Below are 57,671 nucleotides of genomic sequence, written 5' to 3'. Positions count from 1 at the left end.
AACCAAAAGTCTCAATTTGGGAGATGTCAGGTATAAACGGTCGTAATATGATACGATGAGAGATATTGGAAATGCAAGGAGGAGGACATATACAGATGGAAAAAATACGTACACGCGACGAGGTAAGCCAGGAGACGACATGGAATCTGACAGATTTGTTCGGGACTGATGCGGAGTGGGAACAGGAACTCAGATCACTTCCTGATGCAGCAGTCGATATTGAAGCGTTCAAAGGACGTCTGGGCGAAGGTGCAGAACAGCTGCTGGCTTGTCTGGACGCTCGTGAAGCACTTCAGGAACGGATTGTGAAGACCGCATCCTACGCACGACTGAAACAATCAGAGGATAGTACCAATCCGGTAAACATTGAGAACTCGGCCAAAGCGGGAGATATCCTATCTTCACTGTCGTCTTCCTTGTCTTTTGTCCATTCGGAAATTGCGGATCTTCCCGAGGGTACAGTGGAACGTTATATTGCAGAACTTCCCGGACTCGAGCCTTATGCTCGCAGCCTGAACCTTCTTCTTCAGGAAAAAGCACATCGTCTCTCACCGGAGACAGAGAAGGTGCTGGCTTCCCTCGGTGAAGTATTGGATTCGCCTTACCGGATCTACCTCCGCGGTAAACTGGCAGACATGACTTTCGACGATGCGCTGGATGGAGAAGACAATAACCGTCCACTTTCCTGGTCTTTCTATGAAAATAATTACGAAATGTCTTCCGATACCAAGCTGCGCCGTTCTGCTTATGCAGCCTTTAGTTCCAAGCTAAATGATTACAAAAATACATTTGCCGAAGGTTATGCAACCGAAGTGAAGAAACAGGTTGTTTTATCAAGGCTCCGCGGTTACGACGACGTCACCGACATGCTGCTTAGCCCGCAGCAAGTTAGCAAAGAAATGTACAACAATATCCTGGATATCATTCAGCAGGAACTGGCACCGCATATGCGCAAACTTGCAGCTCTCAAGAAACGCGAGCTGGGGCTGGACAAGCTTATGTTCTGCGATCTCAAGGCTCCACTGGATCCTGAATTCAGTCCGGCCATTACATATGAGGAAGCCTGCACGCTCATCCGTGAAGCGCTTGCTGTGCTTGGACCCGAATACGGCGAAATTGTGGAGCGGGCATTCAGCGAACGTTGGGTGGATTACGCAGATAATGCCGGCAAGTCAACGGGTGCTTTCTGTTCATCCATTTATGGTGCGCATTCGTACATCCTTATCTCTTGGGCTAACAATATGCGCGGTGCGTTTACGCTCGCTCATGAAGTCGGACATGCCGGACATTTCATGCTTGCCGGACGCTATCAGCGGATCACCAATACAAGGCCTTCTCTATATTTCATTGAGGCACCATCTACCATGAATGAAATGCTGCTGGCTGACCATCTGTTAAAACGCTCTGACAATCCAAGAATGCGTCGCTGGGTAATCTTGCAATTGCTCAACACGTATTACCATAACTTCGTAACCCACCTGCTTGAAGGTGAATTACAGCGCCAAGTATATGCACTTGCGAGCAAGGATGAACCGATAACAGCCAAGCTGCTCAGTGAGCTCAAAGGGAATATTCTCTCCACGTTCTGGGGCCCAGACCTGGTTGTGGATGAAGGGGCGAAGCTAACCTGGATGAGACAGCCTCATTACTATATGGGTCTGTACCCTTACACCTATGCAGCCGGTTTGACGGCATCGACTGCAGCTGCCGGACTGATTCGCGAGGAAGGACAGCCTGCCGTGGATCGCTGGCTCGAAGCATTAAAAGCAGGAGGTAGTCTCGCACCTCAAGAGCTAATGAAACTTGCAGGTGTGGACATGACCGGACCCGAGCCGATTCGTGCAGCCGTAGCGTATGTAGGCAGTCTGGTTGATGAACTTGAACGTCTGTATTCCTAATTACGCTCATATAGTATATGGACAAGGCAAGTAAGGTTGTCCGCGTGCACCGTCTCCTTGGCAAGGGGCGGTGCATTCTTATTTTGGAGGCCGGAAAGGAATGATGATGAATGACAACGATCAACATATCCTCATCGATGGGCCGATTAACCACAGACGGCTTCGGTGTATTTGACGACATGAATAGTGTGCCGGGATTTGAGGGGAATCAGGGAGGTTTTTTTTCGGGATTTAATGAGTTTGGGGCCATGAGTGCATTTGGATCCATATTTATTGGTGCTATATTTCTCATCATTGCATGTGTGATTGTATACGCCATTATTTCAGGGGTTCGAACATGGTCTTCTAATAATGCAGCAACACTACTCAGGCTGCACTGCACAGTGGTGGCGAAGAGAACCCAAGTTACCGGAGGAAGCGGAGACAGCAGTGCTTCGACCTGGTACTATGCAACATTTCAACTGGATAATGGAGAACGTGTGGAACTGAACGTCGGCGGAAGCAACTATGGCATGCTTGTGGAAAATGACCAAGGCATGCTGACATACCAGGGCACAAGGTTCAAGCATTTCGAGAGAGATGTGCAGTCTCAGTCCGGCGTAAGCAATGGCCGCTTTTATACGTAATCCAAACGTAATGCCAAATAGAAGAACGACTTATCCAAGGGATCAGGTCGTTTTTTTGTTGGAAAAGAACAAAACACAGGGTATTCAAACGCTTACATCAGTGATATACTCGTGAAATAAAGCAAAACAGTATAAAACAAAAATAAACAAACAATTAAGCAAAGGGAATAAACAACATTTGTATAGAAGGTTGGTGTAGAGCAGTGAGCGTGTTGGCATATGATTTGGGAGCTGGCAGCGGGAGGGCGCTGCTGGGTCATTTGGATGACCGGGGCATAACGGCCACCGAAGTTCATCGATTCAAGAATGAGCCGGTCAAAGCAGGTGAGCGAATGCACTGGGACATTCTGCGTTTGCATCATGAATTGCTGCAAGGTCTGCACTTGGTCAAGCAGCAGGGAGAGCAGCCAGACAGTTTGGGGATCGACTCCTGGGGAGTTGACTTTGGACTTCTGGGCCACAATGGTGAACTGCTCGGTAACCCCTATCATTATCGTGATGGGCAGTTTAACGGCATGATGGAACAGATTCGCAATGAGTTAACCTCCCAGCGGATCTTCGAGCGAACAGGTATTCAATTTCTAAGTTTTAATACCCTGTACCAGCTCGCAACCCTGAAGCGGAACGGTTCACCACTGCTGGGTGCAGCAGATCGTTTCCTTATGATTCCGGACCTGCTTCGGTACTTTTTGACTGGAGAAGCGGTGAATGAGTTTACCAATGCGACGACAACACAACTCTATAACCCGGTGAGCGGGCAGTGGGACGGAGAATTGCTTGCCCACATCGGGGTCTCGGATCAGCTATTTGGTGAAGTGGTGATGCCGGGTACACGAGTCGGTCAACTCCGCAGCAGTATATCCGGTGAATTGGGGATATCAGCGATTCCTGTTATTGCAGTAGCCGAGCATGATACGGGTTCAGCAGTGGTCGCTGTCCCGGCAACGGATCGTTCGTTTGCTTACTTGAGCTGTGGAACCTGGTCCTTGATGGGAACGGAGATTGATCATCCTTCCATTACTGCCGAAAGTTTGGCCTTGAACTTTACGAACGAAGGCGGGGCTGGCGGAGCCTTCCGTTTGCTTAAGAACATTATGGGACTCTGGATCCTGCAGGAGAGCATGCGTGAATGGGAGCGTCAGGGGAAGGGGATCGGTTACGCTGAATTATTGAAACAAGCTGAAGTGGCTCCTCCATTTGCAAGTTTATTTGACCCAGATGACGATCTGTTTATGCCAGCAGGTGACATGACCATTCGAATTCGCCAGTATTGCCGAGATACGGGGCAGCAAGAACCACAGGATCAAGGAGCTATTGCCAGATCCATCCTGGAGAGCCTTGCGCTGAAATACAGAAGAGTACTGGAATGGACGGAACAATTATCGGGTCAGTCTTTCAATGGATTGCACATGGTCGGTGGAGGCATCCAGAATCAATTGCTATGCCAGTGGACGGCAAGCTCTATTGGCAGACCGGTATGGGCAGGTCCGGCAGAAGGAAGTGCAATCGGTAACATGGCTGTCCAATGGATTGCCAGCGGAGCGTTTAAGGACATATGGGAGGCGCGCAGAGTCATACGTGATTCGTTCCCGGTAACGGAGTATGAACCGAAAGACAGATCGATTTGGGAAGAGGCTTACGGCAGATTTCTTAGGTTAACGGACTCATCGAAATCACAAGCCGGAAGCGAGGTGTAACCATGCTGGCTGCTGAGCGGTATGATCGGATTGTCGAGATGGTTAATGAAAGCGGAAGCATGCGTGTGTCCGAGCTAAGTGATCGCTGTAGGGTAACCGAAGAGACCATTCGCCGCGATCTGGATCGGCTGGAACAAGCCGGGCGATTGAAACGCTCCCATGGGGGAGCTGTGAGCATCAAGGATGATCAGCCGGAGATCCCCTATCGCGTGAGGGAAACGACGCATGCGGAAGAGAAGAAGCGAATTGCTCAGGCAGCCCTTGCCATGATTCGCCCCGGGGATCGCATACTCCTGGATGCCAGCACCACTGCAGGTTATATGGCTGCGAACATGCCGGATATTCCGCTGACGGTGTTAACCAACTCGATTCAGGTAGCGACCGAACTTAGCAGCAAGGACAAGATAGAAGTGATCTCTACCGGGGGCCAATTGGCACAGCGTTCGCTATCGTTTGTCGGGCCGCTCGCCGAACGCTCACTGGAAACGTATCACGTTGATAAACTGTTCTTGTCCTGCAAGGGGGTCCATCTGGATGGTGGCGGAATTAGCGAATCCAATGAACTGCAAGCCAGGTTGAAACAAAAAATGGTCGGCATCTCCGACCAGGTAATTTTGCTCGCAGATGCCAGCAAGTTTGGTGTGCGAGCGTTCGCCAGGGTAACCGGATTGAATGCGGTTCATGCGGTCATACTCAATGAGCAGCCGGACGGTGATCTCATGAAACGTTTGAAGGACTATGACATCCAAATTACGACTGTATAAGCATATGGGCACGTAGTCAGCTCGTTCTGCTTGATACCTAGCGTTAACTTCAATAGATCAACTACTAATTGATTATGGGAGCGTGTATTTATGAAGGTCTCCTTGTTCATTACCTGCCTCAGCGATGCCATCTACCCGCGTGTCGGAGAAGCGATGGTCAGACTGCTTGCCGCTCACGGCGTTCGGTTGGAATTTCCACCTGTCCAAACTTGCTGCGGTCAGCCTTCTTATAATAGCGGGTACTGGGATGAGACGAGAGTGGCAGCCAAGACGATTCTGGAAGCATTTGACGACAGCGATTTTGTAGTCTGTCCTTCCGGGTCTTGCACGTATATGATTCACCATTATCCCGAGCTGTTTGCGGATGATCCGGTGTGGCTCGAAAAGGCAAAACGGCTGGAAGCAAAAGCCTATGAATTTACGCAATTTCTGGTGCAGGTGCTCGGGATAACGGATCTGGGAGCCCATTTTCCTCACAAGGTTACGTACCATCCATCGTGCCATGGCAGCAGGCTGCTCGGGGTGAAAGACGAACCGATGGCGCTGTTGTCTGCAGTGAAAGGGCTGGAATTTGTACCCCTTCCGTATGGAGAGGATTGCTGCGGGTTCGGGGGAACGTTTGCTGTGAAAATGTCGGATATATCCGGCGCCATGGTTACCGAGAAAGTCGATCATATCAAAGAGACCGATGCCGAGGTACTTGTTGGACTGGATATGGCGTGTCTCATGAATATTGCAGGTAATCTGCGCTACCGGAATGAACCGGTGCGTGTCATGCATTTGGCGGAATTACTGTATGAGGGGGTGCAAACAGGATGAGTCAGCCTGGTGTAATGGATGTGTCTGTCAAGAAGCGTGCGGAACTCGCGCTCAATGATGATTTTCTGCGCAAAGCCGTCAAGTTCACAACAGAACGTCTGCGGAACGGAAAGAAATCCGCTTCGGAAGAACATGGAAACTGGGATGAATGGCGGGAACGTGGCCGCCAGATTCGACTGCACACAATCGCACATCTGGATTATTATCTGAATGAATTCGTCAATAACGCCCGTGCTAACGGTGTCCATATCCATTTTGCAGATACATCGGCCGAGGCAGCCGCAATTGCCCTCGATATAGCGGCCCACAATGAAGCTGCGTCCGTCGTCAAATCCAAATCGATGGTTTCGGAAGAAGTACATCTAAACCATGCGCTCGAATCTGCAGGCATTGAAGCCATTGAGACCGATTTGGGTGAATATATCATCCAGTTGGCTGGGGAAGCCCCCTCACATATCGTTATTCCGGCGATTCACAAGAACCGTTATCAGATTGCGGAATTATTATCAAAAGAAGCAGGGGAAACCCTTGAACCGGATACAACCGTGCTCGCCGGGTTTGTACGCAAAAAGCTGCGCGAAAAATTCCTCGAAGCTGACATCGGCATGACGGGCTGTAACTTCGCCATTGCCGAGACAGGCTCCATGGTGCTGTTCGAAAATGAAGGCAATGCCCGTATGGTATCCACTGTACCGAAGACACAAATTACTCTGATGGGAATGGAGCGTATCATTCCTTCCTGGACCGATCTTGAAGTGATGGCCACGCTGCTGCCGCGTTCCGCGACAGGACAAAAATTGACCATGTATATGTCAGGCATCACCGGGCCGCGCCGAACAGCAGACGGGGATGGTCCAGAAGAGATGCATATTATTATTGTGGATAATGGAAGATCCTTGCAGCTGGGTGATCCTGAATTTCAGGAACTGCTCAATTGCATACGCTGCGGAGCCTGTCTTAATGCTTGTCCGGTATACCGTCATATAGGCGGTCATGCCTATGGTGGAACCTACAGCGGTCCGATTGGTGCAGTGTTGACGCCAGCACTGAATGGGAATATAGACGAGTGGAACGACATTGCCAGCGCTTCGAGTTTGTGCGGTGCGTGTTATGAGGCCTGTCCTGTCAAAATACCTTTACATGATATGCTCGTGTATTTACGCAGACGCAAGGTTGAAGAGGGCCACGGAAACAAGCTGGAGGGAGCAGGCATGAAGGGATTTGCCGCAGTGGTATCCAGCTCCAAACGTTTCAGTGCAGCGATTCGTCTGGGCCAGCTTGGCCAGAAGGCTGTTGTGCGTAATGAAGGAATCTCTCTCAAGCTTGGTCCGCTCAAGGGCTGGAACACATACCGAGTTGCACCGAGCCTGGCCAAACGTTCATTCCGCCAGCAGTGGAGCAAGCTGGATCAGGAGCTGGATCAAGATCCAAAAGAAATGGATAGCAATGTCCGCAACCGGATGGAGCACATTTTGCGAGAACGGGAGCAAGGAGGCGGAAGGCATGAGCACTGAGCATCAGCAGTGGCTGAACCAATTGGAGAAGCGGTCGCGCGAGAAACAGGAGAAGTTTATGAATGGTATTGCTACCAAGTTAAGAAGGCCCCGCCAAAATCATGCGCCAACGCAGCCTTTTCGAGGTGCGCCGTCATTCTGGAATGAACTGGAATGGGATGAAGAGAAACGTATACAGGCATTTACCGATAATTTTGTGAGTGTCGGTGCCCACATTGCTCGGGTGAAGAATCTGGAGGAAGCTTCCACGTTTATTACAACAAAAGCGAATGAACTGGGAGCAAAGTATGTGATTCGTCAGAACGAACAGGAACTGGATGAATTGCAGCTTGAATCAGAGCTGCCGGAAGTGCAGATTTCCGTATGGAACAGCAAGCCGGATGAAAACTGGAAAGCCCGGGCCGCAGAGGCCGATATTGGCGTGGTTATGGCGGATTATGCGACTGCTTACACAGGTTCAGTTACGGTGCTGTCTTCACCAGAGAAGGGACGTGCTGTGAGCCTTCTGCCAACCGTATTAATCATTATCATTCCGGTAGAACGCCTGCATACCCGTTTGGGCGAGACACTGAATCGCTTTGATGAAGCAGGAAGAGAGAATCTTCCTGCAGGTATTCATTTTATTTCCGGTCCGAGCCGGTCTTCCGATATCGAAAATGACCTGACGATTGGTGTACATGGTCCAGGGGTAGTATACGGCCTGATTATGGGGTAAAGTGAACGTCTGAATCTTCTAAATCTATTAATTAACTAATAAACCAGCAAAACAACTGTCCAATGGAGTAGATCCTTTCTCTGCTCAGGATAGTTGTTTTTTTGGCATACTTTCACGATGTATAATAGATGTTAACTATTAAGTTGATATGTTTTATATATTTCATCTATAAGATGGACGCAGATATAATTTATATAAAGAGCTTATTTAGTTTACATCTTATGGGAGGCGCTATGTAATGAATCATATTTATTCTTATCATGTTTCTTCGAAGGATGGACATATTACTGATTTATCAAAGTTTGAGGGAAAGGTACTACTCATTGTCAACACGGCCAGCAAGTGCAGCTATTCCAGACAATTTTCGGAGCTGCAGCAGCTCTATGACAAGTATGGCGAGCAAGGACTGGAAATTTTGGCGTTTCCCTGCGATCAATTCAATCATAAAGAACCGGGTAATAATGCAGAGATCACCCAATATTGCAAAAGCCATTTTCATGTGACCTTTTCGATGTTTGATAAAATTGAGGTTACCGGAACAACCATTCACCCACTGTTTCGTTATCTGATTGAAAAGGCAGCATTCCAGGGATTTGATCTCGAAACGGAAGAAGGTCGGTGGATGGATCAATTTGTAAGGGAAAACCATCCTGCATTGTATAATGGGGACGGGATCAAGTGGAATTTTACCAAGTTTTTGGTCCGTGCGGATGGCGAGGTTAGTGACCGCTATGAAACGACAGTTGAACCTTCGATGATGGAAACGAAAATCAGGGAGCTGCTGAAGCAGCGCTAGATTACATGAGAAGCTGCCGTAAAAAATCAAGAGTGGGAAAGGGCCTGAATATGTTTCAGGCCTAGGGGCCACCTAGGCCGATGAGCAGGGGCGACCCGATGGTCCTATGACTTTGAGACTGTTGAAGATTGGAACTGGAAATGTTAGGGTAAAAGTAAGATAACGAAGCACCTCATTTTTTTTACTTTAAAATGACCAATATACCAAATCGGTCAGTTAGTTCTATCATGTTTTATCATGAATTGAATCAAATGTGAGTACTTGTAGAAAATAATGGTATACCTATTTATTCGAATGCTGAAGTGAACAGAGCCATTATTTATGATCAGGTCGACCATATGAATTGGAATAGGAGTGAAGAAGATGTCGCCAATGTCAGTACCCCAGCCCAAAACCTTTGGTCCACTGGGTAACTTGCCGCAATTAAACTTTGATGAACCGGTGCAATCCCTGGTTAAACTTGCTGAGGAATACGGACCGATCTTTCGAATGGAATACCCGGGACGGAGCGAGCTGTACATTTCGGGTCATAAGCTGGTTGCCGAGGTGACGGATGAATCCAAATTCGATAAGCGTGTATGGGCACCGCTAGCGAAAGTTCGTGCGTTTGCTGGAGATGGCTTATTTACAAGCTGGACCGATGAGCCCAACTGGAGAAAAGCGCATAATGTGCTTCTGCCCAGCTTCAGTCAGCGTGCCATGCAGGGATATCATAATAAAATGATCGATCTGGCCGTGCAGCTTGTTCAAAAATGGTCTCGGCTGAATCCCGATGAAACGGTGAATGTACCCGATGATATGACACGTCTAACGCTGGATACGATCGGGTTATGCGGATTCAATTATCGTTTTAACAGCTTTTATCGGGAAGAACCCCATCCATTTATTACAAGCATGGTACGCGCTCTGGATGAATCCATGAGTTCACTGCAGCGTCTCCGTCTTCAGGACAAACTGATGATTAGCAAAAAGAAACAATTTGAGCAGGATATTCGCTCCATGTTCGCGCTGGTCGATCATATTATCGCCGAGCGCAAAGAGCAGCCTCAGGAGGGCGCAGACGATCTGTTATCCCATATGCTGAGCGGTAAGGACCCGGAGACGGGAGAAACACTGGATGATGAAAATATCCGCTACCAGATCATTACGTTCCTGATCGCAGGACATGAGACAACAAGCGGACTATTATCCTTTGCCATTTATTATTTGATGAAAAATCCGGATAAACTGGCTAAGGCGCAAGCCGAGGCTGACCAGATTCTGAAGGATCCGGTACCAACGTACAATCAGGTTCGGAACCTAAAGTATATTCGTATGGTACTGAACGAAGCACTTCGTCTGTGGCCAACAGCTCCGGCGTTCTCCCTTTATGCCAAAGAAGATACCGTGCTCGCGGGAGAGTATCCGTTGAAAAAAGGGGACAGCGTCAGTGTGCTCATTCCCAAGCTGCATCGTGACCGCGATGCCTGGGGCGACGATGTGGAAGCGTTCCGTCCGGAGCGATTTGAGGATCCAAGCAAGGTACCGCACGATGCATATAAGCCTTTTGGTAACGGTCAGCGGGCATGTATTGGGCAGCAGTTTGCACTTCAAGAGGCAACGCTGGTGCTGGGCATGGTTTTGAAACATTTTGACTTTATTGATCATACGGATTATCAGTTGAAGGTGAAAGAGACCTTGACGCTCAAGCCGGATCATTTCAACATCCGTGTTCGTGCCCGTGGTGGGCAACCTGTCATGGCTGTACCGGGTGTTGCGTTGGAAGAGCCAGCTCCTGCTGTCAAACGAAAAGAGCTGGATACGGCAAATGCTCATCACACTCCGATGCTTGTCCTGTACGGTTCCAACCTGGGTACTGCCGAAGGCATTGCACGTGAGATTGCAGATACTGCGCGATATCAGGGCTTTCGTAGCGAAGTAGAGGCATTGGACAATCGGGTAGGCAACCTGCCGAAGGAAGGTGCCGTCATTATTGTTAGTGCATCCTACAACGGTCAGCCGCCAAGCAATGCCAAGAATTTTGTGGAATGGATTCAGCATGCAGATGCCAAGGCTTTTGAAGGCGTGCGTTTTGCTGTTCTTGGCTGCGGAGATCATAACTGGGCCAGCACGTATCAGCGTATTCCGCGTTTGATTGATGAACAGCTCTCTGCCAAAGGGGCAACCCGGTTATCTCCACTTGGCGAAAGTGATGCTAGCGGAGATTTCGAGAAGCAGGTTGAGGACTGGAGTGAACAATTGTGGCCTGATCTGGCACAGGCGATGGGACTGAAGCTGAACAGCAGTTCAGGCAGTGAGCGCAGCTCGTTGTCCGTGCAATTTGTCAGCGGGCATGCGGTTACGCCGCTTGCAGATACGTACGATGCCCATGTGGCTCACGTATTGGAGAATCGGGAACTTCATGATGCTGGCAGCCTCCGGAGCACGCGTCATCTGGAGATTCAGCTGCCTGAAGGCATGACTTACAAGGAAGGCGATCATCTGGGGGTTCTCCCGCAAAATCCACCGGAACTCGTGGAGCGTGTACTCAAGCGTTATGGTTTTACGGGTACGGAACACCTGGTGTTGGATGCATCCGGTCGAAGTGCTGCGCACCTGCCTCTGCATCAACCGGTTAATCTGTATGACTTGCTCAGCCACAGCGTGGAATTGCAGGAGGCAGCAACACGTGCCCAGCTGAGAGAGCTGGCAGCATACACCGTATGCCCGCCGCACAAGAAGGAGCTTGAAGCGCTTCTGGACGAATCGGTATATATGGAAGAAGTGCGGGGTAAGCGCGTATCGATGCTGGATTATCTTGTCAAGTATGAGGCGTGCGAAATGCCGTTCGAACGCTTCCTGGAACTGCTGCCTTCACTCAAAGCGAGATATTATTCCATCTCGAGTTCGCCTCGGGTACAGCCAGAGCAGGCCAGTATTACGGTCAGTGTGGTTCGAGCTCCGGCTTGGAGCGGACAAGGGGAGTATAAAGGCATTGCGTCCAATTATCTGGCAAACTTGAAACCGGGTGAAGAGGTGGTTATGTTCGTTCGAACGCCTGAATCCGGGTTTGAATTGCCATCTGATGCAGAAGTGCCGGTTATCATGGTGGGTCCAGGAACGGGAGTGGCACCATTCCGTGGATTCCTGCAAGCAAGACGGGTCCTGAAGGAACAAGGACAGAACGTGGGCGAAGCCCATCTGTACTTTGGATGCCGCAATCCGGAGCATGATTATTTGTATAAAAATGAGCTTGAAGCTGCACAGCAAGAAGGACTTGTCCAGCTACACACTGCCTTTTCCAGAGTCGATGGACAGGACAAATGTTATGTTCAGCATCTGATGAGGGATGACGCCGAAAAACTGATTCCTCTGCTTGAACAGGGCGGGCATCTGTATATTTGCGGAGACGGCAGCAAAATGGCCCCTGATGTGGAGGCAACACTTAAGCAGGTATACACCGACATTAGTGGCAATTCCGCAGATGAGGCGGATGAGTGGCTCGAACGTTTACAGCAGGAAGGGCGTTATGCCAAGGATGTGTGGACGGGGTTATAATGAGATAACCCAAGTAGAGTCGATATAGTGTTCATTACATGGATATCTTCAATTGATGAACTTCGCGGTGAGACACAGAGAAATTCTGTGCTCACCGTTTTTGGCGTGGAGCGCCAAGCAGGCAAATCGATACAGGTTGCGTTATAATGATATGGGCCGTATGGATTAGAGGGCACAGAGCGGATTAACGTGTCTGCTTTTTCTTTTTGATTGTTGGACGATGGATGGATTCGATCTGGCTCAGGGGAAACAGGATGCGGGAAGGGAATTTGCCGGTTCCCTGCAGCTCCAGATAATCAAGTCCCACGCCAACCAGCCGGATATTTCGAAATGCATTTTTGGATGGGAACACGGTGCGAATGCCTACTCGAACACCCCGGCGTGTCTGATTTGTATCAAACACACGGATGGACAACAGGCTGAGCGGAATAAACAATTGTCGATTCACTTTGATAAAATGGCGGGAATACACCCGTTTGATCCGGCCTGGTTCAAGTCCTGACCGCGGTGTATTGAGCTCGGCCAGATGTCCCTGCAGCTCCGCCAGACGCTGTTGCAGCGTTTTGCCTGTATGGAGATGATGCCACTTCATAAGTCATCCTCCGTTCTCCGTTTATACCTATTATATGAGTGGATCAGGTCCGGTGGTGAGCAATTGCCTGCCCATGTTTTATCATATTGGCCCATTATTTAAGATATAGGGAGTGATTCCAATGAACGTGGAACTGAGTAAAGATTTAGTCAAGGATGATCGCGGAAATTACTATATTGCGGTGAACTTGGAAGGAAAAGAGTTAACACTCGTCAATGCGTTTGTTGAGTCATCCTTTACCCCGGAATTCATATACAATGAAGAGTTTCGTAATCGACACAAGGAGAACGAGGGCGGTTTTGTAGGCAAAATTGCAATGGACCTGCTGCGGCATGACGTGGTCATGGGATTAAAAGAGATTGACCGCCAACTGCTGGACTTGTCGGAAGTAGAGCGCGAATACAACGTAAATTTCATTGATACGATTGAGTTTTATCGCCACCCATCATGGCAGCGAAAAGCTTGAGGGATTCTGTTTCTCAATAACATAATTAAACCAGGAGAAATGGACACATTCTCCTCAGCAATGAATATACTTTGGAATAGTAAAGGCGCAGGTGCATGGAGACTTCTCTGCACTTGCGCCTTTTTACTATTGATAGCTTGGATAGATCATGCCAATATCCCGGACGGTTTGCATACCATCCTCAGTGAAGCACTGCATCTCATTTCCTTTAATTCGAATCGGAAGGGACTTCCCCTGATAAGTTAGCTCGCCCTCAATCGTTCGCACGCTCATTCCAATGATACTTTTCAGCCTTCCATCACGATCGGTAATCAGCCGGATTCCAGCCGGAGCCTGAATATGAATGCTGCCTTTTCGATAGACCACCATCTGATCTGAGGTATTCACCAGTTCAAAAGGTTGCCCGTCAACCGTTCGGCTGTAGGCTGTACTCCCGGCAACTTCTTCGCCATGATCCATGGCCGGGGGAAGGAGTCCGGTAAACCACAACTGGTCTGAACCGACAGGCATAATGCCGCATAACCGTTCCACAAAATCAAGTAGACACAGGATAGCCGGGGAGTAGGTTTCCGTGAAGCCTTCTTCACCGGTCCATGGACTTAGGGTTTGAGCAAAACGCTTCGCTCTGGATAACGCAGCCAGGATCGGATTCAGCACCCATGTCAATTCAACATAGCGATGGTGATTTTCAAAGGCATGGGGAGCCCGAATGAGGCTTAAGAAATTGGACGGTCCGCCCCAGCTGTTATAGGTGGATGAAGGGTCAAACCTGGGATCATCCATGGCTAAGGACGTAAAGGGATATCGGGCAAAAAACTTGCTTGTATTGAGCAGATATCTTTGAAGCAGCTGGTCGAACAAATGCTGGTCACCCACCTCACAGGCCATCACGCGCAGCAGCACATCCGATTGAACTCGAACAAGCTTGTCATTGCGATCACGATCATAAAAGAACAGATCTTCTTCGTCATAACAGTAACGAAAGAGTCGGTCCAGACTGAATTCAGCTTTTGCTTTCCATTCCAGACCCGATTCGCCAAGCTCCTCTGCCATACGGGACAAATACATACGCTGGCAATAGATATTGGCGGTTAAATCCGGTGCCAGGAACGGCAATATCGGAGAATCCGTATGGTATGCACCGGGATCGTTCTGGTAAGGCGTATCCGGCACATGCCAGAATCTGGGTGATAGATCATGTCCGGTGTCAAATGTACTGAAAGCCTCTACACATCCGGTTCCCCGGGTATCCCGGTGCTGCGCAATCCATTCGTCATAACGTGTCATGGCTGTATACATCGTACTCAGGAAACTCCGGTCCTTACCATGAAGCTGATAGTGATTCCATACACTTCGTGCAAGCGGAGTAACCAATTGAATCTGGCGGTAGGAGGGGCCAGTCACTGTCAGTTTGTAAGGAAGTAATCCATCCTCCCGCTGATGAGCTGCGAAGCTTAGATAGGTTGCTCGGGAAACGGAAGGAAGCAGGCGGGAGAGCATTTCTGCGTTAATCGTGCCCGTGCTCTCCAGCCAGCAGCCGAGATAGATGCCTCCTTCCTGGAGAACAGGATCTCCGCTGCTCATGGGAACGATGCAGGCAAGCAGCTTCTCTACTGCCGCATAATAAGCCTGTTCCAGACCTCCGCCCGAAGCCGCAAAACGGACTCCCGATTCCTGCCACTCTTGTAAGATATCTGCGTCTTCCGGCTTACTGGGCTGAACAAGGTTTGGAATGGACATCTGGCGCAGCCGGTTCAATAGTGCTTCTGCCATGTTCGCCTCCTAATGGGATGTGGTAGTTATTGTTATTGATTGGATTCAAAAATCCGGAGCGTACCGCTGTAGAAGCTTGATACCGCCTCCTCGACACTTTTGCGTCCAAATCCAATTTCCTGGGTTGTCGTCTGAGCGAGCTTGGAGAATTCCGCAAAACCAGGAGGGTTATAACTTACGTCAAAAGGCTCCGTTTTGGTGGCTTCAGATACAAAATTGGTATAGTCATAAACAAGTTCTTCAACGGCTCCGGCTTCTTCCTGAAGAAGATTTCGATTGGTTTCCGTAACCGGGACGCCGCGGTCATTGCCAAGAATTCGGGCCGCATCCGGATCATTGATCCAGAAGTCCATTAGCATGGCAACCTCTTTGGGATGTTTGGTATTCGCATAGCCTGACAATCCCTGACTGGATTCAAATACCACACCTGTACCTTTGGGCCCGCGCGGAACCGGATGCAGAATGAGCGGATCCTCCGTCAGGCTCTGGAATGCAGCGAGCTGGTTGGACGGAAGCAGGGTCATGGCCGCTTTGCCTGTAATCAGCAGCGATTTGCTCGTGTCATCATGCGGATTGGAGACCTGCAATTCAGGTGTGACTACACCACCGTCGGCCGATGCCTTTTCCCAGTATTGGAACCATTCGAGAATGTCCTCCTGTGCAAAACCCAATGTACCGTTGGTCATGTCATACAGCTGTTTGCCACGCTGTTTCAGGTAGATATCCATCCCGTCCACCGTAAAGTTATACGTTCCAAATATGCCATCGCCGAGCTTGTCAGAGAGCTCTTTGCTGATTGAGGCATAATCTACCCAGGTCCAGTCCGTCTCAGGCAGAGGGATGCCTGCTTTTTCGAACAACGCCTTGTTGATTACAATTCCCCGTGCATTGGCGCCGGCTGAAATATGCTGAAGCTTCCCGTCAAGACGACCGTACTCCACCATGGTGGTATCCATGCCGTCCAGGTTCAGTTCATTTCCGACATATGGATCGAGGTTGAGCAAGACATCCTTTTTGGCATAATCGACCACATTGCCACCCAGGAAGAATACATCGGGTGCTGTGCCTGATGCCAGCTGTGTATTCAATTTGTCAAAATATCCGGAGGAAGGGGCGAATTCACCTACAATTTTGATGTCCGGATGTTTTTCCTGAAAGACTTGAAGAGCTTCGTTTGTAATATCTGCCCGTTTCTGATCACCCCACCACATCATGCGCAATTCGACCAGGCCGTTTGATTCGTTACCTTGATCCGTATTACCGCCAGCACCCGTATGATCCGTACCCGAGCAGGCTGTTGCAAATAGCAGGAGTGAGGCGGCCATCCCAATCATGAGTCGCTTAAACATCGTTCATCCTCCTAACGAATATGGTGATTGCGAAAATAGAACTTACTTCAGACCGGTAGTAGCAATGCCTTCGAGAAAATAGCGCTGAAATACCAGAAAGATGATCGTTACAGGCAGCAGGGATAACGTGGACATGGCAAGCAATGCTCCCCAATCGGATTGTCCTGATGGATCAAACAGGGAACGTATGCCCAGCTGTACGGTGAACAGATCGATCTTGCTTAGGTAAATCATCTGGCTGAAGAAATCATCCCAGCTCCAGATAAAGGTGAAGATTGCCGTTGTGATCAATGCAGGAACAAGGAGAGGCACCACGATCCGGAAAAAAATCTGGGATTGTCCGCACCCGTCAATCGTTGCGCTCTCGTCGAGCTCCCGCGGAATACCGCGGATAAATTGCACCATTAGCAGAATGAAGAAGGAGTCCTGTGCCAGCCATTTAGGCAAAATAAGCGGGAAATACGTATTGATCCACTGCAGCTCGTTATACAGAATATATTGAGGTACAAGCGTTACATGGTAAGGCAGCATAATCGTGACCAGCATGATGCTGAACCACAGTGTTTTTAACTTGAATCGGAGTCTGGAAAAAGCATAGGCAGCGAGCGAACAGGAGATAACATTCCCCAGGACGCTCATGACCGAGATGAGTGCCGAATTGCCGAAGAATCGGCCGAAGGAAACGCCCTGTAATCCTTTCCAGCCATTCACGTAATGATCCAGTGTGAAGCTGGTTGGAATCAGACTGCTGTTGGTAAAGATTAGCTGGTTAGGTTTGAACGAACTGAAGATCAGCCATAACACCGGGTACAGCATCAGCAGACCGAGGAGAATAATGACCGTATGTCTTCCGGTTTGAATCAGCTTTCGTTTGAACGGCATATGCATTACCTCCCCTCCTGATTGTCGCCATAGAATACCCAGAACCTGGATGTGAGAAAGACAATTGCAGTGAATATACCGATAATGACCAACATGATCCAGGCGAGTGCTGAGGCGTAACCCATATCAAAAAACGAGAAGCCTTTCAGATACAGATACAAGGTGTAGAACATGGTGGCATCGAGTGGTCCTCCGCGACCATCTCCGATGACATATGCCGGAGTGAAGGCCTGGAAGGAATTGATCATGCTCATGATCAGGTTGAAAAAAATGACGGGTGACAGCATGGGCAGCGTGATACGGAAAAATTGACGCAGCTTGCTCGCACCGTCCACATCCGACGCTTCGTAAAGGTCGGCCGGAATCTGCTTCAGGCCAGCGAGGAAGATCACCATCGCCGAACCAAATTGCCATACGGATAAGGTCACGATGGTATAAATGACATAGTCGGGATGTGCAATCCAGGAAGGTCCCGCTATGCCGAACCAGTTCAGAAATTGATTAACGAGCCCGTTACCATCAAAGATTTGGCGCCATACAATGGCGATGGCAACACTTCCTCCCAGAAGGGAAGGGATGTAATACACAGTTCGATAAATACCGAGACCGCGAATGCCTTTGTTTAGCGCCATCGCTACCATCAGCGCAAAGGCGAGGCGGAGCGGGACGGACAAGAATACATAAAAGAAGGTAAGTCCCAGCGATCTGCGAAATGTATCGTCTTCACTGAAGATTTGCACATAGTTGCTGAGCCCCGTCCACGTGGGCGGTGATAACAGATTGAATTTGGTCATGGATAAGTAAAGTGATGCAGCCATTGGCCCCAGCGTTAGACAGAATAGTCCGATCAGCCAAGGCAATAGGAACAAGTAGGCTGTTTTATTTTGCTGGCCGTATAAGGGCGTGGACATTTTTTTCATGATTTGCCTCCCTTCAGGCTAAGAGTGGTAGAACATTCACAATTCCAATCACTGAATCCGCTTACATGTTAAGCGGTGAACGTTCTGATAACCTCATCTTACCTGGGAGCCAATGCGGCCGGAATCTCATTTCTTCGGATTCTGACTAGTGATTTTTTCGGATTGAAGCACCCGGTATTCGGAAGGACTCATGTGATGCATCTTTTTGAAGCGAGCGCTGAAATAGCTCGGGGAAGAGAAGCCTGTAAGCTCAGTGATATCCCATACACTCAATTGAGTTTCCTTCAATAAGCGTGTTGCGTGTTTCATCCGGGTTTCTGTCAAATATTGAATAAATGAGATGCCTGCACCTTCCTTGAACATTTCAGAGAAATAGGAAGGGTGATAGTTAAATTGCTCCGCGATGGAGGTGAGCGTAATTTCCTGCATGTAGTTTTCTTCGATATAACATTTCGCTGATTCAATCATGGTTGCTTCTGCGGTCTCAGATGGCTGCTGCCCGTTTACAAAATCCTGTGCCCACTGCATCAGCAGCCGTTCTGCTTGTTCGGGAGTCTCCAGCCACAGTACCCATTCAGGAGTGATCCAGCGAGATGGTGTGCCATGAGCATGTTGCATGTAGTCCATGGCGGCTGACTCCATTAGCAGTGAAATTTGCAATAGACAGCGGATTAAATGGGAAGAGGATCTGCGAAAGGCATCGTCCAGCTCATTTCGGATCATGCTGCGAAAGGAATCCAGGTCCCCTCGAATAAGACATCGATGCATGGCGCGGTTGATCTCCTCGGGAATCAGTGGACTGTGATCGGTTACCTCTATTGTCTCAGCTTGTTCAGACTGACGTCCGGCCAGGTTCCATGCCAGCAGGGAGTGGACGTACCCTTCTTTCCAGCGATCGAGTCCAGCTACCGTCAACCCAATTCCAATCTGCACTTCCATTGTCAGATAGGACATGATCTGTATGCGCAGCCTTTCCGCGAATTCATGCTGCATTCCGTCCAATATCATGAAATGCATGATTCCATGATGGGCTGTGTCCTGAAATACAAGTGCAGTTCCCGTATAAGATTCAGCAATCTCATGACAGACCATTTGGAATGGGAGGTGCAAGTCCTCCGGAATCCGGATTTCGGAAGCAGGAGTATGGATTGTTTCCCGCAAACCTGCAGTCAGGAAGCAGACCTCGGAATGCTGCCATTCTTCGAGATGAAATAATCGGATTCGTTCAGGCATTGAAGAAGGAGGGAGCTTGTTACCCTTGACGAGATCCAGAATAAAGTGTGTTTTCATCTGTTGATAGTATTGGGACAGACGCCATTGTATCCTTTCGGATTCATCCCGAGCCTTGCGTTTCTTATCCAACTCCTCCTTGATTCTGGTCAAGGCTGCTTTCAGTTCTCCCCGGGTTACCGGCTTCAATAAGTAGTCCATGGCATGATTTCGTACACCGGCCCTGGCATATTGGAAATCCTCATATCCCGTGATGATAATGATTTCGATGGATGGATTGTGGGTTCTACAGATGTCCAGCAGCTGCACTCCATCCATGACCGGCATATTCATATCTGTCAGGAGCAGGTCATAGTGTCCCGATTGGAGCAGCCCAGCGGCTTCCACACCGTCTGCGGCCTCACCTGAGATGGCAAAACCCATTCCACCCCAGTCGGCTTTCAGCTTCAGGCCTTCACGGACTTCAATCTCATCATCAGCGATCAATACGTTGTACATGATTTTCCTCCTGTACGGGCAGAACCAGTTCAATACAAGTGCCCTGAGTATCCCCGTTCGTAATATGAATGGCAAAGAGGGGACCGTAATGCAGCCGGCACCGGGCAACCACATTGCCAAGTCCGATATGCCAGCTTGAATTGCGAAGCATTGGTTCGAGTTGTGCTGTAGCGGTCTCCGAATCCTGCAGTCTGGAGATGATGTCATGAGGCATCCCCGGACCATTGTCCTTAATCTGGAGCTGCAGGTGTTCATTCTTTCTGCAGATTCGAATACACACCTGAGCAGTCGTTTGATAGTTAAAACTGTACTTGACTGCATTCTCAATCAGCGGCTGCAGAATAAACTTGACTATAACGAGGTGATCCAGCCTGCCCGATTCTTGGGTGGAAATATCGAGCTTGGGTCCGAAGCGGGTTTGAAGAATGGAGATGTAGTGGCGGACGTACGTAAGTTCCTCGGCCAGTGACACACGATCATCATTCGTATGCATGGAGTACCTCATCATTTTCCCGAGATCCTCGATGACCTGCACGGTGTCGTCCGTTCGGCGCTGCATCGCAAGACTGCTGACCAGTTCCAGCGTGTTGAACATAAAATGTGGATTAATCTGCATGAGGAGAGCCTTATATTCCGCCTGCTGTCGAAGCAGCTTCAGCTCAAATTCATTCTGGATATGCTGTCTGAGCCGGATGATCATGTAACGAAATGTAGATATCACATAACTAATCTCGCTCTTAACATTCTGGTCTGGGGGAAGCAGGGATTCGGCCTGATCAAACGCACCCCGCTGTACCTGTCTCATTGCCAGAACCAGACGGGTTAAGGGCTTGGTTACGCCGTAGGACAACCAGGCCGCAGCACACAGGGTCACCAGAATTATGGCAATCGTCACCACGAATGTTGTCGTTTGGAGTTTGTGCAGAGAGGAATACATCTCTTTTTCCGGTGCCAGACCTACCAGCATCCAGCCTGTGCGCCCGAGTTTTTTGTACACCATCATATCTCGCCCGCCTACATCATTGGCCAGGTATTCAACGCCTGATTTTGGTGTGCTGTTTCGAATATGTTCAATGTCGGATAGAGTTCCGGCCCCAAGCTCATGAGCTTGTTGGGAGAGGAGGGGCCGACCTTGTTCATTGAGCAGAAAAATGGTGCTGTTGTTGGCCAGATGAATCCGGCTGAGGGGTTCGAGAAAATAAGACTCGCTTACATTGACCTTCATAACATTACGCGTCGTAGCATGATGGAAGGTACCTAGAGGCATAAGCAGGCTGACCACCGGGTTGCCATGGTCCCTGACCCGTTCATGAACGTCGGTATGTGCAGCCAGCCACCGGTCTCCGGATGTGAAGAAGTTCGTATACCATGGTTCTTGCAAAAAAGAAGGATCGTCCACGACCTGATTTTCGCCGCCAATCCGAAGCCCGTTTAGTCGATAGATAGACACATCGGAAATGCTGGTATAGCTGTTCGTGGCCTGCGTTAGAAAGCGGCTCATGGCGAGATTAGCCAACATTTTCTCACCCTCGGACAGCTGTGGATCACTCATGGCGTTATCCCAATTTTTCGCCATATCGCTATTGAAGACGAGAGAGGCTACATCATAAATTTGCATTTGTACCATATCGATGTAAGAGCCGTATTCCTCCATTTTCTCGAGAGCAGAGGATTCGATATAAGAACGGATCACAGCCCGGGATTCCGCAAACAACAGGAAGGAGAGTGTACCGAACGAGAGGACGAACAGGACAAGAATTAAGGCAATTAATCGGCTTTTTAATGAAAAGAACATCCATTTCCTCCTTCAACTTGGTGATCATTCAATGTTCCCTTTTGGTTCTTCAGAAGAGATTGCAAATGGAAAAAAGCCGCGTAAATACGCAGCCTTGAATCATAACCGTTGTAGGATCAACTTCTACCAAATTAAAACTGAACCAGGCTCTTGATGTGGACCGGCATCCCGGTTGAAATGGCACGGTTGGCTGCAATGCCGGTCAGGATCGATCTTGCTCCATCAATATGGTTGGCAGCACGTGCATACGGATCTTCCGCAGGCTCGCCAAACAGATCATTGAGCAGAACCGGATCGCCTCCGCCATGGCCGCCTTTTTGCTCTTCGACATGCACTTCATATGGAGCATCGAACATGGGCAGCACACGCAGCGTTTTGCCAATCAGGGCACCTTCGAGACTTTTGTCACCGAGTGAATTGACATAGGACTGTTCAACGATGGACATCTCGATCCGGCCTTTGGTGCCGTTAATGGCTATACGGTATCCTTCCCACGGCTGGTAGGCGACAAGGGAATACGTCAAAATGGCTTTGTTCTGATACTGGACGAGTACGCCCATCGTATCCTCAATGTTAATGCCATCTCCGAATACGCTCTGATCTCGCTGGTAGCCGTCCTCGGGCTCCGCATCCAGATACATCGCTTTGAGGTGAGCATCCGAATCCAGATGGAGGGCAAAAGGATCTTCTTTCGCGAGCGGGTTGCCGGTGGCGCGGTTATAAAATTGGGTAACGCCTCGTTCTTCTGCATTTTCCCGTCCATAATACATGAGATCGCCGAAGGCAAAGACCGTTTCGGGCTGGGAGCCAATCCAGAAATTGACGAGATCAAAATGATGGGTGGATTTATGGACGAGTAAGCCTCCGCTGTTACGTTTGTCGCGGTGCCAGCGACGGAAGTAGTCTGCACCGTGACGGGTATTGAGCAGCCATTCGAAATGAACGGAGGTTACTTTACCGATGGTATCGTTCATGATCAGCTCACGAATCTTGGTATGATGGGGAGCATATCGGTAGTTGAAGGTAACCCGGATATTTCGCCCGGTCCGTTTGGCAGCATCGAGGATATCCTGGCATTTGTGCTCATCGATGGTCATGGGCTTCTCGGTCACGACGTCACATCCAAGCTCCATCGCCCGAATAATGTACTTGTGATGCGTACGGTCAACGCTGGTCACAATGACGGCATCGGGTTTCTCGTTCTCAATCATCTGGTCAAACTGGTCTGCTGTATAGGTAGGAACCTCATTGTATTGATATCGTTCTCGCAGCAGTTGATTCGCATAATTCATCCGTGTTTGATTAATATCACAAAAAGCTGCAAGCTCGGATTGTTCACGGAAGTTTTGCGCTAATGCTCCATAAAAAAATTCTGCACGGCCACCGGTCCCGACCAATACATAGCGTTTTTTGCTACTCATATCATCGCCTCCTTGAATATAGCTCTAGCCTATAACAAGGGAATACTTCTTTCGCCGCATTTTTTGCGTAATCGCTTTCAAACCCCGCTTATTTTGCTATAATCCTTGAAAAGGGGGCTGCTTCATGTCACAGCCATTTCGAGCGGATTACCACGATTCCACCGGATATTTGGATATTGAATATGATCGCAGGGTGGGCTATTATTCCATGACCGCGGATCATCTCCACGATCATTATGAGCTTTATTATCTCCTGAAGGGCGAACGCATCTATTTTATTAAAGACCGTTCTTACCATGTCAGAGCAGGGGATTTTGTATTTGTAGACCGGAATGCCGTACATAAGACACTGGAAAGCGGAAGGCCTGATCATGAACGAATTGTACTGTATCTGAAGCAGGAGCTTTTTGAAGAAATGAGTATTGCCCCTGCGTTGATGGAGGGGTTAAAGGAGCCCTTTGAATGGGAAGTTCCGATGTTAAGGCTTCCATCACCTATTAGCGAAACGGCAGAACGGATTATTCATGAAATGATTGATGAGATGATTCAGCCCAAGGCTGGTAGCAGCCTGCTGCTGCGCCATCGCTCCATTGAATTGCTGCTAATTGCGTATCGTAATCAGGAGCAGGGGAGGGTATATCCTGTCGAGAGCGAGCCAGTCCTTCATCCCAAGACGCAAGCCGTAGTTCGCTACCTGAACGAAAATTTTCAGAACCCTCTTACCCTGCCAGAAGTTGCGGCAGAATTTCGAATCAGTTCGCATTACCTCAGTCGATTGTTTAAACAAACCACGGGTTTTACCTTCATTGATTATTTGAATTTGCTTCGTGTGAAGGAAGCGCAGCGACTGCTGCGCGAGAGCGAGGACTCCATTACGGAGATCGCCTGGCGGGCAGGCTTCAGCAACTTTTCTCATTTTGGCAAAGTGTTCAAACGTACTGTACAGATGTCTCCACGAACATACAGGCAGGGGGATGGGAAGTCGCGTCCATTATAATCAATCCAGCGATTACAGGATCATGCGCAGATCGCACAAAAAGACCTGATTAAGCCTGCAGCAGCAGAAACTTGTTCAGGTCTTTTTCTGAATTTGTTTCACAATATAAAGGATGCTAATCATCTACCTCATGGGACTCAAACCGAAATATGACTCTCATCTGTCTCCGGACGAAGCTGTAATTGCAGCTCTTCATCCCGATTACAGACCATAACCCCATTCACAACATCCAGACGTGCAGCTTGAATGGAAGAACGGCGAGCAGGCTCACTGGCATGATCCACTCCTTCAATGCGATCGGGATGAGTGAAGTAGAAAATATAAGCTGTATCATCCTGGACTACTACATCTGCATGCAAACCGATAACGCCATCGTCTTCACGTGTCCCGGGCTGATCCAGGATCATGCTGTTCCATACCCAATTCTCCAGATCATCCGATTGGTATACAGCCTGTCCTCTCCATTCGTCCACAATCATCCAGTAGGTGTCATGAAAGCGAAAAACGTTGGGACCTTCGTGGGCGCGACCTGTAATAACCGGACCGATGACATCCCAATGGTAAAGATCCGTGCTGTCTGCGGCATAGGTATGAGATTCATTGGCCTCATCCTTGTACCACATCCGAAAGCGACCATCCTGCAGCGGATATATGCAGGCATCAATGACACGGTCCGAGCTGAGCTCCAGTTTGCCATGATATGTCCAGGTCAGTAGATCCGGGCTCGTGTAATGTAAAATGTGGCGGTCATGATCCGGCCAGTCATGGGGCACGCCTTGAATATAACTGACATACATGTGATATGTGTTATCATGCCAGAAAATTTCCGGCGCCCAGAACGTATTATGTCCCCATTCATGTTCCAAACCGGTTAACGTACCACGATAGGTCCACGTTTGTCCTCCATCGGAGGATGAGGCAACGCCGAGATCCGTGCCATGAACCCAGGCAAACTTCGGTCCTCCTGCAGTAGCTCTGCGGTTGGTGTAAATCATCCACCAGGTCTGTTCAGCGCGGTTCCATACAACCACCGGATCAGCGGCTCCATCGAAGATAGGGTCACGAAATAAGGGTGCATTCAAGATAACGTCCTCCTTTGAGTAAACAGATCATTTATGTACTTGTTTGTAACTATCGTAATAGAGAATAACAGGAATTACAATATAACGTTTTCAAAAGAATAGAATTAATATAATAACTAATCCTAAAAAGAGAGTTGCAGCATAGGAGCGTTTTTGGATGATCCAATGATCTGATAAACTGTACGTAGTGGGATTAGGGCATAACGTTACTTCATCAAAGTGACATTCATAGAAACCGAAAGAGTATCGTCCATCATGATCAAAGCGATCATTGCTTAAGCCTAAGATCGAGCGTATATTAATGTTTATCCAAAATAGTAATATATTGATAGGTTTACGTTTTGACATTTGTCTCTTGGGAGGGAAAGCGATGATAGCAACGAGATTGAGTGAACTGGGAATTATTTTGCCTGAGGCAAGTGCTCCGGCTGCGAAGTATGCCAATGCAGTTATTGTAAATGGATTAATGTATGTATCAGGGAAAGGTCCGGATACGGTGGAGCGTGGCAAATTGGGAGAGGACTTCACGACCGAACAGGGATACGAATTTGCCCGAAATGCTGGGATTGAGGTGCTGGCTGTGGTCCAGGATGTGCTTGGTTCACTGGACCTCGTGAAACGAGTAGTCAAAGTCCAGGGTTTTGTTAACGCGTCGGCTTCCTATCAGGAACACCACAAGGTGTTGAACGGGTTTTCGGATCTAATGATGGATGTATTTGAGGAAAAGGGCGTGCATGCACGTTCGGTTTTTGGAGCTGTTTCCGTACGGGATAACCTCCCCCTTATTGTGGATTCGATATTCCAAGTAGAGGAGTAGGAGGTTATGTCTAACATGGAACCAATAAATCCAATGATGCTGTCCTTTCCCGAGCGCTTCGACACAGCCCGTCTCACGATCCGAGCTCCAGAGTGGGGAGATGGCGCGGAAGTCAACGAGGCTATTCGCGAGAGTGTTGAGCAGCTGCGTCCGTGGCTGCCATTTGCCGAAAAGATACCTTCGCTTGAGGAATCCGAAGCGCATGTTCGCAAAGCCAGATTACAGTTTTTGGAGCGGACAGATCTGGTTCTTCATTTGCGAGATAAGCATACTGATGATTTTGTAGGCAGCAGCGGCCTGCATCGTATCGATTGGAATTCACGCTGCTTCGAGATCGGCTACTGGATCAGATCGTCGCGTGCAGGTGAAGGATTAATGACGGAAGCTGTCCAGGGAATTGAGCAATTTGCAACAACATATCTGAACGCTAACCGTCTGGAGATTCGCTGTGATTCTCGGAATGTACGCAGTGCCAAGGTTGCTGAGCGTGCAGGTTACACCCTTGAAGGCATACTGCGAAGTATGCGCCGGGACAGTTCAGGTACCCTGGTCGATGTCATGGTGTTTAGCAAAATCAGGGGCAAGGAATTCGAATAAACGCTGGAGGCTAAAGTATGAAGCTTATTGGTCAAGGTCGAACTGCGGACATCTACGCATACTCGTCCAATCAAATTTTGAAACTGTACCAAACTGACTTTCCGCTTGAAGTCATCCAGAATGAATTCAGAATTACACAACTGTTAAATGATAAGAAATTACCCGTACCTCAGGCACGAAAAATGATGGTTGAAGGAGATCGCACGGGTATTGTATTTGAACGAATTGAAGGTCAGACGATGTTCTCCATGATGTTCCGTCAGCCTTCAAGCCTTCAAGAACGGGTACATCACCTGGCTGCCTGTCATCAGGAGCTTCATGCCCAAAGTGATGATGAGAGAGTCCTGTCTTCACAGAAGCGGGTTTTGTCAGGGGCGATTCAGAGAACACAGCTATTGTCTGCACAGGACAAAGCCCGGATACTTGATTATCTGACCCGTCTTCCTGAGCGGATACAGATCTGTCACGGTGATTATCATCCCGATAATGTCATGATGAACGAAATGAAGAACGCCTACGATGTTATCGATTGGATGACAGGCATGTCGGGCGATCCTGCAGGTGATGTGGCACGTACTTGGGTCATATTAACGAGCGCATCGCTGCCGGAGGATGCCGACCCTGTGATACGATTGGGGTTTGAAAGGTCTCGTGATACGATAGTGGAAGGGTACATCAACCATTACTTGCATCTATCAGGCTTAGCCTGGCAGGAGATCGAACGATGGATTCTGCCCGTTGCAGCTGCTCGCCTGGAAGAGAGCTTACCGGGGAATGAAGCAGAAAAGGTGCTGAAACTTGTGAAGGATCGATTGAAACATCTAGACAGATGAATTGAACTAAAATAACGAGGTGAATGTCAACATGCTGCACTCATTAGAAGCCATACATTCTTATAGAACAGGCAACATCCCAGAAGATAAGCAGCAATTATGGCTGCAGCTGCTGGCGGCGGCCGAGCAACCCCATATTAATCTTGAACGCATTCATTCCATGGCTGAACTTGAGGGAACCAATCCCGTTCTGGACTACGTCGAGCGGACCTTGCACGTCCTGGATCAGCTGAATGTATCCTTTTGGGTGCGAGAGGTTGTGGAGGAAGTACTGGTCTGGTCGGAGACAGCCAAGGCCGGCTCATTGCAGCAAAGGAAGGCGTGGCAGCGCGCAGGGGTGAATTTGTTTGTACACAATAGGGGTTCTGCACAGTTATACAGGGAGTATGTTATTAATTGCAGTACAGGAAACATCGGTAGTGACGATAAAGCTGTGGCCCAGGTTAATGAGGCGAATCCAATTCAGAAGAAAGAAGCTACGCCAAGACAGCAAATGATCTATGCTCTCATTGGAACGCATGGACTGATTGGACAATACATACGCGGGGAGATACCTTTTGCCGAGAACGCTCCGCTTCATGATTTTATCACTCATGGCTGGCTGACAGCTGAAGAATTGCACACGGTTCTGATGGCGCTCAATGAATGCATCATTGCTGGCGTTGATCCGAAGCTATGGCGGCAGGTTGAAGCGGAAGTCGAGCGAATCGTTGGGTGGATTATCAGCGAACCACATCATGCAGACTGGCCTCTGAAGGAACGTTTATCCCGGCTCCGAAGCTCGTCCATTCGCGAAGGCGAGGCGCTGGATGAGGCGTACGCTGAACTGCAAACAGAGCTTGATGTAGATAAAATGCTGGCTCCTCTGTCTCACCGTACATTGTGGTATGTGGAATCTGCACTGAAGGATTTTTCCTTGCAGGAAATGGTAAAAGTGTTCCTTCTCTCACTGCATCGTGAAGATATGACTCACACCGGAAATGACACAGACGAGGTACGTCATATCAGTTTTGAACCATTAATGAATACGATGTATTACGACTATAAAGGTGTCAAGAAGCTGAATATTTACAAAAAACGAATGATTGAAAAGTACCTCGAACAATGGTCATGGAACCAGATTGAAGAGGGGCAGCCGGTCGTTTATCCTCATTTGACCCATCGCGTAGTGCGTCAACCGGATCTGCCGGATACGGTTTTTGTGACCTTTGAGTTCTCGCCGGCGGCCGAGAAGCTGATTGCGTTCTGTATTGAAGCTGAGAAATCACCGCTATATGAGAAGGCCGTATTGCTGCTCTTTGATTTGTTCGGACTGCGGCGGGATGCGTATGACCGATTCCATAATGAAGAAACGTATTTGGCAGACATGAACAGCTCGGGGGATTATAAAAAGGTGCTGCTTGACTACATCGTTGGCAAGCGTGTACTCGATATCGGTCCAGGTGGCGGTGTTCTGCTGGATCTTATTGAGCAGGAGAAGCCGGAAGTGGAGCCGATAGGCATTGATATTTCTGCCAATGTCATCGAAGTGCTGGAGCGCAAGAAACAGCGAGAAGGTCACCGCTGGCAGGTCATGAAGGGGGACGCCTTGAGGCTGGATCAATACGTGCAGCCAGGCACGGTGGATACGGTAATCTTCTCGTCTATTCTGCATGAATTGTACTCCTATATAGAGCGGGATGGACGGAGATTTAACACGGATACGGTTGTCGCAGCACTACAAAGTTCATTTCATGTTCTGTCGCCGGGTGGAAGAATATTAATCCGTGATGGCATTATGACAGAACCTCAAGAGCAGAAAAGACGGATTCGGTTTTTGGAACCGGATGGTATGCAGTGGCTGGAACGATATGCTCAGGATTTCCAGGGCCGGCAGATTACATTTGAACGGGTCGCTGAGAATGAGGCAGTGCTTAACATTAATGATGCCATGGAATTCCTGTATACGTATACGTGGGGCGAAGAAGCATACGTTCACGAAATTCAAGAACAGTTTGGTATTTTCACTCCATCGGCATACGAGAACTGTATTCGTGAAGCGCTCGGTGAGCAGGCAGAGATTATTAAGCTGGAGCATTTTCTGCAGGAAGGATATACCGAGGCACTTGAGGGACGCATTGTGTTCATGAAGGAAGACGGACAACCTGCACGCTTGCCAGACAGTACTTGTCTCCTTGTGATTGAGAAGAAGAAAGGAATGGCTGACGGATGAGTAAAGAGTTCAGAACTACCCTGTATTTTGTGCGTCATGCGGAATCAGCCTATGTGGAAGGACAGGAACGAGAGCGAGGACTCACAGAGCGTGGATGCCGAGATGCTGCAAATGTTGCAGAAGTTCTCAGTCAGGAGAAGATTCAATGGTATTATTCCAGTCCATATCGGCGGGCGGTTGATACCATTCAGGAACTGGCTGACAGGTCGAGCGCCCCTGTGTTGATGGAGGAAGATTTGCGCGAACGCCAATTATCAGATGAACGTGTTAAGCACGCCAACTTTCTTGAATCCAAACTACGATTGTACCTTGACCCTTCATTTGCATACGCTGGCGGGGAATCAGGTGAACAGGCAGGTTCTCGGGCCGTAGCCGTAATTCATCGGATCCTGAACACACATGCGGGACAAAAAGTAGCGATCGGGACACATGGAGATGTGATGACCCTGATCTTCCAACATTACGACGCGTCCTACGGTTATGAGTTCTGGAAAAGTACGACGATGCCGGATATCTATAAGCTGGAATTTAGCATGGAGCATGAATTGGTACAAGTCACCCGTCTGTGGCAAGGGGAATAGAACATATGAAAATCACATTTAACCCTTATCATTATGTAATCGACGATCTGCACGTCCCTAAGCTGCATGAGCATTTGTACTGCATATTTGATCTGGAGGGAACAGGCATTCTTCCGGATCGGGAGAGTATAACCCAATTCGGCGCGATGGAATACAAACGTGGAGAGGTTGGCCATCCAACATTCTCCACGCTATCACGTGCTAGCAAATCTATACCTGATGCTGTAGCAGAGTTAACGGGCATATCAAATGCGGATATGAAGACTGCTCCTGCGTTTGCAGAAGCCTATCGTTTATTTTCCAGCTTTATTGGGGAAAAGATTCTCGTAACCCATGCTGGGTATGAGTATGATCTGCCTATACTGAAGCGCCACTGTGAGCAATTGGGCGTGAAGATGTTTAGCAATAAGGTGCTGGATACAAAAGCGATGTTTACCTATATACATCCTGAGGTGTGTGAAGTCATATCTACGGATTATCTGATTCGGCATTATAATATCAATACAGACGGCATTCGAAGGCATGATGCCTTGGCGGATTGCGGCGTAATCGCTAGCATACTTGAACACCTTCTGCGGGAGTACGAGGAGAGGGGGCTGGATCATTTTACAGCCGATCCGACTCGCAGCATACGAAGATTCGAAATACCTGAAATGTACAGCATCACTGAAGATGGAGGGATTCCTAATGAATAGAAGAGAGGCGGAGAAGCTCCTTAACGAACTTAATGAAGGCAGGCTGATTACTAACGAGATGTTTCAAGGGCTGGATATCGACAGTTACCTGGACAAGCGTGATGATTCGGCTTTTACAGATGAATGGATGTCGGCATACCAGAGGTGGGTACAAGATGCTGATTCTATCGCTGAAGATGAACTGCTTCGTGCATCGAGGGAACAGGCATTCAAGCAGACGCTGCACTATACAGGGACTCCCGAATTGGCTGGATATGTGAGCGATGATATTGGCCTTATTGGGGCTGCAATGCTACAGGGTGAGAGTGAGCATTCCTTCGTAGGTCAATTGCTTGAGTGTTATCGTAACAGAAAGCTGCCTCTGCTTTAGCAGGGGCAATTGTGTTCTGTATCTTTCGTTTGTATAAGAAAATGGATTCGAATGTGTATTGTGAGTGAAGCAAGGCATAAGGTACAATTCACCTTAGACATTAATTGAGAATGATAATCATTGTAGACGCGCATTCTCTTTAATACAGCTGATTACATAGGGGTGGAGAGTAGCATGGCAAGTTTCAATAAAGGGATCAAAGGTTGGGGAATCACCGTTCTGGTCATGGCATCAATTATCGCGGGATGCAGTTCGAATTCCGGAGCAACGGAGGAACAGGCTCAGTCGCCAGTGACGGAGAGCACAACGGCCAGCGGCGGCAATTCATCCGAGACGAACCAAGAAGCAGAAACACGTGTGGTACAGGATGAATTCGGAGATGTAACGATTCCGGTTCATCCACAGCGTATTGCCGGGATCTATGTGGAGGATTATCTCAAGGCTCTGGATATCACACCTGTCGTGCAGTGGTATAATCCGATGTGGGGCGTACAGGACTATCTGAACCTGGATGTGCCTCAATTTGATACTACAGGCAGCATTGAAGCTCTATTGGAATATAATCCGGATCTCATCATTGTGGATGGTGGAGTAGACAGGGAAAAATATGAGATGTATTCCAAAGTGGCACCAACATATCGTTTACCTGAGAGCATCCTGCAGGATTCCGAGCAGGTTTTGGCTAAAATCTCCGATATTGTAGGGGAACAGGAAAAAGGTGTGGAAGTGGCTGCGGCCTACAAAGAGAAAATCAGGGATGCCAAAGCCAAGCTTGCGGAAAGCGTTGGAGACGAGACAGTGGCGGTTGTCCGCCTGAATGTGGATGATAACAGCCTGGTGCTGTTCGGAGTAAAAAACCGCTACACCGGATTCATATATTCAGAGCTTGGCTTGACACCTCATGCCCTAGCCGGAAGCATGGAAGCTTTTCAGGAGGTTCTGTCCGAGGAAGCGATCCCGCAAATCGATGCAGACCGGATCATCATATTCCCTTCGGATGGAGATTGGTCCTCTCCGGAGAATCAGGAAGCTATCAAGGTACTGGATAGCAAACTGTGGAATTCTCTGCCTGCCGTGAAAAGCAATAAAGTGTACAAGATGGAGAGATCTCACTGGCAATCAGGTGCAATTACAGCAAACTCGATGAAAATGGATGATCTTCTGGAACAAATGACACCGTAATGAACAGCCATAGAAAGTAAAGTAAAAAAAAGAAAGCTCCTCAACCAGGGTTGAAGAGCTTTCTTTTTTGGTTTAGACTATTCCTAATGATAACTATTCTCAATTAAGGAAGATGACGAATGCCTCATACCATAGAACAGATCCTCCCCATGCCCTGGCTGTGTTCACTTCAGCATATTCAATATGTTCAAAACTCTGTCTTGGCTTACAATGGTTTAGAATGCACATCGTCGAAGGGCCATTCGATCGTTGTCGTAACCCAAGGACAGGGAGAGCTGATGGCACAAGATGTCATTTTCAAGTTAAAAAAAGGGACGATTCTGTTTTTCCCTTCTGATATACCCGTCTTACCTCTGCAAACTGGAGTTGGTTCAGAATCCAAGCTGCATTATTATAAGCTTGATCTGGTCGCTGGTGAGACAAGCAAGATGGGATCCACCACTCCACTCGAAGAGACAAGTCCTGCTTTTCCGCAGTCGCAAGTTATTACGGAAACATCATCTCCTATTGAGTTGTCCTACATCCCTTGGAGCTCCTGTCTGGATATATTGGATCAACTGTTACAGCAGCAGGCGACAGAGGATTGGCTGAAACAATGGGACCGGCAGCTTCGTTTCCAGGAATGGTTCCGGATGCTGCTTCTGCAAAATGATTCGACCAATGCTTTCATGGATTATCGAACTCGCTTACAGCAATCCATTCGCTATATCCGTGATCATTATAACCAACCCATGACGGTGGATGATCTGGCTGCGGGTACCCGGCTTACCAGGTCCAGCTATACGCGGCAATTCAAGGAGATGACCGGCAAGCTACCTTTGGATTATGTAAATTCAATTCGTTTGGAACGTTCCAAACAACTATTACAGCTGACAGATGATCGGCTGCACGATATTGCCCAAAGTGTTGGATTCAGTAACGAATATTATTTCAGTCGTCGGTTTAAGCAATATGCTGGCATCTCACCAGGAGTATACAGACGTCATTATCGTCAGGATGTGCGAGTATTTGCACCGTACCTCGAAGATTTTGTATTAGCGCTAGGCGTGGAGCCCGTGCTTCAATACGCTCACCATTTGTGGGGCAAACAGCACTACTTGGGGATGGATGATGTTCCTGAATTCGATGTGACCCAACAGGATGCAATGTTCCAAGAGAACCATAAGCCGGACTTTATTATGCTGAGTGACGGCTATGAGCGGTGGAATCTGGCCCGTTTCGAACAGGTGGCGCCTACGTTTTATGTAAATCATAAGGGAGAGGACTGGCGCTCCATTTTAAGATCAACAGCGGATGTATTGGGAAAAGGAGATCGGGTTAGGGACGTCGTAGGTTCATATGAAGAAAAGGCCCGTGAGGCCAACGCTCAACTAACACGATCTGCGCAAGGAAAGACGGTAGCTTTCTTGCGGATCACTGCCTCTGAAATTGTATTGTACGGTGTACAGCAGGGTTATGTGGGACCTGTAATGTATCAGGATTTGGGGTTAACGCCACATCCTCTGGTGCAGCAATGGGCACTGAAGGAACGTAGAATCAGCATAAGCGTTGATCAATTGAAGCTATTGCAGGCAGATCATTTATTTATTACATTTGACTGTCTGGATTCTGCAGCGATCGGAGATGAACGGAAGCTGCTGGACAGCAGGGAATGGCGGCAGCTTGCAGCAGTAAGAAACGGATGCGTGTACGAAGTGGACTTCCTAACCTGGATGAATTACGGGGTTATCTCCCATGGGAAGAAAATTGATGATATCCTGCGTGTGTTGGCTTAGACAACCTTTTGAAGAGCATGTGCTGGAGCTGTATCAATTAGATCATATATATGATAACAGTTAAAAAGGCGGCTGACTCTTTGTCAGACGCCTTTCTTGTGTGATTATGAAGGGTGGCAATCATAGCGCCCGCCTAAGTAGGGAGCACAGGGAGCACGAATCTACTCTCTTTCCATCACAGCGAAGTAGTTGTTTTCATCATCAGCAAAGTTGAAGACTCTTCCGCCCGGAATCGTAACCAGTTCACCTAACGTAACCTGCTTGCTGGCCAAGTCCGCATAGAGCCCATCGAGATCTTTGGTGAAAAACATGAGTGAAGGTGTGCCCAGATTCAACTCGGGGGACATTTTGGCTACGAATTCCTTGTCGTGAAGGATAATGGTTGTCTCGGCACCTTCTTCAGGAGCAATTTCGATCCAGCGCATACCCTCGCCGTTGACTTCGGAGACCACGTGAAAGCCTGCTTTTTCTGTCCAAAATTGAAGGGCCTTGTCCTGATCGTTGACATACAACATGATTTGACCAACTTTGCTAAACAATGATACTCACTCCCCAGTTATCGTATTGTTCAAACCTTGAAATGATAGGATTCGCCATTCTTAAGTTCATTCGTATGAGTCAGTTTTATAATACCATAAAACTCTTTTGATCAACGTTTACATTCCGAGTACAAAATGCGTACACAGATGTCCTTGACTGGGCGTTTGCATCATACCATTAACTAGAGGGGAATTCGGCAACAACTGAATACCTCTAAGCATAGCCATGGAATGGCGGATGGGAGCGCTGTAATGACGACACGGGTAGTTCTGTTGGAAGAAGGCACGGCAGAGATGAAAGGACTATTGGGCAGTAAAGGAGCCGCGCTTGCGGAGTTATGCCAGGCGGGGTGGCCTGTTCCGGCAGGATTCACCATTACAACGGAACACTGTCACGAGTTCCTTAGCTGCTCAGAAACAACTTTTGCCGAAGGTTCCGAAGATCTGGCCAAGGCAGTCCGTCAGCTGGAACGGCATACGGGCACAGCCTTTGGTGATCCGGAGGCTCCGCTTTTGCTAGCTGTGCAATCCAGTGACGTGCTTCCCCGGGATGCGAACTCCTTGGTGCTGCTAAGCGTAGGACTTAATGACATTACAGTAGAGGGACTTGCCCGGCGAATCAACAACCGCCCGTATGCACTCAACTGCTACCGGGTGCTGCTGCAGAATTATGGCTGGTTGGTTCATGGCATCCCGCTTGAGGTTTTCGATGAACGATTGGGCGATATCACGAGTTTGGATGAAACGAGACTGGAGTACGCTATAGCGCAGTATAAAGACGTCATTGAAGAACAGGGGCATCCCGCTTTCCCTCAGGATGTGCGGCTTCAACTGCACAGGATCATCCAGGCATTCTCCCTTTCTGGTCCAGGATTGCATAACCGAACCTTGAGCTCCACTTCGATCGCCTATGGTATGCCCGTTTTGATTCAAGTGATGGTGAATGGAGAGTGTGGAGACCGCTGTGGAAGCGGTACAATCTACTCACGTCATCCGTTGACTGGGGCCCAAGGGGTCTATGGCGAGTACATGACGTTTACAGGCTCCGGGTATGACCTGAAGGAACTGGAACAGATCAGGCATGCGGAACCAGAGCTGGTTGGCCAGCTGTTGCAAGCGAGCCGTGAGCTGGAGAGAGTGAACACCGCTGTTCAGGAAATTAAATTTGTGATTGAGTCGGGGAAGCTTTACCTTTTACAAGCCCGGGATGCACGTTTAACTCCTGAAGCTGTGATCAGCACCATAGTGGATTTTGCAAATGAAGGTCTGATAACCAGGGAACAGGCACTGCTGCGTGTCGAGTCTTCTAACGTAATTCCCACATCTGAACTTCAGCAGTTGCTTGAGTGGGCCGATGATGTGAAAAATATAACGGTACTCGCAAATGCAAGTCATCCTCGTGATGCGGCCATGGCCCGCACGCTTGGAGCCGACGGAATTGGCATCTGCCGAACCGATCATATGTTACTGTCTAGCTCGCGGATGCCTTATGTGCAAAAGATGGTGCTGGCTGAAACTGACGTCGAGCGCAAACGCGGCCTTGAACGGCTGCTGCCCATGCTGCAGTCTGATGTGGAGCAGATTTTCGAGGAAATGAACGGATTTCCGGTAACGATAAGACTATTCGATCCTCCATTATATGAACTTCTCCCGGATGTGGATGAGTTGGTGGGACGTCAAGGAGGATTACAGGCAGGGCATGCAAGAGGAGTTGATGTGAATCAGGAGGAGCTGAGTCGCATGATTCAGCTTGTTGAGCGGCTGCATGAGCAGCATCCAATCAGCAGGCAGTATGGATGTCATCTTGGAACCGTTTTCCCGGAAATCTACGAAATGCAGGCAGAGGCCGTCTTTCGAGCAGCGCTCAAAGGCATTCGCCAGGGATTGTGGGTTCGCCCCGAGATTCTCGTAACGTCAAGAGGACCCGGTAGCGAGCTGCAAGTAATCAGAGAACTAATTGATCAAGTGGCTGAACAGATTCTGGGGGAGGAGAGACGTCACTGCCATTACAGGGTAGGCTCGCTGATTGAAGGGGCTCAAATGGCACTGACCGTGGCACATACAGCCAGGCAGGCTGATTTCCTGTCATTTGGAGCAGAGATGCTGCATCTGGATGGGGGAGAACAACTACTGGAACGCGCTGTCGTTCAGGCTCGGCTCCGTAAACCTCATTTGAGAGTGGGTCTCTGCGCGGAGGAACATGTTGACCTGAGTACCTTTACCTACAGCCAGCATATGGGAATGGATTACGTAAGTTGCCCACCTGAACAGGTGGCTTTTGCTAGAATAGCTGCGGCACAGGCGGTACTCATTGCACGAATGCAGAACAGTAACGCACAGGATGATGATATATCGACGACAGCTTGACCTAGGTCAATTGGCACGAGTCAATGAACGTCTTCCTATAGGTAAATTATAAATTAGTTTAGCCGTTCTTGTCCTAATCTCAATGGGGACCGGATGCTGCAACATGCTGGTTACAGGAATTCGGGTCCGTTCATGGAATACAAATAGCAAAACTGTTATACTGAAATATGCGTTTTGTTAAACGAACGTAAAATTTCAGATAAGGGTTGAAAGCGACCATGTTAAATTCCAAAAATGAACGGACCTCCTCACGGATGTTATTTGCCGTTTTATTTATCCTTATGCTGCTGAAGCTGTCGCTTTTGCGGTATTTCTTTTTCCAAGGGCTGTCCGGAATCGGTCTGGTGACGGATGCATTGGCAGCTCTGACAATCGTGTGCATCCTGGATCTCATTGTGCCGAAACGCTGGAAGCGGATGGTGTACGGCGGCTTTAACCTCCTCTTTTCCCTCGTCCTATTTGCGGCAACGCTGTATAACGTGCATTTTAGCTCCGTACCCACCTATACGGCACTCAGCGAGATCGGGCAGGTTGCACAGGTACGGGGAAGTATTGGACCACTGATACGGCCTTCCCATTTTTTGTTCTTTGTTGACATCGTGCTTGCACTGCCGGTTTGGCTCATGTTGCGTCGTCGGCGGTCGGGTGTCAGAAACGGAAGTTACCGGGACAGCGGTTTGCATTTCGGAAAAATGCGCAGAAGATACTGGGGCAAGCTGGGGGTAGCTCTTACGGCTGCATTCTGTATCGTGCTGTCAGGCAGTTTTATTGTCAAAGGCGAAACCATTGATAACGAACTGGTGCGAGCTGAGAATCTCGGATTTCTGAATTATCAGGTGTCCTCGGCGATATTAACCAGCAAAGAAAACGAAGCTATAGCAAATGGCAATATCAATGAAACCATTGACAAGATTAATCAACTGGTGAGCCAATATCCATATCAGGACAAAACTAACCAGGGATCGTCAATTAAAGCCAAATACTTTGGTGAGGCCAAAGGTAGCAATCTGATTGTTCTGCAATTGGAATCCTTTCAGAATTTCCCGATTAACGCTTCCTTGGATGGTCAGGTATTGACACCGGTACTGAACGATTTAGCCAAAGAAAGCTATTATTTCTCTCATTTTTTCCAACAGATCGGTCAGGGAAATACCTCGGATGCCGAGTTTATGTCCAATACGTCCATCTATCCAACCGGGGTTGTTCCGATGTCAGCCGGATATAGCGACCGCGAGCTGCCAAGCCTACCGAAGCTGCTTCGCAGCGAAGGCTACCAGTCGGAGACTTTTCACGTGAATGACGTAACGTTCTGGAATCGGAACAAGATGTATCCGGCCCTCGGTTTTGATCGATATTTCGATAAGCCGAGCTTCGAGAATGACCGCTTTAACGATTTTGGTCCCTCGGATGAGGAGTTATATCGTGTAGGTGTGGAAAAAATGGCTGCGCACCAAGCGGCAAATCAGCCGTTCTATGCCCAGTTCATTACCGCATCGAGCCACTCGCCGTTCACGGTTCCAGCGGATCGGGCGCGCATTACCATTCCTGCAACGATCACGAACACATTGCTTCACGATTATTTGCAGGCCATTAATTACACCGATTATGCTGTCGGTCAGCTCATTGATGAGCTGAAAGCGAACGGGTTATGGGAGAATACAACACTCGTTATCTATGGGGATCACTTCGGCTTGCCCGCAAATGACGAGATTACCGAACAGATTCAAGCCAATCTGAATGTTCCGTATGATGGCAAGGTGAGCCGTTTTAATATCCCACTCTTGATTCACACGCCTAACCAGGTTAAGGGTCAAGTGATTGAACAGCCTGGTGGTCAGCTCGACATTCTGCCTACAGTCATGAACCTCATGGGTGTTTCGTTAAAAGAAGAACAGTTCACTGCATTTGGGCATGACCTGCTGAATATGGACCACAATGCATTCGGTATTCGGTATTACTTGCCGACTGGCTCGTTTGTCAACAATGACATTATGTTTATACCAGGTGCAGGTTTTGATGACGGAACAGCATATTCGCTTAAAACATATGAACCGGTTACCGATCTGGAGCCGTATCGTTCCGATTACGAGCATGTGCTCAGCCTTATGAGGCTCTCTGACGAGTATGTGAAGCTGCTGCCCAAACGAGCACCCTAATCAGAACATAAAGCTTTGATTCAAAAGGAAGTGCCACCAGCTGTTGCTGGTGGCATTTTTTTATTCAGTTTACAAGGAAGCGTGTATATTAAGGAAGTAAGAGGACCATGTTTTTAATTGCCATTCCACAGATAAGAGTAAAGAGATTTTGAAACTGTAATTAATAATGTTACAATGAAGTGAGTGTGAATTTTGCATTAAAAAATATGGCCAGCAACCCATTAGACGAGAGGAATGAATATAGATGAAACTTAGTGTACTCGAACATGGACATATCAATGAAGGACGCAGTGTGCAGGACACACTTCAGGAGACTGTGACGTTAGCGAAGCATGCCGATGAACTGGGATACTCCAGGTTCTGGATGTCCGAGCATCATGGCGGCGGAGCACTGTCCTTCTCCAGTCCGGAGGTTATGATCGCTCATGTCGCAGCTCATACCGATCGAATTCGGGTCGGTTCCGGTGGCGTTATGCTGCCTCATTACAGCGCCTACAAAGTCGCGGAGAACTTCCGTCTGCTCGAGGCACTGCACCCTGGACGAATTGACCTCGGCATTGGCAGAGCGCCAGGCGGCATGCCGATTGCGAGCCGGGCTCTGAATGAGGGCAAGGCTTCCAATGTACAATTTTTCCCGCAGCAAATTGCTGATCTGGGCGGTTATTTCCACGAGCAGCTGCCAGAGGATCACCGTTTTGCATCTCTGGTAGCCGGACCATCTGTACCAACGGTGCCTGAAGTATGGCTGCTGGGCTCCAGTTCGGAAGGTGCCCGGATTGCTGCAGCACAGGGAACGTCCTATGCATTTGCACAGTTTTTCGGAACACCTGGCGGGGAAGAAGCAATGAAATATTATCGCAGACATTTCAAACCATCCATTCTGAATGACAAACCTCATTCCATGATTGCCGTAGCGGCATTCTGTGCAGAGACGGAGGAGGAAGCAGCAGAACTGGCCCGTAGTAATGAGCTGTTCTTTTTGCGTCTCGGCAGAGGATTAGAGCAGAGTTCATTTCCTTCGCTGGAAACAGTCCATAATTATCCTTATACAGCGATGGAAATGGAACAGATTCGCCAGCGCCGCTCCTTCTCCATTATTGGTACACCGGATCAAGTGAAGGACAAAATTACGGCCATGGCAGAACGTCATGAAGCGGACGAGGTCATTATTGCATCTGCTATTCATTCGTTTGATGCACGCCTGCGCTCTTTTGGCCTGATTGCTGAAGCTTTTGGTCTCAAGAAGGATTAGAGCTAGTTGAACGGGAATTTATATTCTAAGGGGTTGGAGTCCCGCTATGCGGGACTTCAATTGTATTCTTGTGTAAGCAGAGAGGAGGAATTCACATTCGCAGATGTATCATAAGTGATATTCATGGCTGTTATGATGAATTCAATGCGCTGCTTCGTCAAGTGCATGTTGACCTCAATCAGGATGAACTGATTCTCCTTGGAGATTATGTGGACCGGGGACCGAAAAGCCGGCAGGTGGTTGAGCAGATCATGGAACTTAGGGAGAACCATGGTGTAGTGGTGATCAAGGGAAATCATGATGCGATGATGGTCAAAGCCCTAATGAATGACGTGGAAGAGTATGATATGCACTGGATTCGCAATGGCGGATTGGAGACACTGGGCAGTTATGTGGAGATCCGTTTTGATGAAGAACAGATGGATTGGACTGCATACATGGAAGCCAAGCACTGGATTCGCAGCCGATACGAGCATCATCTCCGTTTTCTGAGTGAACTGCCCCTTGTTCATGAAGTGCCAGGTTATATCTTTGTGCATGCAGGAATCAATCCGGATGTAGAGGATTGGCGCAGTCAGCCTGAACGGGACTTTATTTGGATTCGGGAGGCCTTTTACTCGAGGCCCACATCCATCCCGGATACGGTGGTATTTGGACACACACCAGTGAAGCACCTGCATGATTATTCAGATATCTGGTTTGACCCGAGTGGTGACAAGATCGGCATAGATGGCGGATGCGCGTACGGTGAGCAATTGAACCTGCTTGAGATCGGTGAGGATGGCAGTTTACAGACGTTTCATGTGAAAAGGGGAGAGACTGGAGAAGGCTCGGCAGATTAATATTTGCATTGCGTATCCAGGTTCCGTGTGCTACTTTATATTTTTATGAAAGATAATTGATTATCAATACATATCATAGAAGTCGAGGGGAATGAACCGAGTTTTGGCTATTTATAATCTGGATCAACTTCAGCACCATATCCTGCTCTGCAACGGTGGTACTTGCATGCGGAATGAAGGAGAGGAAGTCACTCAGGCTGTACGGGATGAAATTCTGAAGCAGCAGGCTGGTGGATTTATTCATACAACAAGAACACGCTGTAACGGGCGCTGTGACGATGCTTGCGTGACAATCGTATATCCGCAGGGAGACTGGTATGGCAAAATGACTCCGGAATCCGGGCGGGCATTGGTACAGGCACTTTGTGATGGGGAGAAGCTGGAGAGTCACCTGATTGCGAACGTGGCTCAAACGGCCTCCAAATAATACCGCAGGGTTCCTCCCTTTTTCCAGTGATGAAGCAGACCCTGAGAACGAATTTAATCAATTCGCTGTTAAGGGTTTGGAATTAAGTCTTATTGACGCTATAATCAGTAAGGTATGATTTGAATTATGACATGATTATTCTAATCACAATTGACGGAGGGCTATAAATATGGAAAAAGCGTTAATCTTTGGTCACAAAAATCCCGACACGGATACGATCTGTTCTGCAATTGCTTATGCGGATCTCAAAACTAAACTGGGACAGGACGTTGAAGCTGTGCGTCTTGGTGAAGTGAACGGTGAAACCCAGTTTGCACTGGATCATTTTAAGGTGGAAGCTCCACGCCTGATCAAAACGGCTGCGAACGAAGTAAACAAGGTTATTCTGGTCGATCACAATGAGCGTCAGCAAAGTGTAAGCGATATTGAGGAAGTTACTGTAGCTGAAGTTATTGACCATCACCGCATTGCTAACTTCGAAACAAGCCAGCCTCTGTATTTCCGTGCAGAACCGGTAGGTTGCACAGCAACCATTTTGAATAAAATGTACAAAGAAAACGGCGTTGAAATTAGCGCACCGATTGCAGGACTGATGTTGTCCGCGATCATTTCGGATTCCCTGTTGTTCAAATCCCCAACTTGCACAGAGCAGGATGTAGCAGCAGCACGTGAGCTGGCTGCCATTGCGGGAGTGGATGCTGACAGCTACGGTTTGGATATGTTGAAAGCCGGCGCGGATCTGAGTCAGAAAACAATTGCAGAACTGATCTCCCTGGATGCCAAAGAGTTTGCCATGGGACAAGCCAAAGTGGAAATTGCACAAGTAAACGCCGTTGACGTTAACGATGTGCTTGTGAAAAAACCAGAACTTGAAGCAGCAATCGAAGCGATTATTTCAAGTAAAGGGCTGGATCTGTTCCTATTCGTGGTAACGGACATTCTGAACAATGATTCCGTTGCACTGGCTTACGGTAAGTCTACCAAAGCGGTTGAGCAAGCATACAATGTGACACTTTCTGATAGTAAGGCATTGCTGAAAGGCGTCGTGTCTCGCAAATCGCAAATCGTCCCTGTGCTGACCGAAGCTTTCAATAACCTGTAATTGAACCATCTAACACGAACATAGCATTAATCTGATCCAAGCCTGCTCTGATCTGTCATAGGTCAGGACAGGCTTTTGCCGTAAAGGAGGACACACCATGATTAAGAATGAAAAGATCAAAGCATCCGAGATTGAACTGACCGGACTGAACGGCGAAGATCTCGGTATTATGTCCACAAAAGAAGCTTTGGCACTTGCCAAGCAGCATAAAGTGGATCTGGTATGCCTGTCCCTGATGACAAGCCCGCCACCCTGCAAACTCATCCGTGCTGGAGCAGCCAAACAGGAAGCTCAGCAGGAGAAGAAAAAATCCGGTAAATCGCCGGATAAACGCAAGGTTAAGGAGATTCGTCTCAACTTGCAGATGGAAGACCATGATCGGGATACAAAACAAGCTCAGGCGGAACGTATCTTGAAAAAAGGTGACTCGGTTAAGCTGGTCATACAGGTTCACGGAAGCAAAGAAGGCGCCGCAGGTAAGGAGTGGGCTGAGCAGCTAAGCAAGTCGCTGGCTGAATATGGCACCAAAACAACAGGTATTCAGGTAAGTGGTAAGCAGGTTGTTGTCCAGTTGGACCCAAACACATAACAACAGGTTGATTTATGCCTGGCATGCGGAAGTGTGGAAAGGCGTTGAGGTTTCCCAATACATTTACGCTCAGAAGCCCAATGAAAAGGCAGTGAATCTGTTTTTTCATTGGGCTTTATTTATGTTGTGGTCAAACGTTTTTCTGTTCTCTGAATCCTCGTTAACCAAACGTTCAGCTTCATGTTCGGAGATACCGACTGCCGCCAATCCGTACATATAATTGTCCGGGCAATATTGGCGTCGTTCCTGCAGGTGCATTCATATCACTATTTTCGGCGAATCGGGATAGATAATAAAAATCGGGATAAATCACGTTATCCATTAAATACGCTGAAACTTGACTTCCGGGAGTTCGGAATTGGTTCAATGTACGAATGATCTGTCCCCCGGAGGCAATACCGATGCCATGACCATAATACAAATCTTCACGGAGCATAATCGTATTTTCCCCTTGCCACTCTGGCGTTTCGGAAGAGACATCCGGATTTTTGAAATAAAGTACATCCCCTGGAAGTGCGGTATGGCTGCCGTTCTTCTCGGTTAAGCGCAGATCACTGTCATAGTGCCAATCGAAGAGCAGTAAGTCGCGAAAGAGTGAATTGAAGGCCTCTTCGCGAATACTTTCGAGCACCCCTCCGTACAGCACAATGACTGTTGCAGTTGCACATTCAAATGCATACAGCGAACCATTCCTCCAAATATCCCGAATGCCTTCAGCCGGAGTTACATTCGGTTTGAGTTCAAATCCTCCCTCATTGTTGAGATTCCAGTAGGCGGGATTACATCGGGATTTTTCAAATGAAGCAAAGCTGACCCCGCTGGCATTCAATCCCTCAGCTGCATGAACCAGAGAGGCACGAAGCTTCCATTCGAATTGCAGATGATCCATGGTCTGATAGAAATATAGGGTCGGTCTGTTCTGAAGCTGCTGCAACCAATGCCATTCAAAAGCAGACCACTGAGAAGGTACCAAATCAAGCGGTTGATTCGCAACGATGATCATACATGACAACCTCCGTTTCGTTGGATGTTCGGGCTTGTGTGAACGGAACCTCACGCGTATCTTTTCATTTATATTGCGATTGGTACCCGGAATTGTACTCTGTTTAGAACAATCCCCGTGTGAAAGCGCACACAAAATGTCGATTCATGCAAAAGTTTCAGTGGATATCGTTTAATCATCATCCTATTTGGGGTACTACTCTATAGATGAAGTTATGTACAGCACAGGCTGTTAATTACGAATAATATGGATTAGAGAATAATTTGAAAAAAGGAGGATAAGCGGTGTCGAATCCAATTACAGAGAGCCGCTCTCTGTTTGAGCAACTTTACAAATATGCACCAATCGGCATTGCTGTTGCTTCGCATGTGAACGGACGTTGGCTTCAGCTTAATCCTGCGTTTTGTGAAATGCTGGGATTCAGTGAAGATGAGCTAATCGACTCACCTATTGAACATATGATCCATGATGTAGATCAGGAGATGGAGAGACTCAGGTCCAACCTCTGGGATATGACGAATGGGGTAAGCCAGATGTATGAGACGGAAGTCCGATTAAAGCGTAAGGACGGTTCTCTTCTGTGGTCGAACATACGGGCCTGCATTGTTAGGGATGAGGAGAACAACAATCCTCTTTATTTACTTGTACAGGCAGCGAATATTACGAGACAAAAGGAAGCGGAGCAGCACTTGATTGAACAGCGCAAACAGTTGGAAGAGAGCACCCGAATCTCTCGTATCCTTACGGAATCTTCTCTCGATCTTATTGCCATACATCACGCTGATCAGGAACGTACCTTCAAGTATGTGTCACCCGCCAGTCTTGGGATGCTGGGGTACAAGCCTGAAGAAATCGTGGGTCAATCCGGACTGTTCTGCATTCATCCGAACGATATTCCAATCGTGGAAGCGTATGTTGCAGGACAGATGCAGGGTCTTGCACCAGACCGTATAAACTACCGCTTGCTGCATAAGGATGGTTCTGTGGTATGGGCTGATACGATCACTCACTACATCTATGACAAGCAGGGAAATCTGCAGGAGATGATTGCAGTGACCCGGGATATTACGGCGAGCAAGAAGCAGGAGCAGAGTCTACAGGAGTATCAATCACTCTTTGACTGTAATCCGTTAGGCGTAGCTTCGCTTGATTTGGATGGGAATTTGCTGAAGGCGAATGTCAGCCAAGAGCATCTGACGGGACATTCCAAGGACGAGCTGCTCAGTCAATCCTTTGATCATCTCATTGATCCCGTGGATCTGGCTAAGACCCGATACCATTTTGAAGAATCCGTCAAAGGTGAAGCCCAGAGTTATGAGATCGGGTTGATTCATCAGGACGGACGCCGAATTGAAACCAGAGTGATCAATGTTCCTATTATTCTTGAGGACCGAGTTGTCGGTGTGTACGGCATTACAAGTGATATCACGGAGTCCAAAAGATATGTGGAAGAAATCGAGAATCTAAGCTACGAACGTGCCCTAATTCTGAATGCGATGTCTGAGGGTGTGATTGGACTTGATCAAAACGGAACATTGATATTTGCCAACCCGGCTGCAGCTGAGATGATGGGTTTCTGTCCCACCGAGATGAATGGGGTACACTTCGAGCAGATTATTCTGCAGATGCAAAACGAGGCAATCCCTTATCCGGTCAATGAATCACCGATTGTAAAGGCAGTACGGGAAGGTCGCAGTTTGCCTAGATCGGAATCTGTATTCTGGAGACAGGACGGTTCAAGCTTCCTCGCGGAATTTCAGCTCAAACCGATTATGGATCAAGGAAATACCCGCGGAGGAGTGCTGGTGTTCCGGGATATGACTTCGGTGAATGACATCATTCGTGCCAAGGAGCTAGCCGAACAGGCGGACCGTGCCAAATCCGAATTTCTTGCGATTATGAGCCACGAGCTGCGTACTCCGCTGAATGGGATTATGGGCATGGCCCATCTGTTAAAAGAAACAGAGCTCGATGCAGAGCAATCCGGATTCGCTGAGATCATCATCGATAGTGGGGAGTCACTGCTTCACATTCTCAACGAGATACTTGATTTCAGTAAAATTGAGGCTGGTAAAATGGATCTGTCACGCGACGCCGTGGATATCCAGGAAATGCTGGCGAGTGTTGTTGAACTGTTTGCCCTGAAAGCTGCCGAAAAAAATATAGAGCTGTATTGTGAGATGTCTGACCAGATTCCTGAGCGTGTCAGAGGGGACGAAACCCGAATTCGTCAGATTCTGATCAATCTTGTGGGCAACGCGGTTAAATTTACGGAGAAAGGCAGCATTCAAATTCGTGTGAGTGTGAATGTCCCCGAAGATGGTGATCCGAACAAACTCCAGCTCTCTTTTGTCGTAAAGGATACGGGAATCGGCATCGCCATGGACAAACAGCATCAGTTGTTCCAGTCCTTCTCCCAGCTTGACCCGGCCATTAATCGCAAATATGGTGGTACCGGTCTTGGACTTGCAATCAGCAAGAAGCTGGTTGAATTAATGGATGGTGCGATTGGGGTGCATAGTGAAATGGGCAAGGGAGCCGAATTTCATTTTACCCTGCTGCTTGAGAAATGGCAGGACGAGTCTGGTGACGGAATGGAAGCTTCAGACCATACTTGGGTTGAAGATGATCAATCCCTGCTCGCAGCAAATATTCGCATCTTGATTGCGGAGGATCAGCCGGTGAACAGCCACCTGATGGAGGAGCTGCTGCGTAAGCTGGGCGGAGTCTGTGATATCGTTGAGAACGGAGAGGAAGCGGTGCGCGCACTCGAAAGGGAATCTTACGATATCGTCTTCATGGATATCAAAATGCCCATCATGGACGGGATTGAAGCAACCTGCAAAATAAGACAAAGCCATCCCGAGATTCCGGTCATCGCTGCAATAACGGCATTTGCGGGTGAGAGTGATCGTGAAGCATGCCTGGAATGCGGAATGCAGGATTTTATCAGCAAGCCGTTTAGTTCATCCGAAATTACCCGTGTACTGCGCACCTGGGTACCTTATATCCGGGCTCATCGGAAAATGCTGGATACATGAAAGAGTGAGATGAAATCAAAAAACCTGCTCCCGGTTAAAGGGGCAGGTTTTTTAAAGGTCTATAACCATAGTCCATAACCAAAAAGGATCAGGACCATCCTCCGATCAACCCGGAGAGGGTTACGCATTCATCATCTTCCAGTTCCGCAATCAATGTAAGTTCTTCCTGATCACTTGGATCAACAGAGAACAATTCGCGGCGTCCATCTTCGTGTTTAATAATAACCAGTTGGTTGCCGCTTTTTGTATCAAACTGGTACTTAACTCCGATACCAGGCAGTGGGCATTCCCGGATATTCATGAAAACTGTCACCTCTTTAGCTATGCCATAATGAATTTAACCGTTCACACAGTACGGATGTATTCTACTATCCATAACACGGTTTGGCAAGTCAAACATCCAATTATGCTCCAGTATTCACATTAACCGAGTGAAGTTATCCCTTGCGGCGGCGTCTTGTCCCTCTGCGACGGACAAAAAACCAGATAAGCAGTACAGCGACGACAATTAAAGCGATGACTGCGGTAATGATAATGTTACGAATGTTTGGTACCTGTACCGTCAAATCCAGTGTATTCGAATTGAGGGGAGAAATGTGCCAGGTCAGTGTCTTCCCCTGATCTTCAACCAGGTCTGCGTTGGAATCTTCAGCTTTGATTGGCAGACTCAGTTTGAAGTCGAAGTTTACATCTTTGAGCAGCAGGTTTTTAAGAAAGCTTGGCACCTTGTTGATCTGATCCTTAATCTCCCCATCAGGCATGGATTCCATCAGGTCAGCGGTGGCAGTAACATGGAATCTGGAAGTGAAGAAGCCAGGCTCCGTGGACTGCTCAACCTGGATGCCTTTTGGAAGCTTGGACAGATCGAAGCTGGCGGCGGTATTGCTTTTCTCATAGTGGGTTGTAGCTGAGAGCTGCTTCCGTTCTCCGTCGTCTACGACCTCGGCCTGGAAGTTGTTTTTCTTCAGGGCTTCTTCGAGCAGGGGCATCAGATTGTCCTGTCCAATCTTTCCGAGCGCGGATTCAGTTACACCGAGTTGGATATCCAGGTCGGTTGAACCATCCATGTTGACGGTCAGATGGGCTTCTCCATCGGCACAAGCGGATAGAATAATCAGCATGAGGCCAAGCATTAATGTAAGAAATAGATGGTGTAAGGGAATACGAGTTGACGACATTGATTTCAACCTTTCTACGTAAGCGATTTGCACAAGTCCATGCTACAAGCTGCATTCAAACCATTACTTATTAATAGATTTATAGTATACACCGTAAATATGTCAGATGAAACTTCTGGTAAGTCATCCTGACTTGATAACAATTTCGATACGATCTATGGGATGCAGAACCAATAGTTGTGTAATAATAGTTTATGTTAAAATTAAAGATGTCGTATTTTTGTCAATGTTAGGACAATTCAAAAGGCGTTTCACCGTGTAAACTGTAAATAGTATGTTGATCAATCGGATGCAGGGAGGGGTACATTCATGACATACATCATTATTCTAATTGCGGTAATGGTTGTGGGAATGGCCGGAATGGGCTGGTTCTTTCGGATTCTTGACAAAGACAATAGCTAAACCATAAATGACATGGATGACATGGACATGAGACAAGCCATAAGCTTGCTTCGCGCGTTTGCGAGGCAGGTTTATTTGTTTTGCCAAGATGTTATTCAGATGTTCTGTACAATACGTTACTGACATATAAGTTTGTACCTTACATAAGCGCGTAATATATATAACGAAAGGTGTCGCACAATTTGACCGATGGACAAATATTTTTCGTAAAGATGGGATTTTTAGGCTGCTCTTTTGTATAATAGGGATTAGTCCAACTCGGGATATTTCCCGAAATATGCCTAACAGGAAAGGGTGTACATAAATGAAATTTAGTGAATATACGTATACACGTCCCGATCTGGAAAAAATCAAAACATCTTTCCGTGAGTTGTTGAAAGGTTTCGAAGCTGCGGCTACGGTAGATGAGCAGAGCGGATTTATGGATCAGGTTAACGCATTGCGCAGTGATTTTGAGACCATGGCGCAATTGGTCTATATCCGTCATTCAATTGACACGAATGATACGTTCTACAAAGCAGAAAACGAATTTCTGGATGAAAGCTCCCCGATTATTCAAGAGTACATCACCGATTATTACCGGGCACTGGTGAATTCGAAATTCCGTGCGGAACTGGAGCAAAAATGGGGAACTCAGCTGTTCCAGCTGGCAGAACAGTCCCTGAAGACCTTCAGCCCGGAAATTATCGAGGATCTTCAAAAAGAGAACAAGCTGTCCACAGAATATAATCAATTGATTGCTTCCGCAAAAATTCCGTTTGAAGGCGAAGAACGTACCTTGCCACAGCTGCATCCGTTTGAACTGTCTACAGATCGTTCCATGCGGGAACGCGCTTCGGAAGCAAGATATGCGTTCATGGCTGAGCACGAAGCGGAATTTGACCGCATTTACGATGAGCTTGTAAAAGTACGTACGCAAATTGCCAAAAAATTAGGCTATCCATCCTATGTGGAACTTGGTTATGATCGCATGAATCGTACCGATTATAACGCAGAGATGGTTGCCAATTTCAGAGCACAGGTTCGTGATTATATTGTACCTGTAGCCACCAAGCTCAGAGAGCGTCAGCGCAGCCGGATTGATGTAGATACGCTCTATTTTTATGACCAGGGTTTCAGCTTCAAGACAGGTAACCCGACTCCTAAAGGGGATCCGGACTGGATTATTGAGAATGGTAAAAAAATGTACGCTGAGCTGTCCCCTGAGACAGATACATTCTTCCAGATGATGACGGAGAACGAACTGATGGATTTGGTTAGTAAAAAGGGCAAGCAGGGCGGTGGATATTGCACCTTCCTGAATGATTATAAAGTACCGTTTATTTTCTCGAACTTTAACGGTACATCCGGGGATATCGATGTCCTGACACACGAAGCCGGTCACGCGTTCCAGGTGTATGAGAGCCGTCACTTTGAGGTGCCGGAATACAACTGGCCGACTTACGAATCGGCAGAGATTCATTCCATGAGCATGGAATTTTTCACATGGCCGTGGATGGAATTGTTCTTCAAGGAAGATACGGACAAATACAAGTTTGATCACCTGTCCTCCGGTTTGCTCTTTATTCCTTATGGCGTTGCCGTGGATGAATTCCAGCACTTCGTCTATGCCAACCCGGATGCAACACCGACTGAGCGCAAACAGGCATGGCGCAACATTGAGAAAACGTACCTGCCACACATCAACTACAAGGATAATGCCTATCTGGAGCAAGGTGGATTCTGGCACAAGCAGGGGCACATTTTCTCCTCGCCGTTCTATTACATCGACTATACGCTGGCTCAGATCTGTGCCTTCCAGTTCTGGAAACGCAGTAACGAGGATATGAAGTCTGCATGGGCCGACTATCTGACCCTGTGCAAAGCGGGAGGAAGCCTCTCCTTCACAGGATTGGTTGAACTGGCTGGTCTTAATTCCCCGTTTGAGGATGGCTGTGTCTCTTCTGTAATCGGTGATATTGAAGCGTGGCTGGATGGGGTAGACGATAAAGCGCTGTAAGCAAGGTTTATGCAAACAAATACCAATCGCTCCATACCATGTTGATCGTAAATGATAGGATAACAACATTCATAAAAAGCGGCTTTGAAACCTCTGGTTTCAGGCCGTTTTTTTTTGCACGCAGCTAACCTTGTGAAATAAAAAGGGAAGGGAGAATCCGCATTAGGAAAGGGGAAGTGTAACATTTCTGCACTGAATGTGATTTATTTCACTATATCTGAAAACGGATTCAGGTACAATAAAGACAGTAAATCAGGGGTTACAGGAGGCTGGTTCAGATGGCAACACATGCTTATTATGTTCCGCCCGTGAACTTGATGGGCAGGGGATGTTTACAGGAAGCAGGCAAGATGATTCAGGACATGGATATTCGTAAAGCACTGGTGGTCAGCGATCGGCAGCTGATCTCTTCCGGTGTAGCTGAGCAAGTACTGTCTATATTAAGAAAATCAGGGCTAGACTACGTGGTATATGATGAAGTACAGCCCAATCCTACGTGTCACAATGTGCATGAAGGTCTCAAAGTGTATCAGGAACATGAATGTGATGCCATTATATCGATAGGCGGAGGTTCACCTCAGGACGCAGCGAAAGCCATCGGCATTGTCGCTACCAATGGTGGACATATTCGGGACTACGAAGGATTGCATCAATCGCATCATAAATCTGTACCGCTTGTTGCGATCAATACAACTGCCGGTACATCGAGTGAGGTGACCATTAATTACGTGATTACGGATGAGGAACGCAAGGTGAAAATGGTAATGGTGGATCGAAACAGTCTGGTTTCTCTGTCAGTGAACGATCCGGAATTGATGCTCAGCAAGCCAGCCAGTCTGACTGCTGCAACAGGCATGGATGCTCTGACCCATGCGGTGGAAGCGATGGTGACGCCTGGTGGATTCACAGTGACCAGTGCGACCGCTGCAGCAGCGGTTGAACTGATCTTTGAATATTTGCCGCGAGCGGTCAGAGACGGGAGCGATCTTGAAGCCAGGGAGCACATGACCTATGCCTGCTTCTTGGGAGGAATGGCTTTTAATAATGCGGGTCTCGGCTATGTGCATGCCATGGCACATCAACTTGGAGGTGTGTACGATCTGCCGCACGGCGTATGTAACGCCATGCTGCTCCCTCATGTGGAGGAGATGAACGCGAAGCATGTGCCCGGCAAATTCCGGCATATCGCCAAAGCCATCGGCATGAATGTGAAGGATAGAAGTGATGAAGAGTGCTCCATGTTTGTCATTGACGCTATTCGCCAGCTCTCCAGGGAAGTGGGCATTCCCGAGAGATTGTCCGAGCTGGGCGTGACGGATCCCGATCTCGAGCTGCTTGCAGATAATGCCATGAAAGACGCCTGCGCCCCCGGTAATCCATATCAGCCTTCGCGAGAAGAAGTGATGGAGCTTTTTCGCAAAATTATTTAGATACGAGTATCAACACGAGGAACAGTATTTTTTCACAAACGATAAATGGAGCAGGCGATGAGCCGGGTACAGTCCTGGCTTTTTGTCATGCTCCAAGGTGAGGAGTTACTTATTTTTCCATTTTAATCAATCGTACAAATGCAAAAGGATTTTGAATCCCTACAGCGAATACAATAATCTAATCACAGCAGCATCAAAAAGGAGTGATGTCAGCCTGAACTTTTGTCTTACGTTTCCCAGCAAGATTCCCCAGCCCGTTTCGTGTTTAATGTTAATTAGGGATAATGGATTGCATTTCTCACGGGGTACATCTTAATTTCAATTCCACCAATCACCTCTGCACGGCAAGTCAAGGCTACTCTGTTATGATCATCCTACTCAGACATAACAATGAATTACGTTCCGCTACAGTCTCGGGCGAGATTGCGATATCAATGGATATGGTTTGTCTGTACAGCGTGCTCCTAATCATGACAACAGCGTCCAAACAACAGAATATTGGATTATGGGCTCTGAAATGTACCAGAAAGAATGCGCGTGGAGGAGGCTGTAATGATGGCAAAAAAAGAAGTTGTAGCGATGCTGCTCGCAGGAGGGCAAGGCAAAAGGTTAAAAGGGTTGACCAAATCACTGGCGAAGCCAGCTGTATATTTTGGAGGGACATACCGGATTATTGATTTTCCTCTAAGCAACTGCTCCAATTCAGGCATCGACACCGTTGGAGTATTAACACAATACGAACCTCTGGTACTACACTCATATATCGGCATCGGCAGCGATTGGGATCTGGACCGCAAAAATGGCGGGGTATACGTCCTTCCTCCGCATGAACGTGAAGACGGGAGTAACTGGTACCGGGGCACAGCAGATGCGATTTACCGCAACCTGAATTTTATTGAACAATTCGATCCAGAGCATGTACTCATCCTTTCAGGGGACCACATTTACAAAATGGATTATGAAAAAATGCTCAGGTATCACAAGGAAAAGGACGCGGATTGCACCATATCGGTCATTGATGTTCCGCTCGAAGAAGCCAGCCGGTTTGGGCTGCTTAACACCCACGATGATTACCGCATCTACGAATTCGAAGAAAAGCCTCCTGAACCCAAAAGCACACTTGCTTCCATGGGTATTTATCTCTTCAAGTGGGATGTACTGAAACGTTTCCTGATTCAGGACGAACAAGAGGCATCCACCTCATACGACTTTGGCAAAGACATCATTCCCTTATTGCTTGAAAATGAAAAATCCTTATACGCGTATCCTTTTGAAGGCTATTGGAAAGACGTAGGTACCATCCGCAGTTTGTGGGAGTCCAACATGGATCTGCTGGATGAGGAAACACCGCTCAACCTGAATGATCCCAATTGGCGCATTTACACCCGTAATCCGAATCAGCCGGCACAGTATATTTCACCTGCAGCGAAGGTGCGGAATTGCATTATAAGTGAAGGCAGCATCGTACATGGAGAGGTTAACCACTCGATACTGTTCTACGGGGTGGAGGTTGGAGAGCACAGTTCCGTCATTGATTCTGTCGTCATGCCACGGGTGAAGATTGGGAAGAATGTCCGCATTCACAGAGCGATCATTGCGGAAGGGCTGGTCATTCCGGATGGAGCCTACCTATCCCCTGCGCCTGAGGATGAAAGTGACGTATTGCTTGTGGACCATGAAGAATTGGAACGTCAGCTTCAACAGGGAATGACAACTAAAGTCTAATCTGAGGCCCAAAGGACGGTGCATGCGATGAAACCATTAATCGGTGTTATTAACCTTGATCATGAACTTGAGGAATTGAAGGAATTGACGTACTTTCGCTGCGGAGCCGCGGTTCCTTACGCTGGGCGTTACCGTCTAATCGATTTTGTATTATCCAATATGATGAATGCGGGCATAGAGAGTATTGGGGTGTTTGTCCGCCGCAAATACCGTTCGTTAATGGATCACCTGAGTGATGGAAAGCCTTGGGATCTGGATCGCAAGCATGGAGGCATGTTCATCCTGCCGCCGGACTGGAATGATCCAACGGATACGTCACAGGGAGATTTGCAGCATTTTCACAACAATCTCGATTTCTTTCACCGCGGTTCGGGTGAATATGTGGTTCATGCCGGCAGTCGGCATGTAACCAAAGTAGATCTGCAGGATGCCTATCGATATCATGTGAATAAGGGAGCAGACGTGACGCTGATTTGCAAAAGAGTGGACCAACTGCTGCCTGAGCACGATGCCTGTGTCAAAGTTGAACATGACGGGAACGGTAATGTGGTGGACATTCACCAAAGCGCCGATCACCCGAATATATATACAGAAATTTTCATCATGAAAAAGGAGTTGTTCCTGCGTCAGGTTCAGCGCTGTATTGATCATGGCGAGAGCCATTTCTTCCGTGATGTCATACAGAAAAATCCGGATGGTTTAAACATTGCGGCATATGCTTATGAGGGCTACCACGCTGTGATTAATTCCATTGACAGTTATTATCGCAACAGTATGGAGCTGTTGAATACGGGGCTGTATGAACAGCTTTTCAGAGAAGAACCCGTGCAGACCAAAATTAAATACGAGGCACCTGCGAAATACCTCGACACGGCCGAGGTCAAACATTCCCTGCTTGCCAATGGATGTATTGTGGGCGGAGAAGTGGAGAACAGCATTTTGTTCAGGGGTGTGCAGGTAGCGAAGGGAGCCAGAATTAAAGGCTCAATTATCATGCAGAAATGTTACATCGGTGAAGATGCGGTACTGGAGAATGTCATTCTGGACAAAGACGTGAAACTGACTGGTGGACAGACGCTCATCGGGGATCCGTCGAACCCTTATATCTTGGCTAAGAGTACTATTATCTAATACCTGCTGTTAACCGATATCATCTATAAATAAAATATAAATTCTGTATATTTGGTTAAATGAAAATTGCACGTGAACGAAGAGGGCAGAAAAAACCTGGAGAAGCGTAGCGTTCACCTTTATCCCCGGATTTCTACATTTGAGAAACTAGATCATAGAAATCCGGGGGTAACAGTGATCGGAAGGTTGTTCTGCCAGCGTAGTGGCCAGTGTAATCATTATTTTTTCACAATATACAGAATTTCACCGGGAGGAACCTGCTTTTGTTTGACAACAAGGAAACATTCAAGAGTATTTTTGGGCGGAATCTGGTCAGCAAATTGGGCAAACCACTTGAAGAAGCCACGAACGAAGACGTCTATCACGTTCTGGGTAGCATGATTCGCGAGTATGCGGGTCAGGACTGGGCAGCGTCGAATCAGGGATTCAAGCAGCGCCAGGATAAACAGGTATATTACTTCTCGCTGGAATTCCTGATTGGACGTCTGCTGGGCAACAATTTGCTGAACGTGAATGAACTGGAACTCGTACGCGACAGTCTCGCCGAGCTGGGCTTCTCGCTGGAAGACATTGAGGAACAGGAATCGGATGCCGGCCTGGGTAATGGTGGATTGGGCCGTTTGGCGGCATGCTTTCTGGACTCGCTCGCATCCCTCGGCTACGCTGGCCATGGCTGTGGTATCCGGTATAAATACGGATTGTTTGAGCAAAAAATCATCGGTGGCAATCAGGTAGAGCTTCCGGACAACTGGCTCGATAAGGGCAATGAATGGGAAGTAAGACGCCCGGACAAAAAGGTCGAGGTTCAGTTCTGGGGCCGGGTAGAGGCCTACGAGCAGGACGGACATTATCATTTTGTGACCAAGGATGCGGAATCCGTCGTTGCGGTACCTTACGATATTCCGGTTCTTGGATACGGCCAGCCGCATGTGAATACGCTTCGCCTGTGGAGTGCAGAGCCGAAGAGGGAGACCTCGATGGATACCCCTTCGAACTATTACGGTTACCTGGATTACAGCCGGTCGGTGGAGTCGATCTCCGAGTTTCTATACCCGGACGATTCCCAATACGAGGGCAAGCTGCTTCGCTTGAAACAGCAATACTTCATGTGCTCTGCTGGCGTGCAGAGTGCATTGCGTACATTTAACAAGCTGGAACTTTCATATGACCGGTTACCAGACAAGGTGGCATTCCACATCAATGATACCCACCCGACGCTGGTCATTCCGGAATTGATGCGGATTCTCATTGATGTGAAAGGTTATGGTTGGGATGAAGCATGGGATATTACAACGCGTACCGTCTCCTATACCAATCATACGACGCTGAGTGAGGCACTGGAGAAATGGCCGGTGTCCATGATCAGCAAGCTGCTGCCACGCATTTATATGATCATTGAAGAGATTAACAAGCGATTCTGCGGTATGCTTCTGGATCGTTATCCGGGAGAACAGGAGCGTATTCAGCATTTGGCTATCATTGCGAACGATCAGGTTCGTATGGCACATCTGGCGATTGTCGGCAGTCACAGCATTAATGGTGTCGCTGCATTGCATACCGAAATCTTGAAGGAACGGGAGATGGCCCCGTTCTATGCCTTGTATCCGGAGCGTTTTAACAACAAGACGAACGGGATAACGCATCGTCGCTGGTTAATGCATGCGAATCCCAAACTGTCCAATCTGATTACCGATACGATCGGTAGTGAATGGATGACAGAGCCAGGCAGATTGAATGAACTCGCCGAATTTGCAGGTGACGTGTCATTCCAGCAGCAGTTCAGGTCCATCAAACACGAAAATAAGGAACGGCTCGCGGCATACATTCTGGGTCATACCGGAACGACAGTTAATCCGGATTCCATTTTTGATGTACAGGTGAAAAGGCTGCATGGCTACAAGCGCCAGCTTCTCAACATTTTACATGTCATGCACCTGTATAACCGTCTTAAGAATGACTCGTCATTCGATATCGTGCCACGTACGTTTATCTTTGGAGCGAAGGCTGCACCAAGTTATTATTTTGCGAAGAAAATCATCAAGCTGATTAACACGG

Annotated in this window: 46 protein-coding genes (1 of these 46 only partly in view); 33 read left to right on the top strand and 13 right to left on the bottom strand. The window is 48.0% G+C overall.

Features of this window, described 5'->3' with window-relative positions; translation table 11 throughout:
* Positions 1-95 precede the first annotated feature (95 nt).
* The 9 genes from pepF to CHI14_RS06585 all read left to right on the top strand — a co-directional run bounded on the left by pepF (position 96) and on the right by CHI14_RS06585 (position 12,366).
* On the top strand, positions 96-1,898 hold the full coding sequence (gene pepF / locus CHI14_RS06625) for an oligoendopeptidase F (RefSeq protein WP_095287595.1): 1,803 nt from the start codon (positions 96-98) through the stop codon (positions 1,896-1,898).
* A gap of 110 nt (positions 1,899-2,008) precedes the next feature.
* Positions 2,009-2,524, top strand: coding sequence for a DUF2500 domain-containing protein (locus tag CHI14_RS06620; protein WP_249281024.1), 516 nt, complete (start codon positions 2,009-2,011; stop codon positions 2,522-2,524).
* Positions 2,525-2,727: 203 nt separating this feature from the next.
* Positions 2,728-4,221: a rhamnulokinase gene (locus tag CHI14_RS06615; RefSeq protein WP_095287594.1), complete on the top strand. Its 1,494-nt coding sequence runs from the start codon at positions 2,728-2,730 to the stop codon at positions 4,219-4,221.
* A 2-nt stretch (positions 4,222-4,223) separates the two neighbouring features.
* Entirely contained in the window at positions 4,224-4,985 is a 762-nt protein-coding gene (locus CHI14_RS06610) for a DeoR/GlpR family DNA-binding transcription regulator (protein ID WP_095287593.1), read from the top strand.
* A gap of 90 nt (positions 4,986-5,075) precedes the next feature.
* A complete protein-coding gene (locus CHI14_RS06605) occupies positions 5,076-5,804 on the top strand; it encodes a (Fe-S)-binding protein (protein ID WP_095287592.1) in 729 nt (242 codons plus the stop codon).
* Positions 5,801-7,318, top strand: coding sequence for a LutB/LldF family L-lactate oxidation iron-sulfur protein (locus CHI14_RS06600; RefSeq protein ID WP_095287591.1), 1,518 nt, complete (start codon positions 5,801-5,803; stop codon positions 7,316-7,318). Before CHI14_RS06605 ends, CHI14_RS06600 begins: the two co-directional genes overlap by 4 nt.
* Entirely contained in the window at positions 7,308-8,033 is a 726-nt protein-coding gene (locus tag CHI14_RS06595) for a LutC/YkgG family protein (RefSeq protein ID WP_095287590.1), read from the top strand. The genes CHI14_RS06600 and CHI14_RS06595 overlap by 11 nt, the downstream gene beginning before the upstream one ends.
* A gap of 238 nt (positions 8,034-8,271) precedes the next feature.
* Entirely contained in the window at positions 8,272-8,829 is a 558-nt protein-coding gene (locus CHI14_RS06590; protein ID WP_095287589.1) for a glutathione peroxidase, read from the top strand.
* 363 nt (positions 8,830-9,192) lie between these two features.
* Positions 9,193-12,366, top strand: a complete 3,174-nt coding sequence (locus CHI14_RS06585) for a bifunctional cytochrome P450/NADPH--P450 reductase (RefSeq protein WP_095287588.1) — start codon at positions 9,193-9,195, stop codon at positions 12,364-12,366.
* A gap of 184 nt (positions 12,367-12,550) precedes the next feature.
* On the opposite strand, the gene CHI14_RS06580 is transcribed toward CHI14_RS06585, so the two are convergent.
* Positions 12,551-12,958, bottom strand: a complete 408-nt coding sequence (locus CHI14_RS06580) for a hypothetical protein (protein ID WP_095287587.1) — start codon at positions 12,956-12,958, stop codon at positions 12,551-12,553.
* 121 nt (positions 12,959-13,079) lie between these two features.
* Here CHI14_RS06580 and CHI14_RS06575 point away from each other — a divergent pair, with 121 nt between their 5' ends.
* On the top strand, positions 13,080-13,424 hold the full coding sequence (locus tag CHI14_RS06575; RefSeq protein WP_095287586.1) for a hypothetical protein: 345 nt from the start codon (positions 13,080-13,082) through the stop codon (positions 13,422-13,424).
* Between the two features lie 126 nt (positions 13,425-13,550).
* Here the strand turns inward: CHI14_RS06575 and CHI14_RS06570 are convergent, their stop codons facing one another.
* The 7 genes from CHI14_RS06570 to CHI14_RS06540 form a co-directional block, all read right to left on the bottom strand.
* Positions 13,551-15,197, bottom strand: coding sequence for an MGH1-like glycoside hydrolase domain-containing protein (locus CHI14_RS06570; protein ID WP_095287585.1), 1,647 nt, complete (start codon positions 15,195-15,197; stop codon positions 13,551-13,553).
* A 32-nt stretch (positions 15,198-15,229) separates the two neighbouring features.
* The gene (locus tag CHI14_RS06565) at positions 15,230-16,546 is read right to left on the bottom strand and encodes an ABC transporter substrate-binding protein (protein WP_095287584.1); all 1,317 of its coding nucleotides are present in this window, start codon (positions 16,544-16,546) and stop codon (positions 15,230-15,232) included.
* Positions 16,547-16,588: 42 nt separating this feature from the next.
* On the bottom strand, positions 16,589-17,428 hold the full coding sequence (locus tag CHI14_RS06560; protein ID WP_095287782.1) for a carbohydrate ABC transporter permease: 840 nt from the start codon (positions 17,426-17,428) through the stop codon (positions 16,589-16,591).
* 5 nt (positions 17,429-17,433) lie between these two features.
* Positions 17,434-18,348, bottom strand: a complete 915-nt coding sequence (locus CHI14_RS06555; protein WP_095287583.1) for a carbohydrate ABC transporter permease — start codon at positions 18,346-18,348, stop codon at positions 17,434-17,436.
* A gap of 126 nt (positions 18,349-18,474) precedes the next feature.
* The gene (locus CHI14_RS06550; RefSeq protein ID WP_095287582.1) at positions 18,475-20,076 is read right to left on the bottom strand and encodes a response regulator; all 1,602 of its coding nucleotides are present in this window, start codon (positions 20,074-20,076) and stop codon (positions 18,475-18,477) included.
* Entirely contained in the window at positions 20,054-21,871 is a 1,818-nt protein-coding gene (locus CHI14_RS06545; protein WP_095287581.1) for a cache domain-containing sensor histidine kinase, read from the bottom strand. Before CHI14_RS06545 ends, CHI14_RS06550 begins: the two co-directional genes overlap by 23 nt.
* 131 nt (positions 21,872-22,002) lie before the next feature.
* Positions 22,003-23,292, bottom strand: coding sequence for a Gfo/Idh/MocA family oxidoreductase (locus CHI14_RS06540; protein ID WP_095287580.1), 1,290 nt, complete (start codon positions 23,290-23,292; stop codon positions 22,003-22,005).
* Between the two features lie 124 nt (positions 23,293-23,416).
* On the opposite strand from CHI14_RS06540, the gene CHI14_RS06535 reads away from it, so the two are divergent.
* A complete protein-coding gene (locus CHI14_RS06535) occupies positions 23,417-24,289 on the top strand; it encodes an AraC family transcriptional regulator (RefSeq protein WP_095287579.1) in 873 nt (290 codons plus the stop codon).
* Positions 24,290-24,426: 137 nt separating this feature from the next.
* Here the strand turns inward: CHI14_RS06535 and CHI14_RS06530 are convergent, their stop codons facing one another.
* Positions 24,427-25,371, bottom strand: coding sequence for a glycoside hydrolase family protein (locus tag CHI14_RS06530; protein ID WP_095287578.1), 945 nt, complete (start codon positions 25,369-25,371; stop codon positions 24,427-24,429).
* A gap of 370 nt (positions 25,372-25,741) precedes the next feature.
* Between CHI14_RS06530 and CHI14_RS06525 the strand changes: the two genes are divergently transcribed.
* The 9 genes from CHI14_RS06525 (at position 25,742) to CHI14_RS06485 (ending at position 34,433) form a co-directional block, all read left to right on the top strand.
* On the top strand, positions 25,742-26,188 hold the full coding sequence (locus CHI14_RS06525) for a RidA family protein (protein WP_095287577.1): 447 nt from the start codon (positions 25,742-25,744) through the stop codon (positions 26,186-26,188).
* Between the two features lie 6 nt (positions 26,189-26,194).
* Positions 26,195-26,785, top strand: coding sequence for a GNAT family N-acetyltransferase (locus tag CHI14_RS06520; RefSeq protein WP_170948032.1), 591 nt, complete (start codon positions 26,195-26,197; stop codon positions 26,783-26,785).
* A gap of 17 nt (positions 26,786-26,802) precedes the next feature.
* Positions 26,803-27,618: an aminoglycoside phosphotransferase family protein gene (locus CHI14_RS06515; RefSeq protein WP_095287576.1), complete on the top strand. Its 816-nt coding sequence runs from the start codon at positions 26,803-26,805 to the stop codon at positions 27,616-27,618.
* 31 nt (positions 27,619-27,649) lie between these two features.
* A complete protein-coding gene (locus CHI14_RS06510) occupies positions 27,650-29,830 on the top strand; it encodes a class I SAM-dependent methyltransferase (RefSeq protein ID WP_095287575.1) in 2,181 nt (726 codons plus the stop codon).
* Positions 29,827-30,411 carry a histidine phosphatase family protein gene (locus CHI14_RS06505; protein ID WP_095287574.1) on the top strand — a complete coding sequence of 195 codons (585 nt, stop codon included), beginning with the start codon at positions 29,827-29,829 and terminating at the stop codon, positions 30,409-30,411. The genes CHI14_RS06510 and CHI14_RS06505 overlap by 4 nt, the downstream gene beginning before the upstream one ends.
* A 5-nt stretch (positions 30,412-30,416) precedes the next feature.
* Positions 30,417-31,106: a 3'-5' exonuclease gene (locus CHI14_RS06500; protein ID WP_095287573.1), complete on the top strand. Its 690-nt coding sequence runs from the start codon at positions 30,417-30,419 to the stop codon at positions 31,104-31,106.
* Positions 31,099-31,476: a hypothetical protein gene (locus tag CHI14_RS06495; protein WP_095287572.1), complete on the top strand. Its 378-nt coding sequence runs from the start codon at positions 31,099-31,101 to the stop codon at positions 31,474-31,476. The genes CHI14_RS06500 and CHI14_RS06495 overlap by 8 nt, the downstream gene beginning before the upstream one ends.
* 174 nt (positions 31,477-31,650) lie before the next feature.
* Positions 31,651-32,658: an ABC transporter substrate-binding protein gene (locus CHI14_RS06490; RefSeq protein WP_170948031.1), complete on the top strand. Its 1,008-nt coding sequence runs from the start codon at positions 31,651-31,653 to the stop codon at positions 32,656-32,658.
* 119 nt (positions 32,659-32,777) lie between these two features.
* A complete protein-coding gene (locus CHI14_RS06485) occupies positions 32,778-34,433 on the top strand; it encodes an AraC family transcriptional regulator (protein WP_249281022.1) in 1,656 nt (551 codons plus the stop codon).
* A 161-nt stretch (positions 34,434-34,594) separates the two neighbouring features.
* Here CHI14_RS06485 and CHI14_RS06480 read toward each other — a convergent pair whose 3' ends face one another.
* Entirely contained in the window at positions 34,595-34,972 is a 378-nt protein-coding gene (locus tag CHI14_RS06480) for a VOC family protein (RefSeq protein ID WP_095287571.1), read from the bottom strand.
* Between the two features lie 252 nt (positions 34,973-35,224).
* Here CHI14_RS06480 and CHI14_RS06475 point away from each other — a divergent pair, with 252 nt between their 5' ends.
* The 7 genes from CHI14_RS06475 to infC all read left to right on the top strand — a co-directional run bounded on the left by CHI14_RS06475 (position 35,225) and on the right by infC (position 43,707).
* Positions 35,225-37,339 (top strand): putative PEP-binding protein, encoded by a 2,115-nt coding sequence (locus tag CHI14_RS06475; RefSeq protein ID WP_170948030.1) that lies wholly within the window; start codon positions 35,225-35,227, stop codon positions 37,337-37,339.
* Between the two features lie 218 nt (positions 37,340-37,557).
* Positions 37,558-39,495: an LTA synthase family protein gene (locus CHI14_RS06470; protein ID WP_095287569.1), complete on the top strand. Its 1,938-nt coding sequence runs from the start codon at positions 37,558-37,560 to the stop codon at positions 39,493-39,495.
* A 244-nt stretch (positions 39,496-39,739) separates the two neighbouring features.
* Positions 39,740-40,747, top strand: coding sequence for an LLM class flavin-dependent oxidoreductase (locus CHI14_RS06465; RefSeq protein WP_095287568.1), 1,008 nt, complete (start codon positions 39,740-39,742; stop codon positions 40,745-40,747).
* A 68-nt stretch (positions 40,748-40,815) separates the two neighbouring features.
* Positions 40,816-41,589: a metallophosphoesterase family protein gene (locus tag CHI14_RS06460; RefSeq protein ID WP_249281021.1), complete on the top strand. Its 774-nt coding sequence runs from the start codon at positions 40,816-40,818 to the stop codon at positions 41,587-41,589.
* Between the two features lie 103 nt (positions 41,590-41,692).
* Entirely contained in the window at positions 41,693-42,016 is a 324-nt protein-coding gene (locus tag CHI14_RS06455) for a (2Fe-2S) ferredoxin domain-containing protein (protein ID WP_095287567.1), read from the top strand.
* Positions 42,017-42,185: 169 nt separating this feature from the next.
* Positions 42,186-43,118: a manganese-dependent inorganic pyrophosphatase gene (locus CHI14_RS06450; protein ID WP_095287566.1), complete on the top strand. Its 933-nt coding sequence runs from the start codon at positions 42,186-42,188 to the stop codon at positions 43,116-43,118.
* 97 nt (positions 43,119-43,215) lie between these two features.
* On the top strand, positions 43,216-43,707 hold the full coding sequence (gene infC, locus CHI14_RS06445; protein WP_095287565.1) for a translation initiation factor IF-3: 492 nt from the start codon (positions 43,216-43,218) through the stop codon (positions 43,705-43,707).
* 178 nt (positions 43,708-43,885) lie between these two features.
* Here infC and CHI14_RS06440 read toward each other — a convergent pair whose 3' ends face one another.
* A complete protein-coding gene (locus tag CHI14_RS06440) occupies positions 43,886-44,710 on the bottom strand; it encodes a protein-glutamine gamma-glutamyltransferase (RefSeq protein WP_095287564.1) in 825 nt (274 codons plus the stop codon).
* Between the two features lie 284 nt (positions 44,711-44,994).
* On the opposite strand from CHI14_RS06440, the gene CHI14_RS06435 reads away from it, so the two are divergent.
* On the top strand, positions 44,995-47,751 hold the full coding sequence (locus CHI14_RS06435) for a PAS domain-containing hybrid sensor histidine kinase/response regulator (RefSeq protein ID WP_095287563.1): 2,757 nt from the start codon (positions 44,995-44,997) through the stop codon (positions 47,749-47,751).
* 88 nt (positions 47,752-47,839) lie between these two features.
* Here CHI14_RS06435 and CHI14_RS06430 read toward each other — a convergent pair whose 3' ends face one another.
* A complete protein-coding gene (locus CHI14_RS06430; protein ID WP_095287562.1) occupies positions 47,840-48,052 on the bottom strand; it encodes a cation:proton antiporter regulatory subunit in 213 nt (70 codons plus the stop codon).
* A gap of 136 nt (positions 48,053-48,188) precedes the next feature.
* Entirely contained in the window at positions 48,189-48,929 is a 741-nt protein-coding gene (locus tag CHI14_RS06425) for a hypothetical protein (RefSeq protein WP_095287561.1), read from the bottom strand.
* A 706-nt stretch (positions 48,930-49,635) separates the two neighbouring features.
* Between CHI14_RS06425 and CHI14_RS06420 the strand changes: the two genes are divergently transcribed.
* The 5 genes from CHI14_RS06420 to CHI14_RS06400 all read left to right on the top strand — a co-directional run.
* The gene (locus tag CHI14_RS06420) at positions 49,636-51,330 is read left to right on the top strand and encodes a M3 family oligoendopeptidase (protein WP_095287560.1); all 1,695 of its coding nucleotides are present in this window, start codon (positions 49,636-49,638) and stop codon (positions 51,328-51,330) included.
* Between the two features lie 278 nt (positions 51,331-51,608).
* The gene (locus tag CHI14_RS06415; protein ID WP_095287559.1) at positions 51,609-52,760 is read left to right on the top strand and encodes an iron-containing alcohol dehydrogenase; all 1,152 of its coding nucleotides are present in this window, start codon (positions 51,609-51,611) and stop codon (positions 52,758-52,760) included.
* A 555-nt stretch (positions 52,761-53,315) separates the two neighbouring features.
* Complete coding sequence (locus tag CHI14_RS06410) at positions 53,316-54,485, top strand: glucose-1-phosphate adenylyltransferase (RefSeq protein WP_095287558.1); 1,170 nt, start codon at positions 53,316-53,318, stop codon at positions 54,483-54,485.
* A gap of 27 nt (positions 54,486-54,512) precedes the next feature.
* Positions 54,513-55,616: a glucose-1-phosphate adenylyltransferase subunit GlgD gene (glgD, locus tag CHI14_RS06405; protein ID WP_095287557.1), complete on the top strand. Its 1,104-nt coding sequence runs from the start codon at positions 54,513-54,515 to the stop codon at positions 55,614-55,616.
* A gap of 263 nt (positions 55,617-55,879) precedes the next feature.
* Positions 55,880-57,671: the 5' portion of a glycogen/starch/alpha-glucan phosphorylase gene (locus tag CHI14_RS06400; RefSeq protein ID WP_095287556.1), read on the top strand. The gene runs 641 nt beyond the window's last position; the window shows 1,792 of its 2,433 coding nt (coding positions 1-1,792); its start codon is at positions 55,880-55,882; its stop codon lies off the right edge, out of view.

The organism is Paenibacillus sp. 7516 (assembly GCF_002272715.1).
Lineage (GTDB): Bacteria > Bacillota > Bacilli > Paenibacillales > Paenibacillaceae > Paenibacillus > Paenibacillus illinoisensis_A.
The sequence above is the reverse complement of the archived record's forward strand: the minus strand, read 5'-3'. Positions and strand labels throughout refer to the sequence as shown.

Bases quoted from the DNA above. Each gene is read 5' to 3' on its own strand.
- pepF (WP_095287595.1), top strand. From the start codon at position 96: ATGGAAAAAATACGTACACGCGACGAGGTAAGCCAGGAGACGACATGG.
- CHI14_RS06620 (WP_249281024.1), top strand. From the start codon at position 2,009: ATGACAACGATCAACATATCCTCATCGATGGGCCGATTAACCACAGAC.
- CHI14_RS06610 (WP_095287593.1), top strand. From the start codon at position 4,224: ATGCTGGCTGCTGAGCGGTATGATCGGATTGTCGAGATGGTTAATGAA.
- CHI14_RS06605 (WP_095287592.1), top strand. From the start codon at position 5,076: ATGAAGGTCTCCTTGTTCATTACCTGCCTCAGCGATGCCATCTACCCG.
- CHI14_RS06600 (WP_095287591.1), top strand. From the start codon at position 5,801: ATGAGTCAGCCTGGTGTAATGGATGTGTCTGTCAAGAAGCGTGCGGAA.
- CHI14_RS06595 (WP_095287590.1), top strand. From the start codon at position 7,308: ATGAGCACTGAGCATCAGCAGTGGCTGAACCAATTGGAGAAGCGGTCG.
- CHI14_RS06590 (WP_095287589.1), top strand. From the start codon at position 8,272: ATGAATCATATTTATTCTTATCATGTTTCTTCGAAGGATGGACATATT.
- CHI14_RS06585 (WP_095287588.1), top strand. From the start codon at position 9,193: ATGTCGCCAATGTCAGTACCCCAGCCCAAAACCTTTGGTCCACTGGGT.
- CHI14_RS06580 (WP_095287587.1), bottom strand. From the start codon at position 12,958: ATGAAGTGGCATCATCTCCATACAGGCAAAACGCTGCAACAGCGTCTG.
- CHI14_RS06575 (WP_095287586.1), top strand. From the start codon at position 13,080: ATGAACGTGGAACTGAGTAAAGATTTAGTCAAGGATGATCGCGGAAAT.
- CHI14_RS06570 (WP_095287585.1), bottom strand. From the start codon at position 15,197: ATGGCAGAAGCACTATTGAACCGGCTGCGCCAGATGTCCATTCCAAAC.
- CHI14_RS06565 (WP_095287584.1), bottom strand. From the start codon at position 16,546: ATGTTTAAGCGACTCATGATTGGGATGGCCGCCTCACTCCTGCTATTT.
- CHI14_RS06560 (WP_095287782.1), bottom strand. From the start codon at position 17,428: ATGCCGTTCAAACGAAAGCTGATTCAAACCGGAAGACATACGGTCATT.
- CHI14_RS06555 (WP_095287583.1), bottom strand. From the start codon at position 18,348: ATGAAAAAAATGTCCACGCCCTTATACGGCCAGCAAAATAAAACAGCC.
- CHI14_RS06550 (WP_095287582.1), bottom strand. From the start codon at position 20,076: ATGTACAACGTATTGATCGCTGATGATGAGATTGAAGTCCGTGAAGGC.
- CHI14_RS06545 (WP_095287581.1), bottom strand. From the start codon at position 21,871: ATGTTCTTTTCATTAAAAAGCCGATTAATTGCCTTAATTCTTGTCCTG.
- CHI14_RS06540 (WP_095287580.1), bottom strand. From the start codon at position 23,292: ATGAGTAGCAAAAAACGCTATGTATTGGTCGGGACCGGTGGCCGTGCA.
- CHI14_RS06535 (WP_095287579.1), top strand. From the start codon at position 23,417: ATGTCACAGCCATTTCGAGCGGATTACCACGATTCCACCGGATATTTG.
- CHI14_RS06525 (WP_095287577.1), top strand. From the start codon at position 25,742: ATGATAGCAACGAGATTGAGTGAACTGGGAATTATTTTGCCTGAGGCA.
- CHI14_RS06520 (WP_170948032.1), top strand. From the start codon at position 26,195: ATGTCTAACATGGAACCAATAAATCCAATGATGCTGTCCTTTCCCGAG.
- CHI14_RS06515 (WP_095287576.1), top strand. From the start codon at position 26,803: ATGAAGCTTATTGGTCAAGGTCGAACTGCGGACATCTACGCATACTCG.
- CHI14_RS06510 (WP_095287575.1), top strand. From the start codon at position 27,650: ATGCTGCACTCATTAGAAGCCATACATTCTTATAGAACAGGCAACATC.
- CHI14_RS06505 (WP_095287574.1), top strand. From the start codon at position 29,827: ATGAGTAAAGAGTTCAGAACTACCCTGTATTTTGTGCGTCATGCGGAA.
- CHI14_RS06500 (WP_095287573.1), top strand. From the start codon at position 30,417: ATGAAAATCACATTTAACCCTTATCATTATGTAATCGACGATCTGCAC.
- CHI14_RS06495 (WP_095287572.1), top strand. From the start codon at position 31,099: ATGAATAGAAGAGAGGCGGAGAAGCTCCTTAACGAACTTAATGAAGGC.
- CHI14_RS06490 (WP_170948031.1), top strand. From the start codon at position 31,651: ATGGCAAGTTTCAATAAAGGGATCAAAGGTTGGGGAATCACCGTTCTG.
- CHI14_RS06485 (WP_249281022.1), top strand. From the start codon at position 32,778: ATGCCTCATACCATAGAACAGATCCTCCCCATGCCCTGGCTGTGTTCA.
- CHI14_RS06475 (WP_170948030.1), top strand. From the start codon at position 35,225: ATGACGACACGGGTAGTTCTGTTGGAAGAAGGCACGGCAGAGATGAAA.
- CHI14_RS06470 (WP_095287569.1), top strand. From the start codon at position 37,558: ATGTTAAATTCCAAAAATGAACGGACCTCCTCACGGATGTTATTTGCC.
- CHI14_RS06465 (WP_095287568.1), top strand. From the start codon at position 39,740: ATGAAACTTAGTGTACTCGAACATGGACATATCAATGAAGGACGCAGT.
- CHI14_RS06450 (WP_095287566.1), top strand. From the start codon at position 42,186: ATGGAAAAAGCGTTAATCTTTGGTCACAAAAATCCCGACACGGATACG.
- infC (WP_095287565.1), top strand. From the start codon at position 43,216: ATGATTAAGAATGAAAAGATCAAAGCATCCGAGATTGAACTGACCGGA.
- CHI14_RS06440 (WP_095287564.1), bottom strand. From the start codon at position 44,710: ATGATCATCGTTGCGAATCAACCGCTTGATTTGGTACCTTCTCAGTGG.
- CHI14_RS06430 (WP_095287562.1), bottom strand. From the start codon at position 48,052: ATGAATATCCGGGAATGCCCACTGCCTGGTATCGGAGTTAAGTACCAG.
- CHI14_RS06425 (WP_095287561.1), bottom strand. From the start codon at position 48,929: ATGTCGTCAACTCGTATTCCCTTACACCATCTATTTCTTACATTAATG.
- CHI14_RS06420 (WP_095287560.1), top strand. From the start codon at position 49,636: ATGAAATTTAGTGAATATACGTATACACGTCCCGATCTGGAAAAAATC.
- CHI14_RS06415 (WP_095287559.1), top strand. From the start codon at position 51,609: ATGGCAACACATGCTTATTATGTTCCGCCCGTGAACTTGATGGGCAGG.
- CHI14_RS06410 (WP_095287558.1), top strand. From the start codon at position 53,316: ATGGCAAAAAAAGAAGTTGTAGCGATGCTGCTCGCAGGAGGGCAAGGC.
- glgD (WP_095287557.1), top strand. From the start codon at position 54,513: ATGAAACCATTAATCGGTGTTATTAACCTTGATCATGAACTTGAGGAA.